Annotated in this window: 31 protein-coding genes and 2 pseudogenes; 25 read left to right on the top strand and 8 right to left on the bottom strand. The window is 54.9% G+C overall.

The features are described 5' to 3' along the window. Positions 1 to 482: 482 nt before the first annotated feature. Positions 483 to 1,952 (top strand): hypothetical protein, encoded by a 1,470-nt coding sequence (locus tag AACY52_RS24655; protein WP_339560871.1) that lies wholly within the window; start codon positions 483 to 485, stop codon positions 1,950 to 1,952. Positions 1,953 to 2,004: 52 nt separating this feature from the next. Here the strand turns inward: AACY52_RS24655 and AACY52_RS24660 are convergent, their stop codons facing one another. Further along, entirely contained in the window at positions 2,005 to 2,880 is an 876-nt protein-coding gene (locus tag AACY52_RS24660) for a WYL domain-containing protein (RefSeq protein ID WP_339560872.1), read from the bottom strand. A gap of 119 nt (positions 2,881 to 2,999) precedes the next feature. Between AACY52_RS24660 and AACY52_RS24665 the strand changes: the two genes are divergently transcribed. The 21 genes and pseudogenes from AACY52_RS24665 (at position 3,000) to dpdD (ending at position 37,398) form a co-directional block, all read left to right on the top strand. Beyond that, a complete protein-coding gene (locus tag AACY52_RS24665; RefSeq protein ID WP_339560873.1) occupies positions 3,000 to 3,257 on the top strand; it encodes a hypothetical protein in 258 nt (85 codons plus the stop codon). Between the two features lie 368 nt (positions 3,258 to 3,625). Continuing rightward, on the top strand, positions 3,626 to 4,495 hold the full coding sequence (locus AACY52_RS24675) for a GTPase (RefSeq protein WP_339560875.1): 870 nt from the start codon (positions 3,626 to 3,628) through the stop codon (positions 4,493 to 4,495). 58 nt (positions 4,496 to 4,553) lie between these two features. After that, the gene (locus tag AACY52_RS24680) at positions 4,554 to 5,066 is read left to right on the top strand and encodes a hypothetical protein (protein ID WP_339560876.1); all 513 of its coding nucleotides are present in this window, start codon (positions 4,554 to 4,556) and stop codon (positions 5,064 to 5,066) included. Then, on the top strand, positions 5,063 to 6,826 hold the full coding sequence (locus tag AACY52_RS24685) for a dynamin family protein (RefSeq protein WP_339560877.1): 1,764 nt from the start codon (positions 5,063 to 5,065) through the stop codon (positions 6,824 to 6,826). Before AACY52_RS24680 ends, AACY52_RS24685 begins: the two co-directional genes overlap by 4 nt. Further along, entirely contained in the window at positions 6,823 to 8,466 is a 1,644-nt protein-coding gene (locus AACY52_RS24690; protein ID WP_339560878.1) for a dynamin family protein, read from the top strand. Before AACY52_RS24685 ends, AACY52_RS24690 begins: the two co-directional genes overlap by 4 nt. Beyond that, positions 8,459 to 8,728: a YkgJ family cysteine cluster protein gene (locus AACY52_RS24695; RefSeq protein ID WP_339560879.1), complete on the top strand. Its 270-nt coding sequence runs from the start codon at positions 8,459 to 8,461 to the stop codon at positions 8,726 to 8,728. The genes AACY52_RS24690 and AACY52_RS24695 overlap by 8 nt, the downstream gene beginning before the upstream one ends. Before the next feature lie 34 nt (positions 8,729 to 8,762). Beyond that, on the top strand, positions 8,763 to 9,881 hold the full coding sequence (locus AACY52_RS24700) for a GTPase (RefSeq protein ID WP_339560880.1): 1,119 nt from the start codon (positions 8,763 to 8,765) through the stop codon (positions 9,879 to 9,881). 200 nt (positions 9,882 to 10,081) lie between these two features. Then, positions 10,082 to 11,566, top strand: a complete 1,485-nt coding sequence (locus AACY52_RS24705) for a class I SAM-dependent DNA methyltransferase (RefSeq protein ID WP_339560881.1) — start codon at positions 10,082 to 10,084, stop codon at positions 11,564 to 11,566. Then, positions 11,563 to 12,747 (top strand): restriction endonuclease subunit S, encoded by a 1,185-nt coding sequence (locus AACY52_RS24710; RefSeq protein ID WP_339560882.1) that lies wholly within the window; start codon positions 11,563 to 11,565, stop codon positions 12,745 to 12,747. Before AACY52_RS24705 ends, AACY52_RS24710 begins: the two co-directional genes overlap by 4 nt. 44 nt (positions 12,748 to 12,791) lie before the next feature. Continuing rightward, entirely contained in the window at positions 12,792 to 14,681 is a 1,890-nt protein-coding gene (locus AACY52_RS24715) for a 3'-5' exonuclease (RefSeq protein ID WP_339560883.1), read from the top strand. Between the two features lies 1 nt (position 14,682). Continuing rightward, on the top strand, positions 14,683 to 18,159 hold the full coding sequence (locus AACY52_RS24720; protein ID WP_339560884.1) for a DEAD/DEAH box helicase family protein: 3,477 nt from the start codon (positions 14,683 to 14,685) through the stop codon (positions 18,157 to 18,159). 20 nt (positions 18,160 to 18,179) lie between these two features. Beyond that, positions 18,180 to 18,290 (top strand): annotated as a pseudogene (locus tag AACY52_RS24725) (asparagine synthase-related protein); the annotation flags it as partial. Further along, positions 18,289 to 18,522 (top strand): hypothetical protein, encoded by a 234-nt coding sequence (locus tag AACY52_RS24730; RefSeq protein WP_339560901.1) that lies wholly within the window; start codon positions 18,289 to 18,291, stop codon positions 18,520 to 18,522. The pseudogene AACY52_RS24725 and the gene AACY52_RS24730, both read left to right, overlap by 2 nt. An 815-nt stretch (positions 18,523 to 19,337) precedes the next feature. Next, positions 19,338 to 22,592, top strand: a complete 3,255-nt coding sequence (gene dpdE / locus AACY52_RS24735) for a protein DpdE (RefSeq protein ID WP_339560885.1) — start codon at positions 19,338 to 19,340, stop codon at positions 22,590 to 22,592. An 8-nt stretch (positions 22,593 to 22,600) separates the two neighbouring features. Beyond that, entirely contained in the window at positions 22,601 to 25,171 is a 2,571-nt protein-coding gene (gene dpdF / locus AACY52_RS24740; protein ID WP_339560886.1) for a protein DpdF, read from the top strand. Further along, positions 25,168 to 26,064, top strand: coding sequence for a protein DpdG (gene dpdG, locus AACY52_RS24745; RefSeq protein WP_339560887.1), 897 nt, complete (start codon positions 25,168 to 25,170; stop codon positions 26,062 to 26,064). Before dpdF ends, dpdG begins: the two co-directional genes overlap by 4 nt. Continuing rightward, positions 26,061 to 29,156 carry a protein DpdH gene (gene dpdH, locus AACY52_RS24750; protein ID WP_339560888.1) on the top strand — a complete coding sequence of 1,032 codons (3,096 nt, stop codon included), beginning with the start codon at positions 26,061 to 26,063 and terminating at the stop codon, positions 29,154 to 29,156. Before dpdG ends, dpdH begins: the two co-directional genes overlap by 4 nt. After that, positions 29,156 to 29,893: a hypothetical protein gene (locus AACY52_RS24755; RefSeq protein WP_339560889.1), complete on the top strand. Its 738-nt coding sequence runs from the start codon at positions 29,156 to 29,158 to the stop codon at positions 29,891 to 29,893. The genes dpdH and AACY52_RS24755 overlap by 1 nt, the downstream gene beginning before the upstream one ends. After that, positions 29,884 to 34,644, top strand: a complete 4,761-nt coding sequence (gene dpdJ, locus AACY52_RS24760) for a protein DpdJ (protein ID WP_339560890.1) — start codon at positions 29,884 to 29,886, stop codon at positions 34,642 to 34,644. The genes AACY52_RS24755 and dpdJ overlap by 10 nt, the downstream gene beginning before the upstream one ends. Then, positions 34,641 to 35,171, top strand: coding sequence for a phospholipase D-like domain-containing protein DpdK (dpdK, locus tag AACY52_RS24765; protein ID WP_339560891.1), 531 nt, complete (start codon positions 34,641 to 34,643; stop codon positions 35,169 to 35,171). The genes dpdJ and dpdK overlap by 4 nt, the downstream gene beginning before the upstream one ends. Beyond that, complete coding sequence (gene dpdD, locus AACY52_RS24770; protein ID WP_339560892.1) at positions 35,155 to 37,398, top strand: protein DpdD; 2,244 nt, start codon at positions 35,155 to 35,157, stop codon at positions 37,396 to 37,398. The genes dpdK and dpdD overlap by 17 nt, the downstream gene beginning before the upstream one ends. 4 nt (positions 37,399 to 37,402) lie before the next feature. On the opposite strand, the gene AACY52_RS24775 is transcribed toward dpdD, so the two are convergent. The 7 genes from AACY52_RS24775 to AACY52_RS24805 are packed head-to-tail and all read right to left on the bottom strand — an operon-like array spanning position 37,403 to position 43,604. Next, positions 37,403 to 37,843, bottom strand: a complete 441-nt coding sequence (locus tag AACY52_RS24775; protein ID WP_339560893.1) for a 6-carboxytetrahydropterin synthase — start codon at positions 37,841 to 37,843, stop codon at positions 37,403 to 37,405. Further along, positions 37,843 to 38,475, bottom strand: coding sequence for a 7-carboxy-7-deazaguanine synthase (queE, locus tag AACY52_RS24780; RefSeq protein ID WP_339560894.1), 633 nt, complete (start codon positions 38,473 to 38,475; stop codon positions 37,843 to 37,845). The genes AACY52_RS24775 and queE overlap by 1 nt, the downstream gene beginning before the upstream one ends. Next, complete coding sequence (gene queC, locus AACY52_RS24785; RefSeq protein WP_339560895.1) at positions 38,472 to 39,176, bottom strand: 7-cyano-7-deazaguanine synthase QueC; 705 nt, start codon at positions 39,174 to 39,176, stop codon at positions 38,472 to 38,474. Before queC ends, queE begins: the two co-directional genes overlap by 4 nt. A 27-nt stretch (positions 39,177 to 39,203) precedes the next feature. Beyond that, positions 39,204 to 40,259, bottom strand: coding sequence for a DGQHR domain-containing protein DpdB (gene dbpB / locus AACY52_RS24790; protein ID WP_339560896.1), 1,056 nt, complete (start codon positions 40,257 to 40,259; stop codon positions 39,204 to 39,206). Beyond that, positions 40,256 to 41,554, bottom strand: coding sequence for a tRNA-guanine transglycosylase DpdA (gene dpdA / locus AACY52_RS24795; RefSeq protein WP_122595282.1), 1,299 nt, complete (start codon positions 41,552 to 41,554; stop codon positions 40,256 to 40,258). The genes dbpB (AACY52_RS24790) and dpdA overlap by 4 nt, the downstream gene beginning before the upstream one ends. Then, a complete protein-coding gene (dbpB, locus tag AACY52_RS24800) occupies positions 41,551 to 42,672 on the bottom strand; it encodes a DGQHR domain-containing protein DpdB (RefSeq protein WP_339560897.1) in 1,122 nt (373 codons plus the stop codon). Before dbpB (AACY52_RS24800) ends, dpdA begins: the two co-directional genes overlap by 4 nt. Next, the gene (locus tag AACY52_RS24805) at positions 42,669 to 43,604 is read right to left on the bottom strand and encodes a hypothetical protein (RefSeq protein WP_339560898.1); all 936 of its coding nucleotides are present in this window, start codon (positions 43,602 to 43,604) and stop codon (positions 42,669 to 42,671) included. The genes dbpB (AACY52_RS24800) and AACY52_RS24805 overlap by 4 nt, the downstream gene beginning before the upstream one ends. A gap of 182 nt (positions 43,605 to 43,786) precedes the next feature. Here AACY52_RS24805 and dbpB (AACY52_RS24810) point away from each other — a divergent pair, with 182 nt between their 5' ends. The 3 genes and pseudogenes from dbpB (AACY52_RS24810) to AACY52_RS24820 form a co-directional block, all read left to right on the top strand. Continuing rightward, positions 43,787 to 44,842, top strand: a complete 1,056-nt coding sequence (gene dbpB / locus AACY52_RS24810) for a DGQHR domain-containing protein DpdB (RefSeq protein WP_339560899.1) — start codon at positions 43,787 to 43,789, stop codon at positions 44,840 to 44,842. 31 nt (positions 44,843 to 44,873) lie between these two features. Beyond that, entirely contained in the window at positions 44,874 to 45,311 is a 438-nt protein-coding gene (locus tag AACY52_RS24815) for a hypothetical protein (RefSeq protein ID WP_339560900.1), read from the top strand. A gap of 51 nt (positions 45,312 to 45,362) precedes the next feature. Next, positions 45,363 to 45,464, top strand: a pseudogene (locus AACY52_RS24820) (6-carboxytetrahydropterin synthase); the annotation flags it as partial. Positions 45,465 to 45,593 lie beyond the last annotated feature (129 nt).

Below are 45,593 nucleotides of genomic sequence, written 5' to 3' on the forward strand. Positions count from 1 at the left end.
CTTGATCATTTTTACGACTTGCAGCTTGAAGCTGTCGTCGAATGTCCTGCGTTTGCCAGTCATGAAAAACTCCTCGATAGATGCATTCTCCACCTATCGAGGTGTCCGGGGAAATTAGACCACTACAGGAAAACTCCGAAGCCCTTCCTCTGCGCCTCCCAACCAGCAACAACCAAACCCGCCCCTGACATGCCCTGCTGCATTTGTTTATCTATATGCATAAGTATCTACACAACTTTTAGTGAGCGGGCTTGTCCCGCGCTGGGTGGCGAAGCCGCCCCAAATCCAGGCCCGAAGTTCACCTGACACACGACGGCGGTCCGATTGGGGCGGCTTCGCCACCCAGCGCGGGACAAGCCCGCTCACTACAGAGGCCTCAAAAAATATGTAGATACCAGTGTCTATATGGGCATCCATCCTCGACGTAACCTGTTGTATTGCTTAAGGTGTGGCCATTCGACATTACCCATTCGGTGGTCCGCATGAAGCGCACACAATTCCTTGCACAACCTGAAGTGGTGGATTTTCTTGCGTGGTTGCAAGCTAACTTGCCCGTATTCACGTTCAATCTGCGCTTTAAAGCTAGTAACTTCGTGCCAGGTGGTTTGGTCGCCCAGGTGCAGGGTTTCGAGCAGGTGATCGAGCACTATCGCTGGAAGGCGAGCTGGCAGGATACACACCAGAACACTGTTGATTCACAGACCTGGGCACAGACCCAACGCTCCCTCGGACAACTGCGCGAATGGCTAACCAGTGCCGTCACCGCAGGTGATGATGCGCAAGCCCTGGCCGCTTGTTTGCAGGTGCTTCGCTGGGGTGGTGTACAGGGCGCGATTCCCTTTTTGCAGCGGCTGGCCGCCGAAGGTCGTCTGTCGAATTATTTGCGCAACATGGCTGGGCTTATGGCGCTTGATGTTGACAACGACCTGGATGGTCTCAACGCCGAAAGCGTGCAGCGTTTTGATGCGGGCCTCACCAAGATTCACGCATTGCTTGATGTGTCGGGATCGCCGATTTATGACAGTCGCGTCGGCGCTGCGATGGGAATGTTCTATTCACTGTTTCGCCAGCAATGGACCGGCAAGGGAAAACCCTTGTTAGCGTTCCCTTCCGGAGGTGCCCGTGGCAACCAGTTGCGTAACCCTGGGGCCTTTGTGAATGGGTTGGTGGCGCCGCAGTTTTCATCGATCAACTATGAAACGTGGCCGCGCTGGCAGGTTCGGCTGGGTTGGCTTATCCGAGCCTTGCTTGAGCGCACGAGCTGGTTTGCCGAGCAAGGTGCTTTACCCGCGCGTTGCCACGCCTTTGAGGCCAGTTTGTTCATGCTTGGCTATGACCTGCGCTGTTTTGGCGTGCCGCCCAAGACATTGGAACCTGTGGCTCAAGTGCAACGCAGCAAGCGTGAAAGCACGGGCTGGGCGCCGACGGGGCATCCGTTCAGCCAGGTCATCCAGGATTACCTCCTGTTTCGCCGCAGCAGTGCACAGGACGATAAATCGTCATTTGTTGACTGGCTATCGACTTACCCACGTGACGCCAAGACGATCTCGCGCACGACCGCACAAGGTTACTGCTTTGCATTTTCCATGCAGGAGTTCGACTTGTTCGGCCGCCCCATCGAAACCCTTGAGCGCATCGTTGACGGTGGCAAGGATGGCTTGTGCGCGGCACTGGGATGCAAGGAGCTGGAGCCGTTCACCTTGGCGGATGAGCGGGTCAATGTGTGCCTGGTGGATGTGCTGATCACTGGGAAGGCGTATCAGCAGGCGAAGAGTGAGCAGGCGCGCGTCGAGTTCATCCTGAGCGCCGGCTATGCCGGGACCGAGAACGCCGCAAGAACGCTGATGGCCTTGGGGCGCAACGTAGGCAAGCACTTTGGCTTGCTCGACGTTGAGCATTTGCCTACACCTCTGTTCGAACAGTTTTTTCACAGCTGTTCGCTCGACGCCTGACGTGCATACGGCCCAGTGCGTCCGCACGCGAGCAGAATGCGACGCACCGCCCTCAATCATGCATGAGCCAGGGCCTCAACTCCTTGAGATTGGTAACCACGATCTGCTGTGCCTCTGGGTTGGTGGCCTGGTTTCTCGGGTCGACGTGATAGCGTCGTAATACATACTTCACCAGTGCTTTGCGACTGGCGACCACCAGTTGCCCATCCGTCATGCCAAAGTCGGTTTCGATGATCGCCTGCTGCGCCGCGTTCAAGCGGCCATCGGGTGCAAAGATGATCGGTACTTCGGTGTTCCAATCTTCGTCCAGCTCACGTGTGTTCTGCGACTCGTCGAGCAGGTCCGGCTCGCCCCGCAGGCGGCTCAATACAAAGTCGCGATACTGGCGGTTCTTCTCACAGTAGGCGCGCACATGCCAGCGCATCCCGGTGTACACCAGGGTATGTGGGGCGATCAGGCGGACTTCCACGTTCGGGGTGTTGAGCGAAACGTACTCGGTTTCCAGGCGCAAACCGTCGCGACAAGCCGCGAGCAAGGGTCGCAGGATTTCTGGCCGAATTGGTCGGTCCGGCACTTCCAGCACCTTGGTATGGGCGTAGGCCAGGGCCAATCCGTCGATGTGTGGCGCCCGTTCATTGTTCTGGTAAAGCAGGTGCAGATAAGCACTGGCGCTGTCATCGATGAACAGCGGTTTGAACTGTTTGCTCGGTACATAACCCTTGCGTTGCTTGTCATATGTCAAGTTTCGGGGCGCATGTTCATTGATGTAGGTGTTGATGTCCTTGGAGGCCTGCTGACGGCTGATGCCGAAGCTCTGGATCAAGTGCCCCGTGGTCAGCCGGCCCTCCCACCAGGCGACGGTCTCGATCAAACGATAGCGAAGTGCCAGGTCCCAGCGGACTTGTTCGATGGATTGCTTGCGTTTCATACCCGCTCCATGTGTGTGAATACTTTACCTGTATAAGTCTACATTCTAGACCTGTCGTTAAACACTACATATCGTGTAACTGTCTTCGGAATACATCGAAGGCATGAAAGGATGTGAGCATGAGTATGTCGGAAGCGGTTTCGACGGGGGCATTGGCGGTGATGGGGATCATCCTGCTGGTGCTGATACAGCAGTGTTTGAAGCTGAGCGAGCTTTGGAAAATGGTCGACCATTATCAGAAAGATCTGCGTTGGGCGCAGATCTGGGAAGCGGAAAACCGCGAGTTACGTTCGGCGCTGCGAGCCGAAAGAGAACACGTCGCGCAGTTGCAGCGAAAGCTGATGATTTTGCAGGCAATGCTCCCGGTAGAGGAATAAGCCGTGGGGCGGGTATTCAGGAGAACGTATTGATGCCGATAAAACCCAGACCCTTCACGTTTGTGTGTGAAGACTGCAAGTGGAAGAAAACCGTCGCCCCGCGCAGTGATGCATTGATGCCTGGTGATTGGTTTGCGATCTGTCCGAAGTGCGGTAGTACGGCGCTGAAAATGCGGGCGGCAGGGTGGTTTGAGGCGGCGGTTGCGGAGCTTGTAGCACTGCGGGGGCTATAAGCAACGCGGCGGTGGGCAAGAAAACTCGGCTGCGATAGGTCGTGGCAATGTGGCATCATTTGCCGATATCTTGATATATCGCAGCTGCAAAATGCTCTCTCGCTAAGCGAAGGCGCCCCAAGGAGTTTCAGGTTTATGGATCAAGCAGTGCTGTATATCGATGCGCTTGAGGCGGAGTGCCAACGTCTTCAGCAGCAACACACGGAGGCCGCGCCACCCAAGCCGCGAATTGCTGCATGGGGGTTGGTCAAGGCCGGCAAAAGCTCGTTGCTCAACATGCTGAGCGGCAATGTTCACGAGGAATATTTCGCAACCGGCGTGGTGCGTACCACCCGCATCAACCAGCAGCTTGAGCTTGAACACTATGTGCTGGTCGACACACCTGGCCTGGGTATAGATCAGGTGGATAGCCAACAGGCCATGGAAGGGCTCGATATCGCCGATATTGTGCTGTTCGTTCACGCGCCTCCGGGGGAGTTGGACGAGGAACAAGTCAACCTGCTGCTCAAACTGCATGAGGTTCATGGCGATACGCTCGAGCAACGGTTAGTGCTGGTGTTGAGTCTTCTGGACCTGGATCAGAACGGCTCGATGGCGCAGGTGCGTGAGCGCATTGAAGGCCAGGTGCTGCGTTGCGTGGGGTTCCAGCCGACGTGCTTTGAAGTCTCCAGCCGCCGTTATCAGCGTGGTGTTGAATTAGGCCGCGAAGGGATGCAGGCCAAAAGCGGGATTCCCGGTCTGGCCTTGCACCTTGACCAGATATCGAGCGAGTTGGCCCCGTCACTTACGGTGGCTCGCCAGCAGCGCCTGGTACAACGCCGTGACGAGTTGGCGGCCGCGCTTGGCCGCGCTATTGAGCATGAGCAATTAACGATGCAGAAGCTCTGCGCGCCCTACGCCAATACCGCCAACGCATTCGTTGAACTCATGAGCAGCGTCCAAAGCCGTTTCTCGGCCAAGGCCGCCGAGATCCGCACTGCCCGCGAAAAGTTGAACAGCCTTTAAGTCAAGGAGACTTGTAATGCCTCTACCCTGGTTGATTGGTGCCGTTGCGGTGGCTGCCGTGACAGCGATCGTCAAGGCTGTGTCCGATGACAGCCCGTCTTCAAGTTCATCCAGCTCTTCAAGCTCTGGTGACGCCGAGCGTCGCAAGCAGGAGCTTGCCGCCAAACGCGAGCGCGAGCAGCAAGGCTTGAAGGAGCGGATCTCGAACCTGGAAAAAGATCGCCGCGAGCAATTGAAAGCACAACTCAACAGTGCCGGGCCAATCCTGGGTCAGCCCGTGAAGGCAATGGCCGCGGCAAAGACGGCGACTCAGCTGGAGCAAGCCGTCGCCAGCAAGCAATCCTCGGGCTCAGCTTACGGGGATGTGATGAAGGCCATTTTGCATGCCGACTCGGCGTTCTCTGCAGTGAAAACCAAACGCTTCCTTTTGCAACTCAATGTGCTTGAGGGCCTTACTGCACCGCTGGCTGCCCAACAGGCGGAGCAGCAGACCCAGGTGCAACTCCAGCAATCGGCGGCGCGAATCAAGCGACTGCAGCAATTGAAAAATACCGTGGAGCAGCTTGTATGAATGCCGTGACCCGTGACGAATTGATGGGCGCTTTTGAGCAACTCCAAACCCAGTTTGAGCAGCAGAAAAGCGACATCCATTCCAAGGATCGTGCATTCAACTTACTGCGCCAGGAATTTGTTTCCAGCAACCTCGAACACACTCAGGCGTTGCTCGACTCTGTCAGCAACGACAACCCGCTGCACGAGTTGGCGCAAGGTCTGTCGGAGCGTTTGGCGGATCAGTTCGCCGTGTGGCAAAAACAAATCAAGGTCCGCGCCAAAGGTGCGCAGTTTCGCGAAAACGTCAACGACTCTCTGCTGGTATTCGTCTACGGCAAAGTCAAGTCCGGCAAGAGTTCGCTGGGTAACTATGTTGCTTGGGGCCACAGCGAGCCTAACTCGCAATTGAAGGCGCAGGCGAAGGTCCAACCCGTTTACTTCTCCACCGAGCAGACAACGGTAGATGGCGGTGACAAGCACAAGGAAGCTGAACATAACTTGCAGTTTCGCGTGGGCGCCACCGAAGCGACCAGCTCGATCCAGGGCTTTCGTTTACCTGGTCTGACCTGGGTTGATTCGCCGGGTCTGCATTCGGTCAACCGGACCAATGGAGACCTGGCGCGTGAGTATGTCGAACACGCCGACCTGATCCTCTACACCATGAGCTCCCAAGCACCTGGTCGGGCCTCAGATATGGGCGAAATTGGCGAGTTGCTGGCCGACAAAAAGTCTTTGATGGTGTTGCTCACGGGCAGCGATACCACTGATGAAGACGAAGACGAAGACGGCAATGCGGTGTGTGAAATTGTCATGAAGCCGGCTAAGGATCGGCAATCACAAGTCAATTATGTAAGCGAAGAGTTGCAGAGGCTGGACGACAATGCGCTGAAGTACACGCATGTGTTACCCCTGTCGACACGCTTCGCTGAAACGCACCCAAATGATTTGGCTTCCAGCGGTGTGGGCGACTTGTTCCAGACGCTCAAGGCCATCTGCGACAGCGATGCGCTGCAGCTCAAACTTGCCACGCCAATGAAGAATTTGCGCAACGCCATCAAGGACACGGCGGCAGACCTGGCTTTGGTGGCAGATCTGGTCAGCGGCTTCGAGCAGCAGATCCGTGAGCAGGGCAAGGCTATTGAGCAGGAGGTGCGCACCCTGGGCCTGGCAGGCGCCGCGCAAATGGGCCGTTACGTCAACCAGCTGTTCGATGCAGGCTACGACGAAAAGCATGAAGGCAAACTGCGTAACCAACTCACGCGGGTTCTGGGCGACCGGGCTGATGACGCACTGAGGCATATCGGCAAGACACAACAAGCCGGGTTGCGCCGGGCTTTCGACGCGAGCCGTTTAAGTGCCCTGCCTGAATACCGAGAAGTGACGCAGGCCAAGGAATACCGAGCCGGTACCGAGTCAGGGACCAAGACAGCCTGGGGCGCGGGCGGGACGCTGGTGGGCGGCGCGATAGGCTTTTTGGTAGGAGGCATACCCGGCGCACTGCTCGGGGCCTCCATTGGCAGTACTTCCAGTCTTGCCGGTCGCAGTGCCAAGGCTCGCTATGAAACGCATCAAGTAGTGGTCGGCGACAACCTGGAAGAGCAGCGCCAGGCTGCCCTCGACGCCTACGCCAACGCTGTGCCGGATTTGCTGGCTGAGCACGTCATGCAGCTTTACGAACCGGTGTGCGCTGGCATGCAACGCTATTGCGAGCAACTTGTCACCGAGATTGCTCGCTTGAACGACCGACTTGATTACCTCGTTGAGAGCCAACAGTCATGACTCAGCAACCTCCGATGTCCCACGTACTGTCGCTCTACGACGATGTTGACGAGCTGTGTGCCGTTTACAACCCCTCAGCGACACCGGCCATCCGCAAGATGGTGGCGTCCCGAAAGGCCAGCGCTGCAGCGACCATCATGGTCTACGGCGTTTATAACGCTGGCAAAAGCACGCTGATCAATGCGTTGCTTGGCGCTGAACTGGCGCAGGTTGCCGACACTCCCGAAACCTACAGGATTCAGGGCTACCGTTGGGGCGACTTTGAAATCCTGGATACGCCGGGTATCGACGCGCCACAAGCTCACGAGCAGGTGACGCGCGAGCAATTGTATGGCGCCGACGTGGTGATCTTTGTCGTCAACCCGTTGGGCGTTGTCGAAGAGGAAGCCACGCTTTCGGCGCTGTTGGAATTGGTCGAACGCAATAAACAGATCTTCCTGGTGCTTAACCGTAAAAACCCACTGGAGCCGCTGGAAGCTGAGCGAATCAAAGACCAACTGCGCGAACGGATCCAGCAAATGGCCCGGGCGCGCGGATTGCCGCAAGTGTTGCAGGCTATCCCGATCCTGGAAGTTAACGCCCGATCGGCGCTCAAGGCCAAGCTTGAGCACAAGCACAATTTGCTGCAGAACTCGGGCTTTCCGAAGTTCGAAAGTGAACTCAACCAATTCTTTGCCTCGATCGAGCAGCGTCAGATTGTTGCCGGTGTGGCCACCGATCTGAGCGGTTTCATCGATGAGACGCTGGGCCTGTTGGACCAACAGCGCGACCAGGCCTCCAGCGCTCGCATCGATGCGTTTTATGCGCAAATTGCGAGGCGTGAGATTGATCTGCGCTCGCTGCTTAAAGCGTCGGTACAAGCCAAGTCGGCCGGTGTGGCCCAGGGCTCGATCATGGCGATGCACCAGGACGCCGAGGACGCCCAAGCCAAAATCGATGGGCTGATCCGGCGCGCCAACGAACAGGTGTGTGGCGACCTTGACGATGAGCTCAAACGCCTGGCGCTGGATGCGTCGCAACTGCTCGACGAGATGCTCGACCAAGTCCGCGTGCAGCAAGCAGGTGCGCCGTCCACGGGCACTCTGGACATCCCCGGCGCTTCAGTTGGCGAACCCTCGACGAGTACCGGCTCGACCGTCAATATGAGTTTGCTGGAGGCGGGTGTGCGCCAAGCGGGTGGGGCGCTGAGGACCGAGCACGTGGTGACGGTGATGAAGCTGGGTAAGGAATGGCTGCCCACCCTATTCAGGGGTATTGGCCCGGTCACCATGGGCAAAGTGGCTGAGCAAGTGGTGGGCAAGGTGCTGCCCGCCATCGGCGTCGTCTACCAAGTCGGCAAATTAATCTACACCGCTTTTGCTGGCGACCCGGAGCAACAACGCCTTGAAGAGCAATCCCGTCAGGAGCAGCAAGAGCGAGAGCGCCGCGACCAAGCGATCAAGAGTCTGGGCGACGATATTGCCTGGGAATTCTCGCGGGCCCTGACCGAGGTGGTGGAAGCCAATATCACGAGCAATTTTGCGCTGGTCAACGACAAGCTTAAAACCTTGCGCGACAGCCTCAGCCAGACTGAGCGCAAGCTCAGCGAAGACCGCGCGCTGCTGGTGCAGTGCCAGGTAACGCTGGACACCTATGTCTGAGCACCGCCAGGCATTCCCCTGCAACCGCTGCATGCAGTGCTGCAAGCGTGTCCACCTGTTGCCGCAAACAGCCGGGATGGACCGGGGTGACGGGGTGTGCAGGCATTTGGACGAAGCCGATGGCGGCTGTCGCATCTACGCAAATCGGCCGGATATCTGCCGCGTGGATCGGCAATACGAACTGAATTATCAACGGACGATGACATGGGAAGCGTTCGTGGAAGTAAACGCAGCGGCCTGCAAGCAGCTGCAAGCGATGTGATGTGTTGATCATTTGAATAATTATGGAGGCTGTAATGGTGGAAGTAGCTGATCGGCAGCAGGACGCTATTGATGAAGTCATTCGTGACGCGGTGCGAGGTTCCGGCAAGGTCAATATCGTTGTCGCCGGCAAGACGGGTGTTGGCAAAAGTACGCTGATCAACACGGTGTTCCGTGGGCAGTTGGCAAAGACCGGCTCCGGTACCCCGGTGACGCAGCAGATCGAAGAGATCTCGAAGGAAGGTCACCCGATCACGATCATCGACAGCAAAGGTCTGGAGTTGAAAGACTACGCGACCATTCTCAAGGACCTGGAAAGTTTCCTTGAGACGCGCGCTGCTCATCACGATGAGAACAAGCACATCCATGCGGCATGGATTTGCATTCAGGAAGGCGGTGATCGCATTGAGCAGGCGGAAGTCGACCTCTGTCGTGTGTTGATTGATCAAGGCATTCCGGTGGTGGCGGTGGTCACTAAAAGCATGTTTTCCAAGGACATCAACTTTCACCTCAAGGTCAAAGAACTTTTGCCCGGTGCTCATGCCGTTGTGCGGGTGCGCGCCGAGGCGCAGCGGATAGAAGTCGACGACGGCCAAGTTTATACGTTGGGCGTCAAAGGCATTGATGAGCTGATTTTTGAGTCTGCGAAGTTGATTCCCGAAGCAAAAAAGCGTGCATTCGCGAATGCATTGAGCTCGCGGCATCAATCTTCCATGAAAATCAAAGTCGAGCAGGCTGAGAAGGAAGTATTGATTGCCGCCGGCTTTGCGGCCGCAGCGGGGGCTACACCGATTCCGTTCTCGGACTCGTTCGTGTTGGTACCGATTCAGGTCGGGATGCTGGCCAAGATTGGTGTGACCTTTGGTATGGAAGTCAGCACCAGTGCCTTGACCACCTTGGTGGCCTCGGCGCTGGGTTCGAGCGCAGCAAGCCTGCTGGGGCGCGCGGTGGTGACCGGTCTGCTGAAAATGATTCCAGGCGTCGGCAGTGCGGTAGGCGGCACTATCGCCGCGACAACCGCAGCCACGTTGACCAAAGGCTTGGGCGCGGCTTACATCTCGGTGCTGACGGACTTCTGCAATAACAACCCGGGCAAGGAACTCAACATCGGTTTGATCAGTGAAGAACTGAAGAAGAAGCTGTCGTTCAAGTAACAGGCTGGTACCTGAAACCGTCCTTGCAGGCCGTGTGAAAAACATGGCAGTTCGGCGCTCGGGCGGTTGTAACTGACAGCCTCACCCGCTAATCGTTACACTGCGTGCACCTTGTCACGCCGGAGTCTTCCCGGCTTGACCTATTGCCCGCAGTGCCGTTTTAGCGGGCATTAAACTCATTATTCAGGTAGTAATCAGCAGTGATCACAGGCGCAATCAAATCCCAAGTTGACCAGATCTGGAACGCGTTCTGGAGCGGCGGCATTTCCAACCCTATGGAGGTCATTGAACAGATGACCTACCTGCTGTTTATCAAACGTCTCGACGAGTTGCAGACAGTTAAAGAGCGCAAAGCCGCGCGCACCGGCCAGCCGATTGATAATCCGATTTTCACCCCCGACCAGGCGGATTTGCGCTGGGCAGCCTTCAAGGCGCTGGGTGATCCGGCCAGCTTGTACACACTGATTGCTGACAAGGTTTTCCCATTCATCAAGTCCTTGGGCGGAGAAGACGGTGAGTCCACCTACGCCGCGCACATGAAGGACGCACGCTTCACCATTCCCAACCCGGCGTTGCTGGCCAAGGTGGTGGACATGCTCGACGCCATCCCCATGGAAGACCGCGACACCAAGGGTGACCTCTACGAATACATGCTCGGCAAAATCGCCAGTGCCGGGCAGAACGGCCAGTTCCGCACGCCGCGGCACATCATTAAATTGATGGTCGAAATGATGGCACCCAAACCGTCGGACACCATCTGTGATCCGGCCTGCGGCACCGCTGGTTTTCTGGTGACGGCTGCCGAGTATCTCAATACTCACCACAGCCACGAGTTGTACCAGGACGCGGCCAGCGCCAAGCGCTTCAACCACGACACCTTCCACGGCTTCGACTTCGACAGCACCATGCTGCGCGTCGGGTCGATGAACATGCTGCTGCACGGTGTAGAAAACCCGGCGATTGAAAACCGTGATTCGCTCAGTGAAGGGCATGCCGGTGTTGAAGGTCAGTTCAGCTTGATCCTGGCCAACCCGCCGTTTGCCGGGAGCCTGGATTACGAGGCGTGCGCCAAGGACTTGCAGCAGATCGTTAAGACCAAAAAGACTGAGTTGTTGTTTCTAGCCCTGTTTCTGCGCCTGATGAAGGCGGGTGGGCGAGCGGCGGTGATCGTTCCGGACGGCGTGCTGTTCGGTTCCAGCAAGGCCCATAAAACACTGCGTCAGATGCTGGTGGAGGAACATAAGCTGGATGGCATTGTTTCAATGCCGTCGGGTGTGTTTCGGCCGTATGCCGGGGTGTCTACCGCGATTTTGTTGTTTACCAAGACTAACTCTGGCGGCACCGACCACGTTTGGTTTTACAACATGCAGGCGGATGGCTTCTCGTTGGATGACAAGCGTAATGAGTTGGATGCGAGTAAGCATGACTGCAATAACCTTCCCGACATTATCGACCGTTGGCATAAGCGCAACACCAGCGCTGGTCTTGACCGCACTGCGCAGAGTTTTTTTGTGCCGAAGGCTGAGATTGTTGGCAATAACTATGACCTGTCGATTAACCGTTACAAGGAAGTGGTGTACGAGGAAGTGCAGCATGAAGCACCGCAGACAATCCTGGCCGAGCTAAAGACCTTGGAGGCCGAGATTATGCAGGGCATGGATGAGTTGGAGGGGATGCTGTCATGAGCTGGCCTAGAGTTAGCTTAGCGGATATTTCTGAGTCGATAGATTACGGGCATACGGCCTCTGCCGATACGAATGCTGTAGGTCCAAAGTTTCTGAGGATCACTGATATTCAAGATGGCCGTGTCGATTGGTCATCGGTACCACGCTGCATCTGCTCTGAGTCTGGAGCGAGCAAATATGCCCTTCAAGACGGCGATATTGTCTTCGCGCGGACTGGTGCGACTACTGGAAAGAGTTATCTGCTGTATCAGATTCCAGAGGAAGCGGTTTTTGCTTCGTACTTGATCCGAGTGCGTCCATGTCAGGGCAATGTAGACCCCGGTTATTTATCTCAATTCTTTGATACTCAGGACTATTGGGCGCAGATTAACCGAAGCTCGTCGGGAACAGCTCAAGGTGGTGTGAATGCGAGCAAACTCAAGATGCTTTCTATTCCACTTCCGCCACTTTCTGAACAACGCCGTATTGCGGCGATTTTGGATAAGGCTGATGCACTGCGCGGCCAGCGTCGTGATGCCACCGCCAAGCTTGATCAACTGCTGAAATCCGTTTTTCTGGAGATGTTCGGCGGCACTACGGTGGCGACCACTTCAGTAGCTGAGCTTGCACCTTCTGTAGGTTCGATTCGGACAGGTCCTTTCGGCAGTCAATTACTGCACAGCGAGTTTGTTGATCACGGCATCGCCGTTCTCGGTATAGATAACGCCGTCACTAATGCGTTTGCATGGGCAAAGCCCAGATTCATTACGGCAGAAAAATACTCGCAGCTCTCTCGTTATCGGGTTAATCCAGGCGATGTCCTAATCACGATCATGGGGACTTGTGGGCGATGTGCTGTTGTTCCAGACGACATACCAACTGCGATTAATACAAAGCACCTTTGCTGCATCTCACTAGACCGCACGCGTTGCGAGCCGGAGTTTTTGCACTCGTACTTCCTCCTGCATCCGGTTGCCAGGAACTATCTTGAGAGTCGAGCAAAAGGGGCAATCATGGCGGGGCTTAATATGGGGATCATAAAAGAACTCCCTGTTGTTTTACCCTCTTTAGAAAAGCAACGGCATTTTGTTTCAATAAAGAGGGCGTTAGGGCGCCAGCTTGAACAAACACGGGCTCAAGAAAATCGCTTCGATGAGCTATTTGCTGGGCTCCAACAACATGCTTTTGCGGGAACGCTCTAGGTCTCGTACGATCTTCCATCACGCCAAGGAACAGGCAACCCCACATGGCTCAATTCTTCCCCTCCCGCACCACCTGCCGCTTCGACACCCCGGGCGAGCGCCGCCTGGCCGAACGCCTGGAGAAGAAGCTCGAAGACGACTACCTCTGCTGGTTCAACGTCCCGGTGGGGCCAAAAGCCTTGCAGCCGGACTTCGTGCTGCTGCATCCATTGCGCGGGCTATTAGTACTGGAGGTCAAAGACTGGAAGCTCGACACGCTCCAGAGCATGGATCACAACCAGGCGAAAATTTATGCCGACGGCCTGCTCAAAACCGTGAAAAACCCCATGCTGCAAGCCCGGGCGTATGCCATGGAAGTGGTGATGATGCTGCAGCGGGACCCGGCGCTGAAACAGCCCGCCGGTTCGCCGTATGCAGGCAACTTGATCATGCCCTTCGGCTGGGGTGTGGTAATGACGGCGATTACTCGTAAGCAGTTTATGGGGACTAACCTGGCCCAGGTGCTGAACCCGCAACAGGTGCTGTTTCAAGACGAAATAACCGAGACAGTGGACGCCGAAGCCTTCCAGCAGAGCCTGTGGAATATGTTCCAGCATATCTTCCCATGCCAGTTGAGCCTGCCCCAGATCGACCGCGTGCGTTATCACCTCTACCCCGAAGTGCGCGTGAACACGCTGCCAGGACAGTTCGGTTTGTTTGCAGAACAGCACGCGCCCCTTCCCACGCTGATCAAAGTCATGGATTTGCAGCAGGAGCAACTGGCGCGTTCGCTGGGCGAGGGCCATCGGGTGATTCACGGCGCGGCAGGCTCCGGCAAGACCATGATTCTCGGCTATCGCTGTGCGCACCTGGCACAGGTCTCGAGCAAGCCGGTTCTGGTGCTCTGCTACAACAAATCCCTGGCGGGCCGTTTGCAACAGGTACTGGTCGAGCGCGGCCTGAATGAGAAGGTCAAGGTGCGTAATTTTCATGCCTGGTGCTCGGACATGCTCACCGCTTTTAACGTCGATCGCCCGGCGCAGCACTTGTCGATCGACGTGAAGATGGCGCAGATGGTTGAGAACACCATCGACGGTGTCGACCGTGGGCAAATCCCACGAGCTCAATATGCAGCTGTGCTGATCGACGAGGGTCACGACTTCCAGCCGGAGTGGTTCAAGCTGGTGGTGCAGATGATCGACCCCGAGAGCAATTCCTTGCTGGTGCTGTATGACGATGCGCAGTCGATCTATCGCGGCAAGGGCAATAAAAAGGGTATGGATTTCAGTTTCGCCAGCGTCGGTATTCAGGCCCAGGGACGTACGACCATCCTGCGCTTGAATTACCGCAACACCGTGGAGGTCTTGTCGGTGGCGCGGGCTTTTGCCGTTGAGTTGCTTACCGCGCGCGATGCCGCCGAAGATGGCGTGCCAATTGTCGCGCCTCAAAGCGCAGGCCGACGGGGCGCGTTCCCCGAGCTGCTGCGATGTAATTCTGATTGGCAGGAATACAACTGCATCGTCGAGCGCATCCGTGATGAGCAAGGTCGGGGTCGAGTGTTGGATGATATGGCGGTGATCTACCGCAGCACCTCCCAGGCGCAACGCATCGAGCGGGTGTTGAGTGAGGCAGGCATCAGCTTTGCCTCGGGTCAGTCGTCCAAGGGCCGCAGCGCTTTGTACGGCGCTGAGGATGCAGTCAAGATCGTCAGCATGCATTCGAGCAAAGGCCTGGAGTTTGGTCTGGTGCTGATTCCTGGTCTGGGTGACATGCCGAAAAAGGGCGAGGACGAGGCTGACGAGGCACGTTTACTGTACGTGGCTATGACGCGCGCGATTGATCGGCTGGTAATGACCTACCGCGAGCCTTCCAGCTTTACCCGCAGAATTCAGGATTCAATAGGCAGCGTGCGCCAGCACCTGGACGAGATGGACTCACAAAAGGCAGTAGGCTGATATGAGCAACTTTGAATTTCTCATCCCCGAATTTGAAGCGTTGTTTGAACCGGCCAAAGGCGCGGAGCAACTGGTTTACCCCGACCCGCGCGCCTGTTGCATGCGCACCCGGCATGCTTTGGAGCAGGCGGTGCATTGGCTGTACAAGCATGACCGCGACCTGCGTATGCCCTATGACAACGGCCTTAATCTGCTTTTGACTCAGGTGGAGTTTGTACGCCTGCTACCGCCGCAAATTCATCAGAAGACCCGCTTGATTCAGAAGCTTGGCAATCAGGCGGTGCACTCCAATCAATCGATTGGCTACAGCGATGCGATGAAGCTGGTGCGCGAGCTGTTTCATGTGTTGTTCTGGCTGGCACGCACCTATACCCGCGCCAGTGATCCAAAAAGTATCGACGCGGTGTTTGACGAAAAACGTGTGCCTCAGCTTGTCAGCATGAGCGAGGCGGTGGCGTTTACCCGTGCGGAACTGAAAAAACAGGAAGCCAAGTTCCAGGAACAGATCGCCGCCCAGCACGGCACTCTTGAAGCCCGCGAGGCGGCGATTGCTGAGCAAGCCGCAAGCCTGAGTGAGCGCGAGGCACTGCTGGCGCGTCTGGATGCCGAACTGGTTACCACCCGTGCGGCGCTGGCCCAGGCCAAGGCGGCCAATATCGCGGTACCGGACACCCATGATTACGACGAGGCCGACACCCGTCGTCTGTTTATTGATGTGCTGTTGCGCGAAGCCGGTTGGGAATTGGGGAAGAACGCTGACGCCGAAGTGCCAGTCAGCGGCATGCCCAACGGGCAGGGCCAAGGGTATGTTGATTACGTACTGTGGGGTGCCAATGGCAAACCTTTGGCTGTGGTGGAGGCCAAGCGCAGCCTGAAAGACCCGGACGTGGGTCAGCAGCAGGCCAAGTTGTACGCCGATTGCATCGAGGCCGAAAAGGGCCAGCGGCCGCTGATTTTCTACAGCAACGGTAATCACACCTGGCTCTGGGACGACCGTCGTGCGCCGCCCCGCGAAGTGCAAGGCTTTTACACTCGCGATGAACTGGAGTTGGCGATTCAGCGGCGCAGCCTGCAAACCGACTTGCGCGATCTGCCGATCAATAGCGAGATTGTCGAGCGGGCATACCAGCACCGAGCGATTCGAGCGATGAGCGAATCATTGAGTCAGGGCCGCCGCGCGGGTTTGCTGACCATGGCCACCGGCACCGGCAAGACGCGGATGTCGATTGCCCTGATCGAGCTGTTGATGCGGGGTAACTGGGTCAAGCGCGTGCTGTTTCTGGCCGACCGGGTAGCCCTGGTAAAACAAGCCACAAATGCCTTTAAGGAGTTTTTGCCGGACTCCAGCCCGGTCAACCTGGTCACTGACAAGAATGGCCAGGGCCGTGTGTACTTGTGTACCTATCCAACCATGATGGGGTTGATCGAACAGATGGAGGGTGACCGGCGCAAGTACGGCGTTGGCCACTTTGACCTGATCGTGATCGACGAGGCACACCGCAGCGTGTACCAGAAGTACGGCGCGATCTTTCGTTACTTCGACAGTTATCTGGTGGGGCTGACCGCCACCCCGCGTGACGAAGTGGATCGCGATACCTATCACCTGTTTGGCCTCGAAACTGGCGTACCGACCGATGCGTACGGTTTGAGTGAGGCTGTGGATGACGGTTATCTGGTACCCCCCACGGCGTATTCGGTGCCGATCAAGTTCGTTCGCGAAGGCATCCGTTATGACCAGCTCAGTGATGATGAGAAAGAGCACTGGGAGTCGCTGGATTGGGGTGATTACAGTGCCGAGGGGGATGCACCTACGGAGGTGCTGGCTTCTGAGGTCAACAAGCAGCTGTTTAACGAGCCAACCGTTGACTTGATGCTCAAACACTTGATGCAAAACGGCCTCACGGTTGAGGGCGGCGATCAGCTCGGCAAGACTATTATTTTCGCGGTGAACCAGAAACACGCCGAATTTATCGCCCGGCGCTTCAATCACCATTACCCCCATTTTAATGGCGAGTTTGCGCGAGTTATCACTCACTCTGTGAGTTATGCCCAGACCCTGATCGATGACTTCAGCAGCAAACTTAATAAGTTGCCGCAGATCGCCATTTCGGTGGATATGCTCGATACCGGCATTGATGTGCCACAGGTGTTGAACTTGGTGTTCTTCAAGGCTGTGCGCTCAAAAGTGAAGTTTCTGCAAATGATTGGCCGTGGCACGCGTCTGTGTCCTGACCTGTTTGCCCCCGGCGTGCATAAGCGCGAGTTCGCCATCTTCGATTTCTGCGCAAACTTTGAATACTTCAACGAAAACCCTAAGGGCGCGCTGGGCGGTATGGCTGAGCCTTTGGGCAAGCGGCTGTTCAAGGCTCGGCTGGATCTGCTGTCGTTGTTAGCCCCGAAGGACGTTGACGGGCCTGGTAACCTGGCGGAGACCCGAGGTCAGTACGATGTCTTCGGCGAGCTGCGGACGGGGCTGACCAACGAGCTGCACGAAGAAGTTGCAGCGATGAACAGAGACAACTTCATCGTACGTACTGAACTGGAATACGTGACCCGCTTTGCCGAACGTGAGGTTTGGAACGCTCTGGATGAGGCGGCGCTGGGTGATCTGCGCAGTCACGTAGCGGGGTTGCCGAGTGAGCGTGATCCTGAGCACATCACTGCTAAATTGTTCGACCTGCTATGCCTGAATTTGCAGTTGGCGTTACTGCGCTCGACCAGCGACTTCGTAACCTATCGCGACAAGGTGGTCGAGTTGGCCAGCCAGTTAGAGGTGATGGACAGTATTCCGGCCGTACATGCTGAGTTGGCGTTACTTCAGGACGTGCAGGCAGACGAATACTGGCAAGACATCCGCTTGCCGATTCTTGAGCAACTGCGGCGCAGAATGCGTGAGTTAATCAAGTTTATTGAGCGGCGCCCAAGTAACCCGGTGTACAGCGTGCTGAACGATGAGATTGGCGAAGCGAAGGTCGTTAATTTGAAGGACTTCAACACTGGCATCAACCTTGAACAGTACAAGAAAAAAGTCGAAGCCTATATCCGTGCCAACGAGAATCACGTAGCCATCGCCAAGCTCAAATTCAACCGACCGTTGACGCCGATTGACCTTCGCGAGCTGGAGCATTTTGTCTACGAGTCGGAGCCGGTAAAGAGCCGAGAACAGTTCGAACAATGTTATGGCGCCGACCAGCCGCTGTCGCTGCTTATCCGCTCGTTAGTAGGCTTGGACCGTAATGCCGCAAAAGAGGCTTTCGGTCAGTTCCTCGACGTAAATCGCTATAGCAGCCAGCAGATTCGTTTTGTTGAAATGATCATCGAGCGTCTCACCCGACAGGGTGTGATGGAGGCCGCTCAACTCTACGAGCCGCCGTTTACCGCCCTGCATCACGAGGGATTAGACGGTGCGTTTGGAGACGCGGATGCCAATGCGATTGTAGCGGTGATCACTGCAATTAAACGTAGTGCAGCAGCTTGAGGTATCAGGATAAACAAGAGCTTTCGGGCGGTCTGGATTCTTCGACCATTACCTCCCTGGCCTCCAAAAAACTGTTGGCCCAGGGCAAGGAAAATGTGTGTACGTTCTCCCTCGACGTCAAGGACCACGGTGAAGAACATCCTTCGCTTTGGCGAACACCAAGTCTCCACCGCCATGACCGCCATCGCCATGTTTTACACGTTAGGCAGCGTACTGGGCCCGATTGCCACGGGTGCCACGGTGTCCTACGTCAGTGAGCATGGATTGATGATTTCAGTGGGGGTAGTCGGTGTGCTGTTTATTGGATTTTTGATCTTGCGCAAAGGCTCGCATAAAAGTGACTTAGGCCAGCCGCTTGGGTAGCGTGCGATCCCTCAGATATGGCGCTGTATTCACTGGATTTCAGAAACAAAAAAAGACGTCCGTGGACGTCTTTAGATGATGAAATGGGCCGGGGTAATCTGAACTGTGTACGTAATGGTTTGATTTTAAGGTCTATTTTCTATTTGATGGTTTCCTTGGAATACCGTTTGGAATACCACAGGTATTGGGTTGACGGCGTAGGAGGGAGTTAGGTGCCGAGTAGCTTACCTCCCATTGCTTGTCCCAGGCTCCGAACACATCAGTACAAATTAGAGACCTGTGCTGAGCTAGCCGTTTGGCAACCCTCAATAAGCGCCACCCCACGAGTTAGATGGGCTGTCCCAATTTGGAGTACCAGTAAGCGCACAAATCGGCCTTGGGCGTTCCTTGGTCCAGATGAAACAGGTAGTGCCGAGGAGCGGATAGGGGGGGCGTTGATCGATGTGCGCTATACGAAAGTCAGCGGCGGTTGCAACTCGCCTTCGTGGGTTAGCCAGCAACACGACTCAATTGGGCTGTCCTGGTCGGAGTGATACAGGGCGCAGCAGCAAGAGCGCGCCACTTCGCAGGCTGACTAGACCGCTTCCACCGACTTCCGCTCAGTCAAATGGCCTATTGGCATCTTTTATAGGGTAAGATCGGCCTCGAAAAATGGTATTGGCCCAATTAACCCTGGGATGCAAGGATGCAAAGATGAGCCTAACCCAAGTTGTTAACCAAGCGCGTCTGTCCGTCAGAGACGATTGCGTTATTTGGGGTGGAAGGGTACTCAAAAGCGGTGACAGTAAGGCATACCCTCTTTTGAGGTCTCTGTGATGGCTAGTCGAGGAGCATCAGTTAAGCTAGGCATCTTTGTAAAGATTACCAATCCTCTATATTTGGGGTGGGGCATTGGAAAGCTCCTTGGGGTGTCTCAATGTACTGCGAAAGTCCAATACTTTGATGCACCGGGGGGCATACTGCCTGACCCTGTCGAAGTGCCATTCTCTCAAATCATCCAGGCGAGATTGCCAGCGCAAACTCGAGTCTATCGTCGGACAGCAGAGCTCCATTGGCAGGTCGGTCGTGTGCTTGAGGATGATGGTGCGATCATTTTTGTGCAGTTTCCCAATGGGGAGATGGAGAACCTCGCGGCTGAACAGTTGCAAGTCCGGTGGAGTTGGCCACTTAACGATCCTCTACCTTTATTGGCAGTTGAGGCCACTGAGACGCCGTTCCTAGCCGATGCGAGGGCAAATTTTGTCCGTGCTGTGGCTAGTCAACATCATGCAGTGGCAGGTGTTTCGGCTGCTCTCTGTTCTTCGATCGATCTCGTAGATTACCAGTTTGATGTCGTACGCAGGGTCCTCTCGGACCCTATCCAACGGTATCTATTGGCAGATGAGGTGGGACTGGGGAAAACGATCGAGGCGGCGATCATCGTGCGGCAGTACTTTATCGATGATCCTGCTGCAAGGGCGGTTCTGATTGTCCCACCTGCCTTGGTGTACCAGTGGCGTCGTGAGTTGACAGTCCGGTTCGGTCTCGGGGCTGAACTGGATGACTTGTTGCATGTCATTGCGCATGACGACCTGAAGCGATTGTCTAAGGTGATTGCTAACGCCGGCATGTTGGTGGTTGATGAGGCTCACCATCTGTCCAAGCAAGCTACCGCTGAACAGCGCGAACTGTATGAGTTACTGCGATCCCACGCACTTTCCTTGCCGCGGCTGTTACTGCTGTCGGCGACCCCGGTCTTGGGCAACGCGGAGGAGTTTCTTCGGGTTCTACACCTACTGGACCCGGTAGTGTTTCCGCTTGATGACCTTGACGGCTTCAAGCGGCGCATTGCATCCCGCCAAGTCATTGCGGAAGTGGTTTCGACGTTATTGCCTGAAAACGTCTGGGGTCTTGGCCCCGACCTAGAACGATTGCTAGAGAGCTATCCTGACGATCCTCTGCTAGTGGAGAAGGTCGGTACCCTGCAAAGCGTATTGGATACTTTTCCTGACGAGGAAAATGCTAGGTTCTTAGCTGCTTTGGAGGATCTCAAGACCCACTTGGTAGAAAGCTACCGACTGCACCGCAGGCTCCTGCGCAACCGTCGTACATCGGTACCATGGGCCACGCCTCGACGAGCTGGGATGCAGTCAGTTGCCTTTAGTGGTGAGGCTACTGCGACGTGGCGCGATCGTTTGGAAGCCTTGCGCTTGGCGTTGGCAGCCTACGGATCATTTCCCCATGTCTCCCAGTCGCTGCTCCAGGCAGCCGTTCACCCCCACTCGGGACAATCGCTACTCCAGGCGTTGACGCGTGCTGGACTGGATGAGCCTGACTTGCTCGCTCAGGCAAGAGGTGTTGATCATGCGGCTGAACGTCTACTTTCCGACCCTGCGCGGGTAATTGCGTTGTGCGGTCAGGTCCGCATGCTCCTAGAAAACCCGGCGGTCCAGGTCGTCGTCTTTTGCGATCGGCTACAGGATGCTGATCGGGTTGCTGATGCCTTGGTTCGCGAGATAGGTGACAGAGTCGCCCGTCACGAGCCGGTCGAAGTGGACGAAGATGGGGAGGTAACTGCGCTTGAGTGGGAGCAGTTTCTTAACTTGCCCGACCGGGTACGTGTACTGGTATGTGATGCACGTGCTGAGGAGGGCGTTAATCTGCATGGCGGGCGCAAGGTGGCCGTCCATTATGATCTGCCATCATCTCCGAACCGCATTGAGCAACGATTGGGGAGATTGGATCGCTACGGAACTGGCGACCCTATCGTGTCCTATGTGTTGCTTGATGAGGCGAATTCCGACGAAGCTGCTTGGGCTCAAGTCCTTGATAGTGGTTGGGGGGTCTTCCGTCAATCGGTGGCAAGCCTACAGTACCTAATCGAGTCGACCTCTGAGTCGTTGGCATGCGGGTGGTCCGAGCAGGGCACTGCAGCCCTCCAAGTTCACGCGGATCAACTCGGCGGACCAGGCGGCTGGGTTCAGCGTGAAGTGCGGCAGTTGAATCACCAAGATAGCCTGGATGCTCTGGCTAGCCGGGAAATTCCCGGAATGGACGCGCTGGAGGATGTAGATAGCGATTGGGCGGAATGGCGTGCCGCTTTCAACGCGCTAGCGGTAGATTCGCTGCAATTTGTCTCGCGTAACGAGAGCGAATTAGGCGGCCAAACTACGGATACTCCGTTTCGAATTGGTTATGCGTATCGCGACGGCGGGAGAGCAACTCTGTTACCTCTGGCGGGTTTCCTCAAGCATTTTTTGGCGACAGTCGACCAGAGTGCGATCGGTGGAAGCGCTCGTTTTCCGCTGAGTCACCTCTATGCGTTCAAGCGAAACACCGTCACCAATCGTCGAGGGCTGGCGCAAGGACTACGCCTACTTCGCATCGGCGACCCTCTTGTGGCCTCGCTGGAGCAATTCTGCAAAACTGACGACCGCGGTCGTGCATTTGCGGTTTGGCGGGCTAATCGGCAGTACGAAGTCAGCGATCCCAGTGGGGCCGATTTGTACTTTCGTTTTGACTTTATGGTGCGTCCGGCACTCAACCTGGCGAACGAGAAAACATTGCCTCTGAAACAGCATGCACTGGCTCGTAAGGCCAGCACCTTGCTGTCTCCTCTAGTCATGCGAGTTTGGGTGCACGGTAATGGAACGATTGAAGCTGAGCCCAGCGAGTTTTTGACTAGCGGGTATTCCCCGGTGTTGAAGGGCGCTCGACGCGATTTCAATCTGAATTCTCACCGCTGGCGCAGGTTACCTGCGGGTATCAAGTCGACCTGGTTACGCAACTGGAGCGGACTGTGCGGGAGTCAGAGGGACATCGCCACAACCGCAGTGCGGAGCGCACCGGCATATATCGAGCATATACAGAGCGCGTTAAACGCCTGCGCTCAGGAGCGTCGATTGCGCCGGGCGCAAGGTGAGGCGAGGGCTAGTCGCCTGCAAGGACTGGCCCGACAACAAGAACTAGACGAACTGCACCAGGCTGAAGAAATGTATGCGGCGCTAGAGGCAGCCATAGCTAATCCTAGTCTCGACTTAGATGTAGTAGGCGCAGTCTTCTTGTCTTCTATTTCGCCCTTTAACGAATGACCTTCACTATGTTTTCTGAGTTCGACCTGCGCGAAACCCTGGCCCATTGGCCAGACAGTCATGTCTATCTAGAAGGTGAGACCGCCGCTGACAGCCTTTTGGGCCGTGCTCAGCAATGCCTGCGGGAACTGTTGGGTCAGCGTGGAACAGCCACCTTTATTGATCTGATCGCGCTGTTACGACATTGGCTGCTAGCCCAAGCCAAGGGTGGGGCTCGGGCTTGGCTGCAAGTTCCCCTTGCTCCACCTTGGCCAGCCAGTGAAGTTTGGCACGAGCAGGGCTTTGAAGTGGCGGTGATTGGGGGGGCTGCTCAGGTACGTCCGATCTACCCCCGGTTAGAGTGGCTGGGTGAGCAGCAAGATATATTTGACGACGCGTTCAATGGTGTCGAGGCGCGCCTTCACACCTGGGTAACGGCGGATCCACCGCTACGCACTCTGTTGGGTAAAAAAGCGTACACCGGTCCAGGTCAGCGTGAGGCAATTCGAGCGCAGATGCACCTGCCCGCAGACATGACGCTAATTGCCAATTTGCCGACTGGTAGTGGCAAGTCGTTGTTGGCCCAGATTCCCCCGCTGTCAGGCGGTCAAGGCACTTTGACCTTGGTGATTGTGCCCACTGTAGCGTTGGCAATCGATCAAGGCCGTCGAATGGCAGAACTCCTTAAAGCTCGCGATTCCCATTGGACGGAGCGCCATCTGTCTTTTCACAGTGGCCTGTCGGTAGAAGAGAGGGCTTCCATCTTCCTCGCCCTGCGCAGTGGCGAGCAGCGGGTCCTTTTCACCTCCCCAGAAGCTGCCACCGGTTCGCTGCGCAGCATCTTGCTCGACTGTGCATCTGAAGGTCGTATCTCACACATTGTGATCGATGAAGCGCACTTGGTGGTAACTTGGGGTAGCGGATTTCGTCCGGCCTTCCAGTTGCTGCCTGCCTTCATAGCCAGCCTTCGTCATGCGCGCAATCCTGAATCGCCGCAGGCCATGCGTATCGCACTAGCCTCAGCCACCCTTACTCCGCATACCGTCACGAGCTTGCAAGCTCTATTTGCTGGGACTAACGGTCATTGCGTTGTTTCTGGGATTTACCTGCGGCCGGAGCCGCGCTACGCGATGAAGGCGATGGTCTCTCCGGCGGAACAGGTGAATCGCGTTCTGGAAGCGGTGATGAAGTCGCCACGGCCCTTCATCCTTTATGTGACCAGGCCTGATGAGGCTGAGGAATGGACTCGTTTATTGATTGAGAATGGACTGGGTCGGATAGCCGCCTTCACCGGCGACACGCCCCCACAGCAGCGTCAAACTCTGATCTCGGCCTGGGACGCCAACACGCTCGATGGCATGGTAGCGACTTCAGCATTTGGCCTTGGAGTAGACAAGAGCGACGTACGGACGGTAATTCACGCCACACTGCCTGAGTCGCTCGATCGTTTTTATCAGGAAGTTGGGCGAAGCGGACGAGACGGCAAAGCCTCTGCAAGTCTGTTGCTTTACACAGAGCAGGATTTTGAACAGGCCAAGGAGATGTCTGGTCCGACGCTGATTGGTAATGAGTTGGGCTATGACCGATGGGAATCTTTGCTCGACGATCCGGCTCGCCCGGTTACGCGGGACGGTGAGATTTGGGTTGATCTCAATCGGCTGAGGGCCAAATTGAGCGTAAAGGGGAGGATGAACCGCATATGGAATCTGCGAACGCTCAACCTAATGGCCACCGCTGGTCTCATCGAAATCACTGCGTTGAGTTCTTTGCCACCCGGTAGCGGTAACTGTAGTGAGGATACGGAGTACAGCGATTCCCAAGTAGCCTATGCGGGCTTGCGAATCCGCCATCCGAATCACCGTGATCGTGCAGTCTTTGAAGAGCAAATGAATGCAGCCCGAACTGGGCTGCTTCTGGCTACGGATAAGGCATTTGATCTGATGGCGCGGACTGCCACGTCTCAAGTCGAGATATCGCATGCACTAGTCCAACTCTATGGTTTGGCACTACCCAACCAATGGGGGCCGGTGACGGCATATTGCGGAGGCTGTAAGCAGCACTGGGCTGGTAATCGCATGCCCCTGCGTCGATTGCGTCCGTTCGTAGCGAGAATCGCCCAGTTTTCACTCCGCATCGAGCAATGGCCAACACTCCAAAGCTTCCCGCAGGACCAGCCTAGCTTGGTGTTTGTTGCGATTCACGATTTGATACGCAATTGCGCTGATAGCCGCTCGTGCTTCGCGTTGATGCTGCAAAAGGTACGCCCCCACTCCTTGCTAGTGCCACAGTCGATTAGCAACGTCCTGGTCGAAGGGCTGATTGAGCAAATGGCAATAACGCGCAGCGACACGTTTGTCGATCGCTTCGACCCTCTCGATTCCATCGCCTTGCATGGGGCTACTGACGAAGTCCGATTCATTCTGTGGGCTGAGTCGAAGATCACGACTCAGGCTGCTACAGCATTGCGTACCTCTCCTAGTGCGATGACTGTCGTCTTTATCGACAGCCAGTTGCCGGACCCGTACCGGCCAGAACGATCTTGGGTTTCCATAATTGCCCATGCAGATGAGGAAATGGTCTTGCGGAAGTTGATTGCATGAGCCTTTTGAACATTACCAATGACGGATTGCCCAACATCCTCGTCGCACTGCATGCGACAGTGTTGCGTGCAGCCAAACCGATTCCCGAAACCGAGTTGCTAGAAGCTGTAGCTCCAAGCGCGCTCGTTGACGACGAAGGGAAACAGGCACGTAACACCTTGAACCGCTGGGTGGAACTTGGATTGTTTGTTCGGGAGGAGGGGCTTGTTTTCGTCAAAGACCGCCTGCCCTCTCGGAACCTCTCCATGCTGGAAGTCTTACCATTCACGCGGCGGATGGCTTGCCGCCAAGCTTTGGCGGAGGAGAACAACCCGGATATTTGGGCTAGCCAAGGTGCTCGGGCTGCCGATTTAACGCGGTCGCTGGCATGGATGCTTGCACAGGATATCTATCGTGCATCCTTCGACCAGTTTGAAATGCAGGAGTCACAGCAAATCCTCGATCCAGAGCGGCTGTTGATGCGCAACTCTGGACGACGGTCTGGCCTTCAATTCTGGGCGCCGTTTCTTGGGTTTAGCCGCCATCCCTTTGCTGCCATTGACCCTACTGTGGCAGTACGTGACGCCTTGAATGAGGTTCTCATACCTGGTTCAGGCATGCCCGCGGAAAAGTTCGTAGAGCGCCTAAGTGCAGTCTTGCCGGTGCTGGATGGAGGTCGCTGGCAGCGAGAAGTCCTAGAGTATGTTGACCTTGCTGCTTTGCCATTGCGCCAGTCTGGGCAGATATCCACGGCATTGTCTCGGGCGCTGCTAAACCTTTGGAATAGCGGTGAACTACTTCCTCAGCAAAAGGCCGATCTCGGCAGTTCCATCACGCTCACTGGTGCTAACGGAGCGCGCAGTGACCTGACCTTCCAATGGATCACACGGCCGGCGCAAGGAGGCGAGGCATGAGTATGCTGCAACAATATTGGCCGATATCTGACCATGCCGCCGAGTGTCTACGCACGGAGGCTGAAACAGTCGATGAGGCCCTGCTCTTAGCCGTCCATGAGCCAACTACGTTGTTGCGACGGTCGGCTCAGAGTGGGCTTGAGGTATCGGCAGATGAGATCGCCCTGCTGGATGAACTGATGCGCCCCGTTACGGATGGTAGCGCTGTAGTTGTCGCCATTACGGGCGCCTCCGGTGTTGGCAAGTCCCATATGGTGCGCTGGTTGCGCGCCCAGTTGGAGCGACATCCCCGTCGCAACGAATTGGTGGTCGTTTCGATTCCCAAAACCGCTAGCCTGCGCCGCGTTGTCGAGTTAATCCTCGAGCCTCTCGCCAACGAACAGTACGAAGCTCTAAAGCGTGAACTACAGCGTGCTTCCGAGGCGTTGACACCGTCCACTGCGGCGGAACTTCTGGCGGCAGCCATGGGCGAGGGATTGAAGGAATACCGTGAGCGTACCGTTGAACTGGTTCAGAGTTCACCATCGGAAAACGGTGATCTCAAACCTTTTGTTGCTGTAGCTGAGCACGCTCGCAGTCTGATACTGTCGCCTGAGGCGCGTGACCTCTGGCTGAGCAAGGTGCTGCTTCGTATTGTTGGCGCAAGCTTTGGCGGCACTTCGAACCCAGTAGATCGGCAGTTTCGCGATGTGGACCTGGAGCCACCAGAAGACGCACCAGGGCAAGACCTGCCACATCGAGTGCAGTCGGCGCTAGCGTTTCTAGGCAATGCTAACGGCCGATATCGAAGCACTGCCGCGGAAATCTTGCAGGAAGTACTAGATACTGCTTTGCGCACCGTTTTCCGGGTCACTGAGGCTTTGCAACAAAAGTCCATCCAGGACGTGGTTGATGACATTCGCCGACAACTTCTCACGGATGGAAAGGAGCTCGTACTCCTGATTGAGGACTTAGCAGCCTTGTCTGGAATCCAGCAGCCGTTGCTAGATATCATGATTGCCGAGAGCGATGAACACGGACGTCGGGTACGTGCGCCGATACGTACTGCTGTTGCCGTGACTGATGGCTTTCTGGCTGGTCGGCAAACCGTCTTGACTCGCGCGAAGGAGCAGTGGGTAGTCCCTAGTGAGGGGCTATCCGAAGACCTGATTGTCGGCAAACTTGTGGAGTTAACTGGGCGCTACCTCAATGCCGCGCGCTGGGGGGTTAGGTACCTTAAGCGGGAGTTCTCTAAGGCTTCACTAGCCGGTACTGATCTGTATGCATGGGTGCCTACGTTCGATGAGCAACTGGATACTGATGCTGCGGAACGGTTGGATGCGTTCGGTCGTAGCGGCAGGGGCTATTCGCTGTTTCCGTTCAATGTGAACGCTATTCGCGGCCTTGCCGAGGTTGCAATGAAACTGGGTGGAGTTTGGAACTATAACCCAAGGGCCTTCATTAATGAGGTTCTGCGTAAGACCCTCGCTGAACGGCTCTCCTTCGTGGAAGGGCAATTCCCGCCGGCCGGATTCAAGTCTCCGAGACTGGTTGCTGAAGTGCGTACCGAACTGCAGCGCAAGGGATATTCACAAGTTCAGTCGCAAAGGCTTGAAGTAGTACTGCATTATTGGGGCGGCAGACCTACCAGTTTGACGGCACGTGCGCCTATCTCTAAGGTTGTTTTCGAGACATTCTCATTGCCCTGGCCGTTTGGCACTGCCGGCGCTCCCGAACGTCAGCCCACGGTGTCGACCACGCCAAGTAACTTAACTGTGGGGACTCAGCAATTTGCTACCCCCGCTGCCTCCTCGCCACCGACTCCCAAAATTGAGTCGACTCTGCCTGTTCCTGATATCTCAGCGTACGCGGATGCGCTTGAAGCATGGACGCCTAACAATCGGTTGCCAAATACATACGCTAGAGAAACGCGCAATCTGATCGCCTCTGCGCTGGACATTCGCTTGGATCTCGGTAATTTCTGCTTGAAAGGCCAGAAAATCGAGGCGAGTTGGTTTTGGTTGCCACCCACAACTACGGTTGGCAATCCCAACAATGGCTTGATCATTCAGGTTGTCGGCCAGGATCAGCCGATCCCGGCTAGTGTCCAGACTGGACTCAAGGCGTTGGCCCGCTGGGAAAAGAACGCAAAGTCTTGGTGTTACGAGGGCGCAGAAGCCGATTATGCGGCGGCTAACGTCCTATTGGAGCAACTGGAAAGCCAAGTGCTACGCTTGCTCAGCACTGAAGCAGAGTGCGACACCGGCATGCTAGCGCGCGCCCTGCACACCCAAAGCCTCCTTCTCGGGTTGAGTTCGCGTGGCCAACCGGATGCTCCTAACTTCAAAGAGTTATTCGCTGCCAGTCCGGATGAGTCGATTTACCGAGACTCGCGTGTAGACTCATCGGTGGCCAGATGTTTGGAAGTCCGAAGTAAGGCAACTGCCGCGCGATCCGAATTGCAGGATCGGTTAAAGCAACTAATCGGATGCTTTCAAGGAGATCGAGGCGGCACGGTTATGGCGATTGATAGCGACCGCCTGCGGCAGGCTTGGAGGGCTGAACTGCCACAGCGGTGGGTCCTAGGGTTGAAAGGCCGCGATCGTCTGAGCGAAGACGCGTCCGATGTGCTTGAGCGTATTTCTACTGCTGGCCTGCCTGCGCTGGCGAGCACTCTGCAGAGCACGATGCAGTCGCTTTTGCCTTTGACAAGCGCTGCTTTTGAAGCTGACCACGCGCGGATAGCTTGGCGCGAAGAGATGCGTCAGTTGGTGAAAGAGGCCTTGGATCTCGCGGCATGGCCATCTGGCATCAAAGAGTCTGAAGTTCACGGCATTATTGGTCGATTATCACTGGACGGGATTGAATCGGTTATCCAGCGGATACATAAGATGAGCATACCGTCGACCGACGAAGCGGCACCTATACGTCTAGCTGCATTGTGTGCTGTGCCCCTGCCTCGTCTAAGCCAATTGGCGTGCGATGTGTCGGAATTGAACCGCTTCTTCAACAGCCTTAATAGCTCAATCCAAAGCCAGACCCGTTCGGTTGAGTCTGAACATGCACTCGCCCAACGTCATGAACTGATTAAGCGCCTAGAGTGGGAGAGCTGATGTCGACTCTGATTCGAACCTGCGGCCAACTGCGTGTAGGGCTGCAGAGCGCCAAAATCGCCAACCAGACCCGCCAGGAGATTTCAGCGCTTCAGCAGCGCCTACGCGAGTGGGGGCGGCACGCGGACACTAGGCAAGCGCTGATGGAAAAGGTCCGCATTGTCGATCCCTACTTACTCGTGCGCGAAGATATCGCCCAAGCTGACTGCAACGTGAGGGGTTTGGCGCAGCAAGCGCAAAAGCTACTCCTTGCAGGTGGCAATGTGCAGGATTTGGCCAGGGATAACCTGTGGGTCCGACTGACGGCAGCGGCAGCATCGGCCAATGAGGACGCCCGCAGCGCTGCCCGCGACCAATGGCGCCAATTTATTGAGAGTCTGGGGTATGTCGAAACACCTTCAGTCTTAGACGGGCGGATGCTCAAGACACCCGCCAACGAGAGCCTTCTGGAGACTTACAGGCAGCATTACGCCAAGTACTCAGCGATTGTCCACGCTGACTTGCCAGCCAGTGCATCGACTTCGGACGAGATGATCAGCGCAATGAGCATACTGCAGGGCCTACGAGAGCAACTCAAAGGTACAGCACCAGAGGCCATTCGGTTATTTCTCAAGGCCATAGAGAGTGGAGGGGCTTCATTGGATTTGATTACTCCTGAGGTGATGGAATGGCTCCGGGAAAATGATGACCCCAACCGATTCGTAGTGAAGTCGAAGGCCAATGTGTCATGGCGCTAGCTCCAGATTTGCTGTTGGCCGAACTCGCACTCGATGAGCTTGAGGCGCAGGAAGCGCGCTGTCTGATCTGGGGGTTGATTGACAATGCCCTCAGTCGCGATGAAGTCACTGAGGCGCTTCAACGGGCGCTCAACGCGCCGAAGGCAATTTCTGCCAAGAATGATCCGAATTGCAGCATTCAAACACCCAAGGATCTGCGAGACCTGTTGGTTGATCGCAATATGTTGTTTCAAGTGCCATTTGCGGGTGATCAGGAGGTGCGCTGGCGTACGCGGATGGCCGAAGGGGTGCGGTTGATCGCCCAACTTCGTCAACTATTTCCCAAGCATGGTACGGATAAGTGGGCCGAAGCCGCCACACTGGTAGCGGACTATCGCTTCCTTAGACGCCCCCGCCGTTACCCCCTTAGAAATGTGGATGGCGCCAGCGTTTATGCAAGGTTGGATGACGTGGTGAAATCGCCGCTATTGCTGGAGGCCCTCAAGACCTGGCTAGATCATATGGATCAGGGTGGTGGTCTCTCGCAATTCCAGGTGAAATCGGTTGAACGTATTTTGACTGGCTTGGAGGAGGGGATCTGTCAGGGTACGTTGGTATCCGCTGGGACTGGTAGCGGAAAGACCCTCGCATTCTATCTACCCGCGTTGTCATGGCTGGCCTCCCAACGAGTGCCGCCAGTGACTGTCGGTGGGGTAAGGGTGTTAGCTCTCTATCCTCGTAATGAATTGCTGAAGGACCAACTCGCCGAAGTCTATGATCAATGTCGCAAGTTCGATAGCTGGATCGGACGTCGTGGAGGGCGACCTCTGCGCGTAGGTGTTCTTTTTGGGGACACACCTACGAAGGTCGCCAAGGCCAAATGGCTCAAGCACTCCCAGGGCAAACGCGTACCGTTCTTTAATTGTCCTAACGACAGTCAGCACGGGGAAATGGTGCTGCGCCAAAGTGATGTGGAAAAGGGCCTGGAGCGCATCGTCTGCCCGCAGTGCAGCGCCGTCGTAGATGGGCGTACTCTGGCATTCACCCGCGACACAATACAATCTGACCCACCGGACATTCTTTTCACATCGGTGGAAATGCTTAATCGGCATTTACCTAGCAGCGACTTGCGCCATGTCTTTGGTGTGGGTCCTAAGGCCGAACGAGCCCCTGACCTCATCTTGCTGGACGAAGTTCACTTGTATGCCGGCAGTTATGGGGCTCAGGTGGCCTACCTGTTACGTCGTTGGTGGGCCGCCAGCGGGCGGCGCTCTAGTTTTGTCGGGTTGTCCGCTACCATCGCGGAGGGTCAAACCTTTTTCTCCCACTTAACAGGACTGAGTCCAACGGTTGTTGAGGAGATCAAACCGCTAGAGGAAGAGATTGAGGAGGAAGGGAGCGAGTACATGCTCGCTCTGCGCGGTGATCCAGTGTCTCAGACGGCTCTGTTGTCCACGACTATACAGACGCTGATGCTGAGTGCTCGTTTGCTCGATCCGCCAGGGGTTTTTGATAAAAAAGCAATGCCGTTTTTCGGTTGGCGGGCATTTGCGTTTACTGATCAGTTGGACGCAACGAACAGACTCTTCAAGGACTTGCTCGATGCTGAGGGACGTTATCATCCTAGTGGCAACTCGAACCTGATTAAACATCCTCGTGGTGGGCTGGCGCTGCTGCGTGATGGATCCACTCCCATCATGGGTACCCCGCGTTACTTCGCGGGGCAAGACTGGAGTGTTCCACAGGCCATTGGCCACGATCTCACCCATCGCCTCGGAGTCGGGCGTACGACTGCATTAGATAGTGGGGTTAGTACTCATACAGAAGTTGTAGTTGCTACGTCTGCTCTAGAAGTAGGCTTCGATGACCCGGGAGTAGGCGTTGTAGTTCAGCACAAGGCGCCGAGAGACATCGCATCGTTCTTGCAACGCAAAGGGCGAGCGGGTCGAACGCGTCACATGCGACCATGGACTGTCGTTGTGCTCACGGATTACGGTCGCGACCGTCTGGCCTATCAAGCCTACGATCAGTTGTTCGATCCGGATCTTCCAGCGCGCCAACTGCCTTTAGCCAATCGCTACGTCCAACGAATGCAAGCGGTCTACGCGTTGCTCGACGAGTTAGGAGACTTAACTTGCCGTGACCAACCACCTCTATCGGTTTGGCGCGACTTGGCTTACCCAAATGTTGAGAGCACACCGCATGGGTGGGACCCGGATGCGTTTGTTTTAGTAAAGCGCCTAGCGGAAAGTGTGACATTCCCGCTCTCTGCGCATGAGTGGAAAGCGCTCAGGAATCAAGCGTTCAGCCTCGCTCCCCATGGGGAGTCAGCTGTAAAGTTTGCAGGTGTCAATTGGTTGGCCAAGCGGTTGCAACACCAACGTGTTGTCAAGCTGCTGGGTGATCTTCAGGAGAGTCCAGCGAAAGTCGATCGTCTTGTTCGCAGCCTAGCTAACCGATTGGCGCTGACGATCGACGATATGAATTTGCTCATGTGGAGTCATCCACGTCCGCTAATGCTTGGAGCGATTCCTACAACTGTTCGTCGGCTAGCATCGAACTGGCGTGCAAATGGCGAACAAGGGAAAGACTACCAAGCGGGCCATCCATTACCGGACTTCATTCCCGCTAGCCTCTTTGCCGATCTAAGTCTGCCGGAAATGCGCACCGAGTGGCTTGCGCGCAATGGCAGCGTTGAAGAGCAGTATCTGCCTGTTCAACACGGTTTAGCTGAGTTTGCGCCCGGTAGGGTCTCGCGTCGTTATGATGATGCTCTTTGGTTGGGCGTTGATGGGCCGGCGCTGGCTCGATTCTTCGCTTGCGGTAGCACCGAAGTGTCTGAGGACGTAGAGGTATCTACATGGTACGACCTCGAGCCTCAAAGAAATTTTTTCGTCCAGGACGACTCCGCCCGAGTGACTTTCAAAGCGTTTCGTCCAGCGGCAGCCCGCCTGTCTTCAGTGGCTCGGGGGGGCAATGGAGCCCCCGAGCTAAGTGACACATCCAACGCTCAGTTGCAGTGGAAATCCTTCCTACAGGCACCCTACCAGGGCGTGCCACTGACCAGTCCGACGCACATTGGGATCAGCCAGCTGATCAAGAGAGTGGTTGTTCACACCCACGCTGAACAATCCAATGCTTTTGTACGCCGCTATGCCGTAAGTTCGCGCGCAGAGTTGCGATTGCGATCTGGAAGTAAGAGCGAGCGCGTTACTGTCGACTGGCAGTTCATGCATTCAGGCCATCCCTGCGGTGTGGGCTTCGAAATTGGTGTCGATGCGTTGGTACTAGAGTTGGATTTGCCGCACGATCTCAGCGGCGCCATCGATTGGGGTGATCCGCGACGTTTGCGTGCAACTCGTGCAGCTCGCTACAACTGGGAGGCTCGCCAGAGCCCCGAATTCTGCATTGCAGTACCGAATCCATTCTTGCGCGGGTGGGTCGCACAGATTTTCCAAATTGCTGCCCTTCAAGTAGCAATGGCGGAGGAAGTTTCGCTGCGCGACTCGTTGGACTACGTTGCTGACGGCGCCAGGATGGACACGCTACTCAACGTCCTGCAGGCGGTGTTTCAGGTCCCGGATATCGAAAGTAGTGAGGAGGGGGCGGACAAGCTTCGTCAAAAGCTAGATGAGTCTCTGAAGACAGAAGCGGTGCGTAAAGCAGTGCGTTACGCATCTCGCGTACTAGTCGAACCTATTGATGAGGGGTGGAACGACTGGCTCGCCCTGTCGATCCGCGCCACGCTCGGTGCCGCTTGCCTGGAAGCAATACAGCAAGCGTGCCCCCAGATTGATCCCGACGGGTTGATTGTGGACATCGACGTGCGTAGTGATGATGGTGACCCCCAGCCAGGGTTCGAAATTTGGATCTCCGAGGTCAATCCTGGTGGCAATGGTCTGATTGAGAGCGTCGCGGAATTGTTAGCGACTCGCCCCGATAGCCTTTACCGTCATATCGAGGCGGCCTTAAGCCCGCGTGACTTTGAATGGACAAACACTCAATTGCGCCAGGTAATCCAATGGCTTGGTGGATCAAAGCCGAACTCCACTATTACTGAGGCGGTAATGCAAGTTCGACAAGCGATGAGTTCTGCCGATGCTGCCAAGCATTTGGCCGCTCTGCGGTTCAGGCTAGTAACTGAGGGACAATCGATATTCCACGGCTACAGCGTGGCTCTGAGCATGCGATTGTTGCGGCCGAATACCCCAGACGAGTTGGATTGTCTATTGGCTCTGATCCACGAGCGCTGGGATGCGTTGGAAGCGTTACATAATGTCGAGATAGACGTTAGGGTCGTCTGCGCATTGTTCAGTGCGGATGATTATCTCGATCGGGCATTTGCAAGCGCTGGGCAGGTCCTTCCTTTCGGCAATCGCATGGCATGGCGCTTCGGGGTGCTAATGGGGATATTGTGGCCTCAAGGGCATGCGCTGCGCGCTGTTGCAATGCCATGGTCCAATCGCTTCTCGCCGTTCGCTATAGACACCGAACGGCTCCTGGTGGAGCAGTGGCTGACACCTCGTTCTCAACCGATCGATCCGACTGATCTGGACTGGCAGGAGCAATTGCGAAAATGCTTACTCGCCACTTCGCGTGCGGTTATTTCGGTACCGGCCGCCGATGCCCGAGCACTATTGCCCAAGGTGATCGCAGCCTTGGCGATAGAGCCAATTCAATTTGATTATCTAAACGTCTTCGCTCAACTCTGTGAGGTCAAGCGCCTCGGTGATCGCATCGAGTGGACATTTTCGATACCGGACGCTCTATGACAAACGTACGCCACATTTTCAAGTCGGCCACGACTTCCCCTCAAGCCGCTCGTGATGTTATAGCCATGGTTTTGGCCGAGGAGATACTGCTTCCCAGCAGGACACTCTACTTAGCCGCTCCATGGGTTTCCAACATTGTTATTTTCGACAATTCAACGGGCAGTTTTGAGGGGCTTAATCCGGAGTGGAGTCGTCGCGGCATTCGCTTGATTGAGGTATTGGTGACTATCGCATCTAACAACACACAGTTAGATATTCGCGTACGACCTGAACCTCACAATAAGCCTTTCGGTAAGCGCTTGCGCGCGGCGCTGAAAGATGCTGGTCTGGAAGATTCGTTGCAATGGTCCGAGATTCCTGATTTTCACACGAAGGGATTGCTCACCGACCGAGTCTGGATTGGTGGATCGATGAACCTCACTGAGCGCGGTATCGGCCTGAACGCTGAATCACTCGTTGTTGATTTCAACCCGCAGACAGTATCTAGCATCCGCCTGGAGTTTGCGAACCATGGCATTAGCCTCTAGCCAAATGGTAAACACCGCAGTGGTAGTCTCTCAGGCCATACTCAGTCAGTTCTTTTCAGGTCTTAACATTTATGTGAGCCCTCTAGCCTCGTCTAAAGTTCTTAATGGCCAGGTGGTACCTGAGGCATTAGTTCCAGCTGTCGCCCGCTTTGCGAAAGGCTTCAAGGATCGACCGCTCCTCTTGCCATTTTCTGAGGTTACCGATGAGCGAACCTGTTGGCTGGCCTGTTCGCACGATGAGCTAAGTTCGCGTGAACTGCACGATGAAATGCGCGCTTTCATTGGGCCGAGCTTTGGTGACTTTGAGATTGACGGTGTGGCGCTCTCTATCGCACAAGCGAGCGCGAAAGCTATATTGGCGCAGGCCGGTCTGAATGCGATTGCCTTTTTTGCTATCACGCCGAAGTTTGAGCCGCGCGTAATCAAAAGTTGGCAACGCTACTGGCAACTCTTAGACCAACGCCCGCCCAGGCCCAGGCAGGAACTGCGTACGTTTCACCAGTTGCGAGCGTTGTTTGACCGCGCCTTAGTGGCTAGCAATGAAAGCGCAGCGATGGCAGCGATGGCGGCGCTACGAGACCAGCATGGTCTCAGTGCTGAAAACCGGACTTTCCTAGAAATACGTTTACATTCAGCCTTTGGCCGATGGGATCGAATTCTGAATCATCCTCAATGGGATGACCTTATCAAGGTACGCTTGCCTCCGGAGACTTACGGTGACATCTGGGACGCGCTCTACGAGACGTTCTTAGCCCAAGTCGAAGCACAGGGCACCGCCATTCAGTTGGTGAACGCTTTCGCAGAGCGGATTCGGACCATGGCCGCTCCTCTGCTCAAAAGCCGCGGGCGCAGCCGCCGCCCAGCGGCCCTTAAGGGCTTTTTGCTTCATGAGTTGTCTCTGGAGCAGCCTTCCGCCGAACTCTGCGTGACCCTGCTAAATGACCTTGGACCAAATGCTTTTGGACCCGCTTCTGACGCCATCATGGCTATGGCGCAGACCCTGCAGAGCAAGTCCGGAATTGTGCAGGCACTCCATGAAATGGAGTTGGAGCGCTATGAGCAGGCTCTCGCTTTGCTTCTGCCACTGGCCGATTCGGTCGAAGTGTTCCAAGCCCAATTGCGTTGTGCCAAGGAAGTTGGCGATCCTGGCCATGCTCGTGAGGTGCTCAATCGGCTGTCCTTGAGTGCTCCCGACACTGCCGCCAAGGTCCGCACTGCTCGGGCTCGGTTGCTCTCTGATGTAGAGAAGTTGGCTGCTGAGGAAGTGTGTGAGTCACTTCAAGAACAACTGCAGACTACGCATACGCCGATGGCCGTTGACGACGTCATAGTCTATTGGCGGGAACTGGTTCAGTCGCCCGAGGCTAGTGCTCTGTTGGCCCAGTCCAGTTTCATCCAGTCGTTGTTGTCAAGCGTAGAGGACTCTGCTCTCGACTCGTCGCCCTTGTTCGAATCCCTATTTCCTATTTGGTTTGACTGGCTCATCGTACAAACTCCACCCTCGAGCGTGCTTAGTCAACTCTATCTGGGGTTCATTGAAGCACTGAATGTGCGAGACCGCCTTGGAGATAGTGAGCGAGAGATGATCAGGCTGGCACTCCGACATAGTCTGATCGCCGGATTGACGTCGTCTGAATACACAGGACTTATTGAAAGGCTTGCTACTGTATTGTCTAGTCCGCTGTCGCCACGCGAAGCCGCATGGGCATTGGACGTGACAGATTTGTTGGTTATGCACCCTTGTCGTGACGAGGAGGCGCGCCTGCGGTGGACGACTAGGATAGTTCAAGCTGTGACCCATTGCTGGACTAGACTGTCTCTTGCAGAGCGCGGCCTGCTAAAACTGCTTGCACAAGAGTTTGGTCTTGAGTTCCCCAACCGACTCGACGATGAAGTGGATGGAGCAGAAAAAGCTCGAACAGATGTCAGGGTCCGTATCTTCCTTTACAGCTTGGACACCCAAGCCATTCGACGTGCAGCGTTGATACTTGAAGAGGCTCTCCCATTGGCCAAAATTGAGATCAACTCTGATGAGGTATGTAGCACGCGACTGAAGAATGGAACTCGTAATGCAGACTGGGTAGTGTTTGTTTCGGGGCTCGCTACCCATCAGGCCTTCTTTTGCATCAAGGCTGCATTGCGGCCCGATGCAGCGTTACTTCAAGTTGAAGGGAGCGGTACGACGCGCATCGTAGATTGCGTGATCAATAAGAGTCAGATTTCGTGAGAAGTCACCTTGTCCAACGCAACACACAACGGTCACCACTGAGGCGACGCTCGACCATCACGGCGCAAAGGCTAGTTACTGAATCTTCGAGTTGCTTACGGATAAACGCACATAGATTTTCGATTGTGGCCGGCCCCAGATCCTCCACCTCGTCAAGCAATCGGTGATCGAGCATCTCGCGAACGCGGGCAATCTCGCCCCGTAGGTAGCCCAGGTCAATTAGCATGCCGGAGTTGGCATCTGGTTGACCTGCGACGGTGACCTCCGCTTCATAGGTATGTCCATGGATGCGCCGGCTACTCTCGGTCTCAATGCCACGATTCAACGTATGGGCAGCCTCGAAGTAGAACCGCTGCGACAATTCGCAGATTGTATTGCTATTCGAGTTGACCATGGCTTCAGCGACGGACGAGGGGTAGGGAGGGGCAATTGCAGGCGTGGACATTAGCGGATCTCCAATATCTTGTGTGTTTGTACGGACAGTCGCCACGTGGTGTTGGCTTGACAATAAGCAATGGCAGACCGAGTGTTTTGGCGCTGCATTGGGCCATCCATTGGTTGCAATAGGTAGTACTTGAAGTCGTTGGCGGTAATGGTGTCGGGCAGTAGTCCCTGCTGTGGGTAAACGAGTTTCAATTCGTCACCGCTTCGCTGTATCCACTCTGTACCAGCTTTGGGGCTGACACAGATCCAGTCGATCGCTGCAGGCGCTACGATGGTGCCATTAGTCTCAACGGCCACCTCGAAATCTTGGTTATGAAGTGCGTTGATCAGCGCGTCATCGACCTGCAACAAGGGCTCGCCACCTGTGAGCACGACGTAACGGTGCGCTTGGCCGGCCGGCCACTGCGAGGCAATTCGCTCGGCCAAGGTCTGCGCGGTCAGGTACTTGCCACCCAACGTTCCGTTCGTACCCACAAAGTCGGTGTCGCAGAACTGGCAAACAGCTTGGGAGCGGTCGGCTTCCCGGCCGCTCCAGAGATTGCACCCTGCAAAGCGACAGAACACTGCTGGTCGGCCCGCTCGAAGCCCTTCTCCTTGCAGGGTGTAGAAGATTTCTTTGATGCTGTAGGTCATGCGTCGTTATCTCGCAGGTATGCTTCGAAGCCGGTTCGGCGCAACTCGCAAGCGGGGCAGTCGTTGCACCCATATCCCCAGTCATGTCGATGCTGACGATCGCCCAGGTAACAAGTGTGGGTTTCTTCCTGAACGAGCTCGACAAAGCCTGCCCCGCCGAGTTCTTTGGCCAACTCCCAGGTTTGTTTTTTATCCAGCCACATTAAGGGTGTCTCGATAACCAACGGCATATCCATGCCAAGGCCGAGGGAGACCTGCAGCGACTTCAGCGTGTTGTCTCGACAATCTGGATAGCCTGAGTAGTCCGTTTCACACATTCCGCCCACGAGCACACTAAGCCCTCTTCGATAGGAGATGGCGGCAGCAAAGGTGAAGAACAGCAGATTACGTCCGGGAACGAAGGTGTTGGGAAGTCCGTTCTTTTCAAACTCTATAGTTTTCTCACCTGTCATCGCTGTATCGCTGATCTGGCCGAGTAATTTGAGGTCAAGCACGTGATCTTCACCGAGTCGCTTAGCCCAGTTCGGAAATCTGTTCCGTATCTCCTGCAAGATATTTATCCGGCACTCAAGTTCTATTTCGTGCCTCTGGCCATAATCAAAGCCAATGGTCTCGACGTGCTCGTAACGTTCCAGCGCCCAAGCAAGGCAGGTGGTAGAATCTTGTCCGCCTGAAAAAAGAACTAAGGCTTTGCTGTGCATACTGCTCTCCTCTGGACTGGGTCTGATTTAGCGCCGTTTCAGCTCTTGCTTGAGTTTGTCGGTCAGATATTTGGTGAGCAATCCGATATCAGTGGGCGTGTTTTGGATGCCGTTCCAAGGGCGTTGGTCGGTTGCAGAAATGTGCCATTCGCCACTTGTCCACGCCGTATGAGGTTTCAAAAGTTTTAGACCTTTGATAAATCCTTCCTTGCTGGTTGTGCCTTGATCGGAATAAAGCAACTCCATAACGAAACTCAAAGAAACCAGGCCTGCTCCGTGCTTCAAGCGAGAATTCCTAGGCGCTAGTCCCTCCCATTCCGATTTGAAAACTACACGCACTGCATGGAAGAAGTTATTGATAAGTTCGATGCTGCGCCCCTCAAAATCATCAAACTTCATGAAGCTACGAATCGCGCCATCATTCGCAGAGTTCATCACGAACTTCTGCATCGCCATGTCGCTTAGTACTCCTCTAGGATTCGTATGTTGTTTGATCTCGCCAAATAGAGAGGAGTTAGGCAAAAAATTCAACAAATCAATAATACGAGCAGCGAACTTACGACTGGTGAACCGTTCTGGCAGTCCGTCAACAGTCGGTAAAAGTTCATAGATCAGCGATTTTGGCAGCGGCCTCGTATTGTTGATGAGCACAAACTGCTGCCGCAGTTCGTTGTAGTCTTTACAAATCAATGCAGATACAAATACTTGGAATCCAGGTTTTTCCATCGTCGCAAGGGCACTGAGTCGCTGTTGTCCATCGACCACTAAGCCTGGTTTGGATTCGGTAGCATCAATAACGATTTCTACAATACCCTCGCCGAGGTCTTTAATCGTGACCCCATCCAGAAAGGCCAAGATGATTGCATTAGGGAGCAATGCATCGTCGCGCTGAAGATAGTCACGAATATCTCTGATGTGCGACGCGACTTGATGGCGCTGAAAACCTTTGAGGTGGCCTTCTTCATCGCGGCCGACTCTCTCAATTTCAGAAAATTCTAAAATTTCATTTGGGGTGGCCGCAAACGAAAATACATCATGCTCGGAGGCCTGTTGGGCGCGCACACCCTTAAATCGATAGATCATTGTTTCGAAAGTTCCAGAGTTTTCTGAAGGTGGCGGTGGTACACGCCTAAATTATGAAATCCGCGTCTTTTGTTTCGATTGCTGGCTCGAAAGATAATAGTTTCGATACCGACTGACTGACAAATCGAACATTGGCATTTTTGCCACGGTTTATCTCTCAGTGTGGGTGAGATTAGTCGGACATGCTTGGCGATTTCTTTTTCCATTTCTATTGGTGATAATATTGTGCCGGATAGAGTCAGTCGGAGATAGTCTACTAGTACGGCTAAGGTAGAATCAAAGTCGAGAAGATTTTTATCGTAGTCGCGGATCGCTAGCAGCGCCGCTTTTTCTTTGATTTGTAACTCTTCTGCGCTCAGAGTGCCTTTTTTAATTCCTTGCATCAGGCGTGGATTTTCAATTGCCTGAGGAATACGGATGGCAGTGTAATAATCCAGTTTGGTTGTATTGTTGCCCATGTAGTAATTACACTTTGCATCTTTAAATGCGCGTATAAGGGGGGAGGTTGAGTCAAAGCTGGTAATGCCATATCCAGTGAATTCATGGATATTCTCAGCTTTAGCAAAACCCAGCAGATGAATATTTGTCTCGGGCTTAAGGACCGCTCGAAGCTCCTTTAGAACCTCATGGATTTGATCGACTTTCAAAGGTACTAGACCTCCGATCGCCAAGTAGCGATAACCCATGTCTTCGAGTTGTTTTGCAGCGTTCGCCATGCTTTGAGGAGACCAACCCTGTACCGCTCCAAGAGGTTCGAAAGGCCATTCCGCCTCCTTCACTAAACGTAGAAATTCTTGTGCATTTTTGAGCGTAATTTCGTACCGAAACAACACATCCTCCGACTGGCTCAGCGCTGGCGGATTGCTGGAGTCACAGTTGAATATGATGTGGTCTGGCGAGCAGCCATGGGTGAATCCCGCATCCGAGTAGAACTCTACTACTTCGCTTGGGCTATACGCAGGGGTAGGGTGTTCTACATAGGCAAAGGCCCCGCAGTCCCCTAGGACCATCGTATCTTTGAACTGAATGCCATCGAGTCGTAGAAATTTGCGCGCGCCTTCTCTGAGGAAGCGCTGCTGCTCGGAAGTCGAGTACCGAACCTTTGAATTAGCGACACCATTTGCAGGTCGCACTGCGCTCATCGAGACCAATAGCCCATCATAAGGGACGGGGGTCATCATTTCGTGCGCATACTGGTCATCCCAGTATCTCTTTCGGCCTGGCGCATTTCGATCGTTGATGAAATCGTAGTCCGGGTCTACGTAGTCTTGGGTGTCGGCGTATAAAAATTTCATTGGTGAGCGCTGGTCATGTAGAGGCGGATCAAGGTTTCTTGCAGTGCCTTGATATCTTGAGGGGTGCTTTGGATTTCATTCCACTGGACATTAATCATCGGCCACTGACCTGTTGTCCATGCGCAGTAAGGAGCTACTTTGGCCAGTTCTTGTAGCACTGCTTCGTAGGTTTCGCGCTGACCACCGATTTTGGCGTAGATCCGATCCATAAGTACTCCCATGGCGATGATCCCCGCTGAGTGCATGAGTCGACTGCTCTTGGATTCAAGTGCCCACGCCTCTGGAAACGTATCACGCACTGCTCGCCAGAAGGTCGTCAGTAGGTTGTACATGGACTCAACGTTCGCCGCACCGTCGGTGCTGGAGGTGTATGGAGCCAACGCCCCCAACGGATTACTGATGCTATGACGGATCATTGTTATTACAGCTGTGTCAGTGATCACTGCTTTGCTATTTTGCTCGGACGACCGCTTTATGAGTTTGTGGAAAGGGGAGTTGGGATCGCGGCTAAGAAGGCCGCACAACTCAGCTGGTGCCTTGCGAGCACTCAGTTCGCGGGGCAAAAGGATGCTGCCTGTCTCCGGCAGTAGTTCGTTGATCAGTCGAGTGGGCAAGGGTTTGGCCTTGTTGACCAAAATGAACTGCTCGCGCTGAGTGGTCAGGCTGTCGGACACAAAGCCGATCACTGGTACAGGAAGATCCGAGTTAGCCGCTTTCGCCAACGCCAATGAGCGCTGTTGCCCGTCTACGATCCAGGCAGATCTCATTCCTTCCTCCCTGATAGGGATCGTCAGCGTACCTGCTTGCGAAAGCCCCGCGTCGCCTGTCGGCTTGCTTCCGCGTGCTGCAACAAAACGCAGGTCAGGAGACAGCGCTAAGATAATTGCATTGGGAAAAAGTACATTTCCCTGATTGAGGTACTCGGTGATCCCTTTGACATGACTCTTAATCTCGGGGCGTTGAAAGCCCTTGAGGGGGCTGCTGTCTTCACGCGACAGGCGGCTGATGTCAGCAATTCGGACCAGGTCAGATCCCCTGATGAATAATGCATACACATCAAGGTTGTCGCCTTGCGTGGTGCGTAGTGCACGCACCACAATCGCATCTTCGCTCGTCATGCTTTGCTCTCTATGCTGTCTTGACCTTTGATGTCCTGCCAGATCCTCCGAAAGCGCGATTGCTCGCACGACACCAGGGCATCGTCCCTTAAGTAGCGCAACAATCGGGTGGAACTGCCTTGGTAGTCAGCCCACACACACTCAAGCATGTAGGCAATTTCACTGTCCGATGCGCGCCGCCGGATGGTCGTTTTTGCTAGGGATAAAAGATCCATCGCCGCGCTGACGCTCTTTCGAGCGATCTCAACAGGAGCACTCGACAGTTCAAGAATCTCAATGAAATGACGCAAGGCTCTTTGAGGGAAATCGTTGCGAGTGCCTGGTAGTGTTGAGGTTTCAAGGCGTTCGTCATAGGGCATCGCGATGCGTCGTAAATGGCTGGGAAGCATCTCGATGCCTGGACGCGAAGTGAATATTCTGAGCTTGTCGATCTGCGTGTCCCTGACCTTTCCAAGGTCTTCGCCTATCAACTGGACATAGTTTGAAGAGAGGGCAATGAGCACCAAGTCGATGTCGGGTTGGCTGACGAGGTCCACTAGGGCGCTTCCCTTTGATCGGGTGACATTCACGGCTTCCCACCAATCTGATGCGTGCACCCCCAATTTTTCGAGACGTGGGATGATAGAATTCGGATCCTGAGCCACCGTCAGGTTGTACGGTGGACATCTCTGATCGCCTTCAATCAACCCTAAGCCGGTCGACGCAAACATTAGCTTTGCGTCCAACTTCGTTGCTACGCGCCTCGCGTCAGAAACGCTTCTACCCACGTAAAGTGAAGATGCCACCAGAGTGGTGGGACGTTCGTCTATTTGCCCCTTCCACGCCTTTGCCATGGCAGCAATCGATGAATAACACTCGTCGTTCAGCACCACCGGCGGCAGGCCGTCGAGACGTTTTCGATTGGTGCAGTTGGTGATGATGACGGTTCTCATGGGAAAACTGTAGGCCTGTTTTGACGGGTGTTGCATTTATCTGAGGCTGACAATTTACCATTTAATAACTGTATGGGCCAATGCGCTTAGGCTAGTTTTTATGCGGAAGGGTTGGTATAAGAGCCTCAATACTGCTGCTACCCCCTCTTTCTGGGGGGCCGTTCGATGAAGGAAGAGACTCATTGGTTAAGTTCAGCGCAATCAAGGCGTTACAGAGCCCAACCCACCAAGTGGTATCGTTTGCGGCTACCGTTGAGCAGATTTTGGCGATCGCTAGCATCGACCGGGTCAAGCGTGATGATCGTGGCGCCCTTCATGGCTTTCAGCGGCCACAGGTATCCAAGCACATACGAGAGATTCGCGACTACCTCTCCCGTCCCGATGCGGTAATGCCCAATGCTGTGGTGTTAGCGTTTACCAGTGGAGTCCGGGTGGTGGAAGGAAATGGAGCCTATGCGGAAATTGAGGTGGATATTTCATCCGGCCCTCCTGGGTTCGTTGTGGATGGTCAGCAGCGCCTATCTGCGTTAGCTGGGCTCGAGGGGAGTTCGTTCCAGCTACTGGTGTCTGCTCTTGTGTGTGAAAATCAGGAGGAACTTCGCCGACAATTCATTCTCGTCAACAACACCAGTCCATTACCGAAGTCGCTGGTATATGAACTGCTCCCGTCTGTCAGCGGCCTTCCATTCAGAATGACTTCCCGCGCCCGCGCAGCCCGCATCGTGGAAATGCTGAATTATGACGATCGATCTTCTTTGCAAGGTCAGATTAAGCAGCATACCAATCCCTTAGGAGTCATCGGCGATACGTCGCTCCAAAAACTGGTAATGAATTCCCTATCAGACGGTTACTGTCGGGAGGTGATTGAGTTGCCGGGAGGCGAGGATCGATGTTTCTTGGCCATTAGTGAGTTTTTCCAGGCGGTCCAGGAAGTGTTTGGAAATGCTTGGCATGGTCATACACCTAAAAGTTCTCGTCTAGTACATAGCGCGGGGATTATTTCCATGGGGTTCGTCATGGAACAGTTGTGTGCTACAGGAGCGCCGCTGGCCCCAGTATTCAAGTTAGGCCTTAGAAAGCTACAAGGATTTACAGCTTGGACGCTCGGTTCGGGAGAGTGGTCCTTTAAAACAGGCAGCCGGCCATGGAATGGCGTTCAGAATTTACATGGGGATATTCATCTTTTAACTGATCATTTGACCAGGGTGGTTCGAAGTTCGGAACTCGTACCTAGCTAACTGGGCTAATTACTAATATTTAGGAGGCAATATGCCTGTTTTGGTTTCATCGGATCTGTCTCCGGCCCTGGCCAGCGACACCAGTGTAAAAGAGTTCTCAGAAGTCATTCTTCATCTATCCATGGCTTTTCAGGAGGCATTGAGGAGGCTTGCAGGGCAGGACGAAGCTTTCCCTTCTGAAGGGTATGGCATGCTGACTGAAGCCTACGGTTTGCGGACGCGTGCGAATATTCTCTACCTGACGCCATCTACCCATGTAGTGCAGGCATTAAATTTTTCCCAAACTGCTATGTTGGGGAAATTCGAAGAAATATTAAATTGCCTGAGTGATGTCGCCGATTTGCACACTGTTAACTCCATTTTGGTTTCCGTAATCACCATTGCATCAGCGCTGGGTGAGGGGCGAGCCAAAGTTGTAGAGTTTTTGTTTGAAACTTTATGCATCGATCTCGAGTCTTGGAAGGTTTAGTCTAGCTGTTTTGTTTTTCTGTCGCGTGAGATACGGGGGGAATCAGTGTAGATTTTTAAAGAGTTCTTTATTGAGGCCGCTCATCGACTTTCCAACGTTTCAGAAGGGAACAAATGTGGGCGTCTGCATGGTCATTCCTTTCATATTGCAATCTAGATCGTAAGCGATCCACCATGTACACATTCAAAACTGCCCGTTGAAGCCTGATGCTGTGCTCCCGATTCCCATCAGGAGCCCGCAGTTATGATGCGCCCCGACGCCAAAGTTGAAAAAGTCTACCTC

It is taken from the genome of Pseudomonas sp. EA_65y_Pfl1_P113, assembly GCF_963970525.1.
Taxonomy (GTDB): domain Bacteria; phylum Pseudomonadota; class Gammaproteobacteria; order Pseudomonadales; family Pseudomonadaceae; genus Aquipseudomonas; species Aquipseudomonas tritici.

Bases quoted from the DNA above. Each gene is read 5' to 3' on its own strand.
- AACY52_RS24655 (WP_339560871.1), top strand. From the start codon at position 483: ATGAAGCGCACACAATTCCTTGCACAACCTGAAGTGGTGGATTTTCTT.
- AACY52_RS24660 (WP_339560872.1), bottom strand. From the start codon at position 2,880: ATGAAACGCAAGCAATCCATCGAACAAGTCCGCTGGGACCTGGCACTT.
- AACY52_RS24665 (WP_339560873.1), top strand. From the start codon at position 3,000: ATGAGTATGTCGGAAGCGGTTTCGACGGGGGCATTGGCGGTGATGGGG.
- AACY52_RS24675 (WP_339560875.1), top strand. From the start codon at position 3,626: ATGGATCAAGCAGTGCTGTATATCGATGCGCTTGAGGCGGAGTGCCAA.
- AACY52_RS24685 (WP_339560877.1), top strand. From the start codon at position 5,063: ATGAATGCCGTGACCCGTGACGAATTGATGGGCGCTTTTGAGCAACTC.
- AACY52_RS24690 (WP_339560878.1), top strand. From the start codon at position 6,823: ATGACTCAGCAACCTCCGATGTCCCACGTACTGTCGCTCTACGACGAT.
- AACY52_RS24695 (WP_339560879.1), top strand. From the start codon at position 8,459: ATGTCTGAGCACCGCCAGGCATTCCCCTGCAACCGCTGCATGCAGTGC.
- AACY52_RS24700 (WP_339560880.1), top strand. From the start codon at position 8,763: ATGGTGGAAGTAGCTGATCGGCAGCAGGACGCTATTGATGAAGTCATT.
- AACY52_RS24710 (WP_339560882.1), top strand. From the start codon at position 11,563: ATGAGCTGGCCTAGAGTTAGCTTAGCGGATATTTCTGAGTCGATAGAT.
- AACY52_RS24715 (WP_339560883.1), top strand. From the start codon at position 12,792: ATGGCTCAATTCTTCCCCTCCCGCACCACCTGCCGCTTCGACACCCCG.
- AACY52_RS24720 (WP_339560884.1), top strand. From the start codon at position 14,683: ATGAGCAACTTTGAATTTCTCATCCCCGAATTTGAAGCGTTGTTTGAA.
- dpdE (WP_339560885.1), top strand. From the start codon at position 19,338: ATGGCTAGTCGAGGAGCATCAGTTAAGCTAGGCATCTTTGTAAAGATT.
- dpdF (WP_339560886.1), top strand. From the start codon at position 22,601: ATGTTTTCTGAGTTCGACCTGCGCGAAACCCTGGCCCATTGGCCAGAC.
- dpdG (WP_339560887.1), top strand. From the start codon at position 25,168: ATGAGCCTTTTGAACATTACCAATGACGGATTGCCCAACATCCTCGTC.
- dpdH (WP_339560888.1), top strand. From the start codon at position 26,061: ATGAGTATGCTGCAACAATATTGGCCGATATCTGACCATGCCGCCGAG.
- AACY52_RS24755 (WP_339560889.1), top strand. From the start codon at position 29,156: ATGTCGACTCTGATTCGAACCTGCGGCCAACTGCGTGTAGGGCTGCAG.
- dpdJ (WP_339560890.1), top strand. From the start codon at position 29,884: ATGGCGCTAGCTCCAGATTTGCTGTTGGCCGAACTCGCACTCGATGAG.
- dpdK (WP_339560891.1), top strand. From the start codon at position 34,641: ATGACAAACGTACGCCACATTTTCAAGTCGGCCACGACTTCCCCTCAA.
- dpdD (WP_339560892.1), top strand. From the start codon at position 35,155: ATGGCATTAGCCTCTAGCCAAATGGTAAACACCGCAGTGGTAGTCTCT.
- AACY52_RS24775 (WP_339560893.1), bottom strand. From the start codon at position 37,843: ATGTCCACGCCTGCAATTGCCCCTCCCTACCCCTCGTCCGTCGCTGAA.
- queE (WP_339560894.1), bottom strand. From the start codon at position 38,475: ATGACCTACAGCATCAAAGAAATCTTCTACACCCTGCAAGGAGAAGGG.
- queC (WP_339560895.1), bottom strand. From the start codon at position 39,176: ATGCACAGCAAAGCCTTAGTTCTTTTTTCAGGCGGACAAGATTCTACC.
- dbpB (WP_339560896.1), bottom strand. From the start codon at position 40,259: ATGATCTATCGATTTAAGGGTGTGCGCGCCCAACAGGCCTCCGAGCAT.
- dpdA (WP_122595282.1), bottom strand. From the start codon at position 41,554: ATGAAATTTTTATACGCCGACACCCAAGACTACGTAGACCCGGACTAC.
- dbpB (WP_339560897.1), bottom strand. From the start codon at position 42,672: ATGACGAGCGAAGATGCGATTGTGGTGCGTGCACTACGCACCACGCAA.
- AACY52_RS24805 (WP_339560898.1), bottom strand. From the start codon at position 43,604: ATGAGAACCGTCATCATCACCAACTGCACCAATCGAAAACGTCTCGAC.
- AACY52_RS24815 (WP_339560900.1), top strand. From the start codon at position 44,874: ATGCCTGTTTTGGTTTCATCGGATCTGTCTCCGGCCCTGGCCAGCGAC.